The organism is Kordia periserrulae (genome assembly GCF_003054265.1).
GTDB lineage: Bacteria > Bacteroidota > Bacteroidia > Flavobacteriales > Flavobacteriaceae > Kordia > Kordia periserrulae.
This window is the reverse complement of sequence record NZ_QBKT01000006.1, coordinates 1-57,671: the sequence shown is the minus strand read 5'-3', so window position 1 is coordinate 57,671 and position 57,671 is coordinate 1. Positions and strand designations below refer to the sequence as shown.

At 36.4% G+C, this 57,671-nt stretch carries 56 protein-coding genes (1 of these 56 running past the window's edge); 38 read left to right on the top strand and 18 right to left on the bottom strand.

Going from position 1 to position 57,671, the window contains the following annotated elements; genetic code table 11:
* The 3 genes from C8N46_RS13070 to C8N46_RS13060 form a co-directional block, all read left to right on the top strand.
* On the top strand, nucleotides 1–2,126 hold the 3' portion of the coding sequence (locus tag C8N46_RS13070; protein WP_108115358.1) for an SdrD B-like domain-containing protein. 1,123 nt of this gene lie to the left of the window's left edge; only the last 2,126 of its 3,249 coding nucleotides appear in the window; its start codon lies beyond the left edge, outside the window; its stop codon occupies nucleotides 2,124–2,126.
* A gap of 161 nt (nucleotides 2,127–2,287) precedes the next feature.
* Entirely contained in the window at nucleotides 2,288–2,893 is a 606-nt protein-coding gene (locus C8N46_RS13065; protein ID WP_108115357.1) for a DUF4254 domain-containing protein, read from the top strand.
* A gap of 24 nt (nucleotides 2,894–2,917) precedes the next feature.
* Nucleotides 2,918–3,955: a glycosyltransferase family 9 protein gene (locus C8N46_RS13060; RefSeq protein WP_245896854.1), complete on the top strand. Its 1,038-nt coding sequence runs from the start codon at nucleotides 2,918–2,920 to the stop codon at nucleotides 3,953–3,955.
* Between the two features lie 138 nt (nucleotides 3,956–4,093).
* Here C8N46_RS13060 and C8N46_RS13055 read toward each other — a convergent pair whose 3' ends face one another.
* Nucleotides 4,094–5,134 carry a ferredoxin--NADP reductase gene (locus tag C8N46_RS13055; protein WP_108115355.1) on the bottom strand — a complete coding sequence of 347 codons (1,041 nt, stop codon included), beginning with the start codon at nucleotides 5,132–5,134 and terminating at the stop codon, nucleotides 4,094–4,096.
* Between the two features lie 326 nt (nucleotides 5,135–5,460).
* On the opposite strand from C8N46_RS13055, the gene C8N46_RS13050 reads away from it, so the two are divergent.
* Nucleotides 5,461–6,939 carry a DUF5687 family protein gene (locus C8N46_RS13050; protein ID WP_108115354.1) on the top strand — a complete coding sequence of 493 codons (1,479 nt, stop codon included), beginning with the start codon at nucleotides 5,461–5,463 and terminating at the stop codon, nucleotides 6,937–6,939.
* A gap of 22 nt (nucleotides 6,940–6,961) precedes the next feature.
* Entirely contained in the window at nucleotides 6,962–7,687 is a 726-nt protein-coding gene (locus tag C8N46_RS13045; RefSeq protein ID WP_108115353.1) for an ABC transporter ATP-binding protein, read from the top strand.
* Nucleotides 7,688–7,799: 112 nt separating this feature from the next.
* Here the strand turns inward: C8N46_RS13045 and C8N46_RS13040 are convergent, their stop codons facing one another.
* The 5 genes from C8N46_RS13040 to C8N46_RS13020 form a co-directional block, all read right to left on the bottom strand.
* Nucleotides 7,800–8,273, bottom strand: a complete 474-nt coding sequence (locus C8N46_RS13040; protein ID WP_108115352.1) for a hypothetical protein — start codon at nucleotides 8,271–8,273, stop codon at nucleotides 7,800–7,802.
* A 78-nt stretch (nucleotides 8,274–8,351) separates the two neighbouring features.
* Entirely contained in the window at nucleotides 8,352–9,374 is a 1,023-nt protein-coding gene (locus C8N46_RS13035) for an alpha/beta hydrolase (protein ID WP_108115351.1), read from the bottom strand.
* The gene (locus C8N46_RS13030; protein WP_108115350.1) at nucleotides 9,371–10,519 is read right to left on the bottom strand and encodes an aspartyl protease family protein; all 1,149 of its coding nucleotides are present in this window, start codon (nucleotides 10,517–10,519) and stop codon (nucleotides 9,371–9,373) included. The genes C8N46_RS13035 and C8N46_RS13030 overlap by 4 nt, the downstream gene beginning before the upstream one ends.
* A gap of 13 nt (nucleotides 10,520–10,532) precedes the next feature.
* On the bottom strand, nucleotides 10,533–11,204 hold the full coding sequence (locus tag C8N46_RS13025; RefSeq protein ID WP_158269146.1) for a DUF2306 domain-containing protein: 672 nt from the start codon (nucleotides 11,202–11,204) through the stop codon (nucleotides 10,533–10,535).
* Nucleotides 11,205–11,310: 106 nt separating this feature from the next.
* Nucleotides 11,311–12,186, bottom strand: a complete 876-nt coding sequence (locus C8N46_RS13020; protein WP_108115349.1) for a LytR/AlgR family response regulator transcription factor — start codon at nucleotides 12,184–12,186, stop codon at nucleotides 11,311–11,313.
* A gap of 478 nt (nucleotides 12,187–12,664) precedes the next feature.
* Here C8N46_RS13020 and porW point away from each other — a divergent pair, with 478 nt between their 5' ends.
* The 22 genes from porW to C8N46_RS12905 all read left to right on the top strand — a co-directional run bounded on the left by porW (nucleotide 12,665) and on the right by C8N46_RS12905 (nucleotide 33,572).
* Nucleotides 12,665–15,190, top strand: coding sequence for a type IX secretion system periplasmic lipoprotein PorW/SprE (gene porW, locus C8N46_RS13015; RefSeq protein ID WP_108115348.1), 2,526 nt, complete (start codon nucleotides 12,665–12,667; stop codon nucleotides 15,188–15,190).
* A gap of 43 nt (nucleotides 15,191–15,233) precedes the next feature.
* Nucleotides 15,234–15,644, top strand: a complete 411-nt coding sequence (locus C8N46_RS13010; RefSeq protein ID WP_108115347.1) for a bactofilin family protein — start codon at nucleotides 15,234–15,236, stop codon at nucleotides 15,642–15,644.
* Nucleotides 15,645–15,651: 7 nt separating this feature from the next.
* Entirely contained in the window at nucleotides 15,652–15,834 is a 183-nt protein-coding gene (locus tag C8N46_RS13005) for an AtpZ/AtpI family protein (RefSeq protein WP_245896852.1), read from the top strand.
* Nucleotides 15,827–16,225, top strand: coding sequence for a DUF6168 family protein (locus C8N46_RS13000; RefSeq protein WP_108115345.1), 399 nt, complete (start codon nucleotides 15,827–15,829; stop codon nucleotides 16,223–16,225). Before C8N46_RS13005 ends, C8N46_RS13000 begins: the two co-directional genes overlap by 8 nt.
* An 82-nt stretch (nucleotides 16,226–16,307) precedes the next feature.
* Nucleotides 16,308–17,441: a F0F1 ATP synthase subunit A gene (gene atpB, locus C8N46_RS12995; RefSeq protein ID WP_108115344.1), complete on the top strand. Its 1,134-nt coding sequence runs from the start codon at nucleotides 16,308–16,310 to the stop codon at nucleotides 17,439–17,441.
* A 33-nt stretch (nucleotides 17,442–17,474) separates the two neighbouring features.
* Nucleotides 17,475–17,669, top strand: a complete 195-nt coding sequence (gene atpE / locus C8N46_RS12990; protein WP_108115343.1) for an ATP synthase F0 subunit C — start codon at nucleotides 17,475–17,477, stop codon at nucleotides 17,667–17,669.
* Between the two features lie 101 nt (nucleotides 17,670–17,770).
* Nucleotides 17,771–18,271: a F0F1 ATP synthase subunit B gene (locus C8N46_RS12985; RefSeq protein ID WP_108115342.1), complete on the top strand. Its 501-nt coding sequence runs from the start codon at nucleotides 17,771–17,773 to the stop codon at nucleotides 18,269–18,271.
* A gap of 11 nt (nucleotides 18,272–18,282) precedes the next feature.
* The gene (gene atpH / locus C8N46_RS12980) at nucleotides 18,283–18,819 is read left to right on the top strand and encodes an ATP synthase F1 subunit delta (RefSeq protein ID WP_108115341.1); all 537 of its coding nucleotides are present in this window, start codon (nucleotides 18,283–18,285) and stop codon (nucleotides 18,817–18,819) included.
* Nucleotides 18,820–18,882: 63 nt separating this feature from the next.
* Nucleotides 18,883–20,460: a F0F1 ATP synthase subunit alpha gene (atpA, locus tag C8N46_RS12975; protein WP_108115340.1), complete on the top strand. Its 1,578-nt coding sequence runs from the start codon at nucleotides 18,883–18,885 to the stop codon at nucleotides 20,458–20,460.
* Between the two features lie 81 nt (nucleotides 20,461–20,541).
* Nucleotides 20,542–20,877, top strand: coding sequence for a four helix bundle protein (locus C8N46_RS12970; protein ID WP_108115339.1), 336 nt, complete (start codon nucleotides 20,542–20,544; stop codon nucleotides 20,875–20,877).
* A 30-nt stretch (nucleotides 20,878–20,907) separates the two neighbouring features.
* Nucleotides 20,908–21,768 carry an ATP synthase F1 subunit gamma gene (gene atpG / locus C8N46_RS12965; protein WP_108115338.1) on the top strand — a complete coding sequence of 287 codons (861 nt, stop codon included), beginning with the start codon at nucleotides 20,908–20,910 and terminating at the stop codon, nucleotides 21,766–21,768.
* 953 nt (nucleotides 21,769–22,721) lie between these two features.
* Nucleotides 22,722–23,819 (top strand): helix-turn-helix domain-containing protein, encoded by a 1,098-nt coding sequence (locus C8N46_RS20505; protein WP_158269145.1) that lies wholly within the window; start codon nucleotides 22,722–22,724, stop codon nucleotides 23,817–23,819.
* 303 nt (nucleotides 23,820–24,122) lie between these two features.
* Entirely contained in the window at nucleotides 24,123–24,965 is an 843-nt protein-coding gene (locus tag C8N46_RS12950) for an alpha/beta fold hydrolase (protein ID WP_108115335.1), read from the top strand.
* A 64-nt stretch (nucleotides 24,966–25,029) separates the two neighbouring features.
* Complete coding sequence (locus C8N46_RS12945) at nucleotides 25,030–25,518, top strand: RNA polymerase sigma factor (protein ID WP_108115607.1); 489 nt, start codon at nucleotides 25,030–25,032, stop codon at nucleotides 25,516–25,518.
* Nucleotides 25,508–26,059 carry a hypothetical protein gene (locus C8N46_RS12940; protein WP_108115334.1) on the top strand — a complete coding sequence of 184 codons (552 nt, stop codon included), beginning with the start codon at nucleotides 25,508–25,510 and terminating at the stop codon, nucleotides 26,057–26,059. The genes C8N46_RS12945 and C8N46_RS12940 overlap by 11 nt, the downstream gene beginning before the upstream one ends.
* A gap of 221 nt (nucleotides 26,060–26,280) precedes the next feature.
* Nucleotides 26,281–26,718: a hypothetical protein gene (locus tag C8N46_RS12935; RefSeq protein WP_108115333.1), complete on the top strand. Its 438-nt coding sequence runs from the start codon at nucleotides 26,281–26,283 to the stop codon at nucleotides 26,716–26,718.
* A 284-nt stretch (nucleotides 26,719–27,002) separates the two neighbouring features.
* Nucleotides 27,003–28,466: an MATE family efflux transporter gene (locus C8N46_RS12930; protein ID WP_108115332.1), complete on the top strand. Its 1,464-nt coding sequence runs from the start codon at nucleotides 27,003–27,005 to the stop codon at nucleotides 28,464–28,466.
* 307 nt (nucleotides 28,467–28,773) lie between these two features.
* Nucleotides 28,774–29,208 carry a dUTP diphosphatase gene (gene dut / locus C8N46_RS12925; RefSeq protein WP_108115331.1) on the top strand — a complete coding sequence of 145 codons (435 nt, stop codon included), beginning with the start codon at nucleotides 28,774–28,776 and terminating at the stop codon, nucleotides 29,206–29,208.
* 362 nt (nucleotides 29,209–29,570) lie between these two features.
* The gene (locus C8N46_RS12920; protein WP_108115330.1) at nucleotides 29,571–30,587 is read left to right on the top strand and encodes a sugar nucleotidyltransferase; all 1,017 of its coding nucleotides are present in this window, start codon (nucleotides 29,571–29,573) and stop codon (nucleotides 30,585–30,587) included.
* Nucleotides 30,588–30,607: 20 nt separating this feature from the next.
* Entirely contained in the window at nucleotides 30,608–31,537 is a 930-nt protein-coding gene (locus C8N46_RS12915; protein ID WP_108115329.1) for a tetratricopeptide repeat protein, read from the top strand.
* Between the two features lie 28 nt (nucleotides 31,538–31,565).
* The gene (locus C8N46_RS12910) at nucleotides 31,566–32,336 is read left to right on the top strand and encodes a DUF4292 domain-containing protein (protein WP_245896851.1); all 771 of its coding nucleotides are present in this window, start codon (nucleotides 31,566–31,568) and stop codon (nucleotides 32,334–32,336) included.
* On the top strand, nucleotides 32,337–33,572 hold the full coding sequence (locus C8N46_RS12905; protein WP_108115328.1) for a murein hydrolase activator EnvC family protein: 1,236 nt from the start codon (nucleotides 32,337–32,339) through the stop codon (nucleotides 33,570–33,572). It abuts the gene before it with no gap.
* A gap of 129 nt (nucleotides 33,573–33,701) precedes the next feature.
* On the opposite strand, the gene C8N46_RS12900 is transcribed toward C8N46_RS12905, so the two are convergent.
* The 4 genes from C8N46_RS12900 to C8N46_RS12880 all read right to left on the bottom strand — a co-directional run bounded on the left by C8N46_RS12900 (nucleotide 33,702) and on the right by C8N46_RS12880 (nucleotide 36,328).
* Nucleotides 33,702–33,893, bottom strand: a complete 192-nt coding sequence (locus C8N46_RS12900; RefSeq protein ID WP_146169818.1) for a hypothetical protein — start codon at nucleotides 33,891–33,893, stop codon at nucleotides 33,702–33,704.
* Between the two features lie 139 nt (nucleotides 33,894–34,032).
* Nucleotides 34,033–34,236 carry a hypothetical protein gene (locus tag C8N46_RS12895; protein ID WP_108115326.1) on the bottom strand — a complete coding sequence of 68 codons (204 nt, stop codon included), beginning with the start codon at nucleotides 34,234–34,236 and terminating at the stop codon, nucleotides 34,033–34,035.
* Nucleotides 34,237–34,399: 163 nt separating this feature from the next.
* Nucleotides 34,400–34,912 carry an acyl-CoA thioesterase gene (locus C8N46_RS12890; RefSeq protein WP_108115325.1) on the bottom strand — a complete coding sequence of 171 codons (513 nt, stop codon included), beginning with the start codon at nucleotides 34,910–34,912 and terminating at the stop codon, nucleotides 34,400–34,402.
* Nucleotides 34,913–35,377: 465 nt separating this feature from the next.
* The gene (locus C8N46_RS12880; RefSeq protein ID WP_108115323.1) at nucleotides 35,378–36,328 is read right to left on the bottom strand and encodes an HU domain-containing protein; all 951 of its coding nucleotides are present in this window, start codon (nucleotides 36,326–36,328) and stop codon (nucleotides 35,378–35,380) included.
* Between the two features lie 105 nt (nucleotides 36,329–36,433).
* Between C8N46_RS12880 and dprA the strand changes: the two genes are divergently transcribed.
* Nucleotides 36,434–37,537: a DNA-processing protein DprA gene (gene dprA / locus C8N46_RS12875; RefSeq protein ID WP_170110089.1), complete on the top strand. Its 1,104-nt coding sequence runs from the start codon at nucleotides 36,434–36,436 to the stop codon at nucleotides 37,535–37,537.
* A 57-nt stretch (nucleotides 37,538–37,594) separates the two neighbouring features.
* Nucleotides 37,595–38,536 (top strand): C1 family peptidase, encoded by a 942-nt coding sequence (locus C8N46_RS12870; RefSeq protein ID WP_108115321.1) that lies wholly within the window; start codon nucleotides 37,595–37,597, stop codon nucleotides 38,534–38,536.
* Between the two features lie 307 nt (nucleotides 38,537–38,843).
* Here the strand turns inward: C8N46_RS12870 and trpS are convergent, their stop codons facing one another.
* Nucleotides 38,844–39,812 carry a tryptophan--tRNA ligase gene (gene trpS, locus C8N46_RS12865; protein ID WP_108115320.1) on the bottom strand — a complete coding sequence of 323 codons (969 nt, stop codon included), beginning with the start codon at nucleotides 39,810–39,812 and terminating at the stop codon, nucleotides 38,844–38,846.
* A gap of 131 nt (nucleotides 39,813–39,943) precedes the next feature.
* Here trpS and C8N46_RS12860 point away from each other — a divergent pair, with 131 nt between their 5' ends.
* Nucleotides 39,944–40,690 (top strand): lysophospholipid acyltransferase family protein, encoded by a 747-nt coding sequence (locus C8N46_RS12860; protein WP_108115605.1) that lies wholly within the window; start codon nucleotides 39,944–39,946, stop codon nucleotides 40,688–40,690.
* A 91-nt stretch (nucleotides 40,691–40,781) separates the two neighbouring features.
* On the opposite strand, the gene C8N46_RS12855 is transcribed toward C8N46_RS12860, so the two are convergent.
* The 4 genes from C8N46_RS12855 to recA form a co-directional block, all read right to left on the bottom strand.
* The gene (locus tag C8N46_RS12855) at nucleotides 40,782–42,524 is read right to left on the bottom strand and encodes a hypothetical protein (protein WP_108115319.1); all 1,743 of its coding nucleotides are present in this window, start codon (nucleotides 42,522–42,524) and stop codon (nucleotides 40,782–40,784) included.
* Nucleotides 42,517–43,056, bottom strand: a complete 540-nt coding sequence (locus C8N46_RS12850; RefSeq protein ID WP_108115318.1) for an RNA polymerase sigma factor — start codon at nucleotides 43,054–43,056, stop codon at nucleotides 42,517–42,519. The genes C8N46_RS12855 and C8N46_RS12850 overlap by 8 nt, the downstream gene beginning before the upstream one ends.
* Nucleotides 43,057–43,084: 28 nt before the next feature.
* Entirely contained in the window at nucleotides 43,085–43,513 is a 429-nt protein-coding gene (locus C8N46_RS12845) for a hypothetical protein (RefSeq protein ID WP_146169817.1), read from the bottom strand.
* Between the two features lie 130 nt (nucleotides 43,514–43,643).
* On the bottom strand, nucleotides 43,644–44,651 hold the full coding sequence (recA, locus tag C8N46_RS12840) for a recombinase RecA (RefSeq protein WP_108115316.1): 1,008 nt from the start codon (nucleotides 44,649–44,651) through the stop codon (nucleotides 43,644–43,646).
* 623 nt (nucleotides 44,652–45,274) lie between these two features.
* On the opposite strand from recA, the gene trhO reads away from it, so the two are divergent.
* From trhO to C8N46_RS12800, 8 genes are all read left to right on the top strand, one after another.
* The gene (trhO, locus tag C8N46_RS12835) at nucleotides 45,275–46,306 is read left to right on the top strand and encodes an oxygen-dependent tRNA uridine(34) hydroxylase TrhO (RefSeq protein WP_108115315.1); all 1,032 of its coding nucleotides are present in this window, start codon (nucleotides 45,275–45,277) and stop codon (nucleotides 46,304–46,306) included.
* A 99-nt stretch (nucleotides 46,307–46,405) separates the two neighbouring features.
* The gene (locus tag C8N46_RS12830) at nucleotides 46,406–47,764 is read left to right on the top strand and encodes a PSP1 domain-containing protein (protein ID WP_108115314.1); all 1,359 of its coding nucleotides are present in this window, start codon (nucleotides 46,406–46,408) and stop codon (nucleotides 47,762–47,764) included.
* Entirely contained in the window at nucleotides 47,748–48,233 is a 486-nt protein-coding gene (locus C8N46_RS12825; protein ID WP_245896850.1) for a gliding motility lipoprotein GldH, read from the top strand. Before C8N46_RS12830 ends, C8N46_RS12825 begins: the two co-directional genes overlap by 17 nt.
* 18 nt (nucleotides 48,234–48,251) lie before the next feature.
* Nucleotides 48,252–50,624, top strand: a complete 2,373-nt coding sequence (locus C8N46_RS12820; protein ID WP_108115604.1) for a penicillin-binding protein 1A — start codon at nucleotides 48,252–48,254, stop codon at nucleotides 50,622–50,624.
* A 233-nt stretch (nucleotides 50,625–50,857) separates the two neighbouring features.
* Entirely contained in the window at nucleotides 50,858–51,556 is a 699-nt protein-coding gene (locus tag C8N46_RS12815) for a CoA transferase subunit A (RefSeq protein ID WP_108115312.1), read from the top strand.
* A gap of 51 nt (nucleotides 51,557–51,607) precedes the next feature.
* Nucleotides 51,608–51,961, top strand: a complete 354-nt coding sequence (locus C8N46_RS12810; RefSeq protein ID WP_108115311.1) for a four helix bundle protein — start codon at nucleotides 51,608–51,610, stop codon at nucleotides 51,959–51,961.
* Nucleotides 51,962–52,063: 102 nt separating this feature from the next.
* On the top strand, nucleotides 52,064–52,720 hold the full coding sequence (locus C8N46_RS12805; protein WP_108115310.1) for a 3-oxoacid CoA-transferase subunit B: 657 nt from the start codon (nucleotides 52,064–52,066) through the stop codon (nucleotides 52,718–52,720).
* 297 nt (nucleotides 52,721–53,017) lie between these two features.
* A complete protein-coding gene (locus C8N46_RS12800) occupies nucleotides 53,018–55,243 on the top strand; it encodes a M43 family zinc metalloprotease (protein ID WP_108115309.1) in 2,226 nt (741 codons plus the stop codon).
* 263 nt (nucleotides 55,244–55,506) lie between these two features.
* Here C8N46_RS12800 and C8N46_RS12795 read toward each other — a convergent pair whose 3' ends face one another.
* The 3 genes from C8N46_RS12795 to C8N46_RS12785 all read right to left on the bottom strand — a co-directional run bounded on the left by C8N46_RS12795 (nucleotide 55,507) and on the right by C8N46_RS12785 (nucleotide 57,461).
* The gene (locus tag C8N46_RS12795) at nucleotides 55,507–56,244 is read right to left on the bottom strand and encodes a helix-turn-helix domain-containing protein (RefSeq protein WP_108115308.1); all 738 of its coding nucleotides are present in this window, start codon (nucleotides 56,242–56,244) and stop codon (nucleotides 55,507–55,509) included.
* Between the two features lie 282 nt (nucleotides 56,245–56,526).
* Complete coding sequence (locus C8N46_RS12790; RefSeq protein WP_108115307.1) at nucleotides 56,527–56,721, bottom strand: hypothetical protein; 195 nt, start codon at nucleotides 56,719–56,721, stop codon at nucleotides 56,527–56,529.
* 20 nt (nucleotides 56,722–56,741) lie between these two features.
* Nucleotides 56,742–57,461, bottom strand: a complete 720-nt coding sequence (locus C8N46_RS12785; protein ID WP_108115306.1) for a glycine zipper family protein — start codon at nucleotides 57,459–57,461, stop codon at nucleotides 56,742–56,744.
* Nucleotides 57,462–57,671 lie beyond the last annotated feature (210 nt).

Sequence of the window (57,671 nt, the reverse complement as noted above, 5' to 3'; positions counted from 1 at the left end):
CAATGCTCAACCAAAACATCATCGATGTTAACTTTGGAATTAACGAAACGCAACTTGTAAACTACAACATTTCAGGAAATGTTTTTGATGATAACGACGCTAATGGAGTTGCTGATTTAGGAGAAGATGCTCTAGAAAACATCTCAATAACATTATATGTTGACAATGATAACGACGGCACTGTAACTTTTGCAGATACTGTAATCGCTTCAACAACAACTGCGGCTGACGGAACTTATAGCTTCTCAAATGTAACAGTTCAAAACACATTAGTATCTGTAACAGTACCACTAAGTACAACAACATTTACGTATGTATTAACAACCGCAGATGTAGTAAATACAAGTTCTGCTACAACTGATGTTACCAACGCAGATTTCGGAATCAACAAAGAATTAATCGTAGCATACAATATCTTCGGAACTGTATACGATGACGAAAACGAAAATGCTACATTAGATACTGCGGAAGCAGGAAGATTGGAAAACGTAACTATCACACTATTCGTAGATGAAAACGCTGATGGAAGAGTAGGAACGGATGATACAGTTATCGCAACTACAACAACTGCGGCTGATGGAACGTACGAGTTTTTAAATGTAACAGTTCAAAATACGGTAGTTGCCGTTACAGTACCAAGCAATGACGCTAGCTATAGCTACGCATTAACTACGGATGCAAGACGCGAAATCAGCTCTGTAGATACAGATGTAGTAGATGTTAACTTTGGAATCAGCAAAACAGCATTAAGCTTTAACGTAACTGGAAATGTTTTCAATGATGGTGATGCTGACGGAATGAATGCTCCAACGGAAGCAGGATTGTCTGGAGTGGTTATCAACTTATTTGATGACTTAAACCAAAACGGAAGAGTAGACAGAGGTGAGCCATTAATTGCAACTACAACTTCTGATAGAAGTGGAAATTACCAATTTACAGGTATCACAGCTACAAATGTAATTGTTCAAGTAATCATACCAGCAAACACTCCTCAATACACATACACACCAACTACGCCTGTAAGTGTAGTAGTAACTGGTGGTGCTTCTACAACAATCGACTTTGGTATCAACAGACAATTGGTAGTACTTTACAATGTTTCTGGTCTTGTTTGGGACGATGCAAACTCAGATCAACAAAAAGATTTATTTGAATCTCGATTGGAAGGAATTGCAGTAACACTATACGAAGATGCAAATGCTAACGGTACCTTAGATACGGCTGACAGATCATTAAGTACAATTACGACATCAGCAACTGGTTTCTATCAATTCTCTAACGTAAACCTTCCAAACGTATTGGTAATTCCAACATTGCCATCAAACGGAACATTTACAACACCAGATAGTAGAGCTATTTCTAGTATCAATACCAACGCAATTGATGTTGATTTCGGTATCAAAATTGCCTCAACATTATACCAAGTAACAGGTGTTGTATTTGATGACCAAAACGCAAATGGTATATTTGATGACGGAGAAGGAACTATTGACGGATTACCAGTAGAAATCTATGCTGATACTGACTTGTCTGGAACATTCGATCCGAACTTAGACTTGTTGGTAGCATTTACGCAAACATCAAACAACGGATTCGGATTCTTAAATCCTAACTACTTAGTAGATGATATTCCAGGAGGACAAGTATTCATCGTAGTTATCATTCCAGAAGATACCATCTTTACAACGTACACACCAACATTCGATCCAGATTCTGGAACCACAAATCCTGACGGAGTGTATCCAACAGTGATGAACGCGAACTTAGTAGACATTAACTTTGGTATTAAAGTGGAAGATGTAAACTCTACCTCAAGAGCTGCAAATGAAGAAGATGTACTATTTACAGATGGAAGCACTATCAACACTGCTGTAGAAGATGTATCTGAAAACTTGAGATTATATCCAAACCCAACTGTAAAAGAAATCGCAATCAATGCAGATGAATTTGCAGGTGATGTTACTGTAGAAATTTATAATGACAGAGGTTATCAAGTACTAAACACAACGGTAAGCTCGTTCGGAAGTGAATACAAAGTAGACGTTCAGCGTTTAGCGCCAGGAATGTACTATGCAAAATTCACCTCAAGAAATAAAGTTGCTAGCAAAAAATTCATCAAGAAATAATTTATAGCAATAACCCTCAAACCTCAAAAAGAGTCGCTGCAAAGCGACTCTTTTTTTGTTCATACACCTAACAAAACCACAAAACGCTGAAAAATCAATAGATTTCAAATCTTATAGGAAACTCAAATATTAACGTATATTTGCATCAAAATAATAGCATTATGTTTAGTGATCTCGCAAATACCATATTTCAAGAAAGCATTGAAAAATATCATATCATTGATAGTGTAGACCAACCTTTTGAAAATCCATATCCAAAAGATAAAATAGAACACTTACTCTACAGAAAAAATTGGATTGATACAGTTCAATGGCATTATGAAGACATTATTAGAGATCCAAATATCGATCCTGTTGCAGCACTCAAATTAAAACGTTTGATTGATGCTTCTAACCAAGATAGAACCGATACGGTGGAATATATAGACAGCTACTTTTTGCAAAAATACAAAGACGTTCAACCAAAAGAAACGGCGACTATCAATTCGGAAAGTCCTGCTTGGGCTATTGATCGCTTGTCTATTTTGGCATTAAAAATCTATCACATGCAAGAAGAAGTCGATCGTGAAGATGCTTCGGAAGCACACAAAGCAAAATGTCAAGACAAATTAAACATTTTGCTAGAGCAACGCGTCGATTTATCAACCGCGATTGACCAATTGATTGCCGATATTGAAAACGGTGACAAATACATGAAAGTGTACAAGCAAATGAAAATGTACAACGACGATGACTTAAATCCGGTATTGTACAACAAAAACAAATAAACGTCTCACCATAGGTACACAACCATGGAACAGACTTCCAAACACATTCTAGTCATACGTCTCTCAGCCATGGGAGACGTTGCTATGACGGTTCCTGTCATCAAAGCCATGGTTCGTGAATATCCAGAAGTGAAAATTACGGTGGTTTCACGAGGTTTCTTTCAACCGATATTTGCCAATATTCCCAATGTATCTTTCTACACGGCAGACGTAAAAGGCAAGCACAAAGGCGTTTTTGGACTTTTCAAACTCTACAAAGAACTCAAAAAACTACACATTGATGTCGTTGCCGATTTGCACAATGTGTTGCGTTCAAAAATACTGCGTTTTTTCTTTTTCCTTGGCGGATACAAAATCGCGTTGATTGACAAAGGAAGAGCTGAAAAAAAAGCCTTGACACAAGGAAAAATCTTCCAGCAACTCAAAACAACACACGAGCGATATGCGGATGTTTTTAGAAATTTGGGATACAATGTGTCACTCACACAAGATGATGTTTTACAACCGTTGCAACTTACCGAAAACAGTCAAACAATTCTCAACAAAACCACTAAAAAAACCATTGGAATTGCGCCGTTTGCCGCTTTCGCGGGAAAAACCTATCCAGTCGCACAAATGGAAGCTGTCATATCAAAATTGGCAGACACCAAAAACTATCATATCATCCTTTTTGGCGGACCAGCAGATGTGGCACAACTTTCCACATGGGAAGAAGCGTATGACTCGGTAACTAACGTTGCTGGAAAACTATCCTTTCAAGAAGAACTTGAACTCATTTCCAATTTAGACGTTATGCTTTCCATGGATTCTGGAAATGCACACTTAGCCGCGATGTTTGGTAGAAAAGTAATCACCATTTGGGGCGTAACGCATCCGTTTGCAGGATTTTATCCCTTCGGGCAACCCAAAGAAAATGCACTGTTAGCAGACAAAGAAAAATATCCACTCGTACCAACTTCCATCTACGGAAACAAATATCCAGAAGGCTACGAAAACGTGATGCAAACCATCACTCCAGAAGCGGTTGTAAAGAAAATTGAGGAAGTGTTACGTAACGGATAATCCATGGAATATCAAACATCATTTTGAGTTACTTATTGAGAAATCTGTTTTCAATCTCAGTTTTCAGTTGACAGTAAAACAAATAAACGAATAACAAACAACAAAAACCCAACACCCAATACCCAACACCAAAAAAAATCAAATATCATCATAATCCACCGCAATAGTCGGCGTAGTAGGATGCGCTTGGCAGGTGAGAATCATGCCGTCTTCAATTTCGCTATCGGTTAAAATTTGGTTCTTTTCCATCACCGCTTTTCCTTCCGTAATTCGAGCAATACAACTACTACAAATTCCACCTTGACACGAATAAGGCGCGTCAATTTTTTGTTTCAATGCGGCATCTAAAATCGTTTCGCTGGCATCCATTTCAAACGAAAACTCTTCATCATCAACCATTACCGTAACAGTTGCTTTTCCCGAAACATTTTCAGCGGCTTCATTGGTTTCTGCGGAAGACGTAAATAATTCAAAATTAATCGCATCTTCTGAAACTCCGTTGTTTTTGAGCGTTTCAGAAACTGTTTGAATCATCGCTTCTGGTCCGCAAATATAATAGTTCTTAAAATCAATATCCTTCATTTGATTTTTCACGACATAATTCACATACGTGCCATCAATACGTCCTGCCAAGGCATTTTCCGCACGTGCCTGACTGTACACAAATTTTAAATAAAAGTGAGGATATTTCTCCGCTAAGGCAATCAACTCCTCATAAAAAATAGTCTCTTCCGTAGATTTATTTCCGTACAACAACGCTACTGTATTTCCATAATCCAACGCTGTTTTTAAAATGCTCATAATTGGCGTAATTCCGCTTCCTGCGGCAAACAACGCAATGGCACCAGCATGCGAAGAAGGCGTATAGATGAAATTTCCTTCTGGCGTATGCACATCTAGCGCTGTACCTTCGGTCAATTCGCGGTTGGCATATTTGGAAAATGTACCATCGGTTACTTCTTTAATAGCAACACGCAATTTATTTTCTTTAGGCGCGGTACATAACGAATAGGCTCTGCGCACTTCTTCACCGTTTATATTGGTTTTAAGGGTAATATATTGTCCTGCTTTAAAAGAATATGAGGGTGCTAAGGCTTCTGGAACATGAAATTCAACGCTTACTGCGCTTGGGGTTTCTCTGTGAATATGACGTACTTCTAACGAATTAAATTGTGACATTTTGCAAATTTTTAAATAAATAACCGCGTTTTGCGAAAATCTCCGCAAAAATACACAATACCCAAAGGCTTTTAAAACGATTTCGTTAGAAATTATACCTAAAACGAAATGCATTTTTAAAATACATAGTATATTGAGGAAGTTTTATGCGTTTATGAAAACTTGATAAGATACAATATTTAAAAAACAAATCGACAAATCAACAAAACACAAAACACGAATAACGAATAACGAATAACGAATAACAAAAAAACAAACAACAACAATCTGTAACAAAAAAGAAAAATACACACTAACTAAGAAAACTACTAATTCACATAAAAACCATGATTCAAAAATTTATCAGTCTACAATGGAAAGAATTTATACGTTCTTCCTCTTTCCAAAAAGGCGTCGCCATTAAAGTATTGCTTTTTATTGCAGCAGCATATATTGGTGGAATGGCAATAATTGCTGGAGCAGGATTGTACTTAGGGATTAAAAAAATGATTCCTGGCATAGATCCGATGCTTGTTGTCAATAGCTTTATCATTTTTTGGTTTATGGCAGATTTGCTTATTCGATACTTTATGCAGCAAATGCCTGTTATGAACATCAAACCACTGATGACGATTCCTATCAAGCAGAAAACAGTTATTCACTTTTTACTGGGGAAATCGGTCATTTCATTCTTCAATCTATTACCATTATTGGTGGCAATTCCTTACTGTGTTACAGCGTATATAAATGGAAATTATCCACTATTGAATATACTTTTTTGGCTGTTGTCCATTATTGTCATAACGCTTTCGCTGAATTTCCTCAATGTGCTTGTAAATAAAAGCAACACTGTATTTTACATCACAGCAACTTTGCTAGTTTCGATAGTAGCATGTCAATATTTCGGAATTTACAATATAGCGCAACATGCAGGAATGGTTTTTTACGGATTATACATGAATCCGTATTATATTGTGATTCCTATCGCGATTTTAGCAATATTATATTATGCGAATTTTAACTATTTAAACAATCGTTTTTACTTAGATAGCGCGATTTCTAAAAAAGTAAAAGAAGTCAATACATCCGATTTGTCTTGGCTCGACCGTTTTGGCTCAATGGCAACCTTCTTAAAAAACGACGTGCGTATGATTTGGCGAAACAAACGTCCAAGACAAGTAGTGATTATGTCGTTTCTATTTTTGTTTTATGGCGTGTTATTTTTTACCAATAAACTATACAACGACATGCCTGCATTTTTAGCCTTCGCATCTATTTTTATCACGGCAGGATTTTTATTCTCGTTTGGTCAATTGGTTCCTTCATGGGATAGCGAACACTACAAAATGATGATGAGTCAAAACATTCCTTACCGACAATACTTAGAATCGAAATGGTATTTGATGGTGATTGCGGTAGTGATTTCGTTTGTTTTAAGTACGCCTTATATTTACTTCGGTTGGGACAAATACGCCATGATCGCTGCAGGTGCCTCGTTCAATATCGGAATCAACTCGTTTGTTACCTTATTTGGTGGCGCATTGAACCGAGTTCCTATCAAACTCAACGAAAGGGCCAAAGCATTTAGCAATACCCAAGGATTCAATCCGACACAATTGTTGATTGCATTGCCAAAATTATTATTGCCAGTATTGCTTTTTTGGTTGCCCTATTATCTTGCCAATTATAATGTGAATGCAGGGATTATCACATTGGCAGTTAGTGGTGTTGTAGGACTAGTTTTTAGAAACTATTTCCTCACACAAATAGAAAACGTATACCAAAAAGGAAAGTACAAAACAGTTGCTGCTTTCGACGAAAAATAATCAATCTTTAAAAACACGAACAATGATTTCTATCAATAATATCTCAAAAAAATACGGACAAAATACAGTTTTACAAATAGATAAACTAGACATTCCGAAAGGGCAAAGCTTTGGTTTGGTGGGAAACAATGGAGCAGGAAAAACAACACTATTTAGCTTGCTACTAGATTTGATTCAGCCAACAACAGGTTACATAAAAAGTAAAAGCATCAAAGTGCACGAAAGTGAAGCGTGGAAACCATTTACGTCTTCATTTATTGACGAAAGCTTCTTAATTGGCTATTTAACACCAGAAGAATACTTTTACTTTATTGGTGATTTGCGCGGACAAAACAAATCGGATGTTGATGCTTTGTTAGCACAATTCGAAGACTTTTTTCACGGAGAAATTCTCAATCAAAAAAAATACCTGCGCGATTTAAGTAAAGGAAACCAGAAAAAAGCAGGAATTGTAGCCTCATTCATCGGAAATCCAGAAATCATCATCTTAGATGAGCCGTTTGCCAACTTAGATCCAACCACACAAATTCGCTTAAAAGGTATTATCAAAAAACTCTCGGAAGACAAAAAAGTAACGGTTTTAGTTTCGAGTCACGACTTAATGCACGTTACGGAAGTTTCAGATAGAATTGTAGTGCTGAACAAAGGATTGGTTGTAAAAGACATTGTAAAATCAGAAGCTACCCTAAAAGAACTCGAAGCTTTCTTTGCAGGTTCAGCCGTAGAAGCAGCGTTGGAAGAAGAATAGTTAAGAGTATATATAAAATAAAAACGTGCATTTTAATAGTTTTTTGTATCAAAATGCACGTTTTGTCTTTTTTAATTTGCGATACTAAACATATTTAATATCGCAAAAAAATCTATAGCGGCACAGGCTGCGAATAATCGCAAATAATATCATAGCCTATTCCCCAATAAAGTTCATCATCGCATTCTACAACAAACATCACTGCACAAATAATGCAATATGGATTGTAGTAATTTGGCGCACACTCCAAATAGCGAACATATTGTATGTCACAATCTCTGTAACGTTCTGGTACGCCACTAGTAATTGTACAGTCTTCATCAATAAATGCATATCCATCCACAAAAGTTACGCATCCATAACGAACAGGATCACTTTTGGCAATGGTTCGAAGTTGAGTATCCAAAAAGGCATCCAAATTCTTTACAGCGTTTTTAGGTATTGGCTTAAAAACTCCTACATCTGTGGCTGCACTGCGCTTCAATTCAGTAGCTTCAGTATCTAAATTTTCAAAATTTGTATTGTCTGTCTGACAGGCAAAAAAAGCAAACAATGCGAACATTAAAATGTAACTAAATTTTTTCATGACTTTTGGTTTTTTTGGTTAATGCTATAAGTTAAAAAATCTAAAAATCAATTAGTTACGTGAAAAACATACAATTGGTCAGTTAATACCAATAAACGCTAAAACAGCTTTTTCAAACAATTTAGGCGTATCCAAAAACGATTGATGTCCACTATTAGGCAACACTACCAATGTTGAATTGGCAATCAGTTTGCTAGCATCCTGTAACTCTTCAGGAACGGCAATCGCGTCAAATTGTCCTGTGAGGAGTAAAACTCGGTGTTCAATCTGCGGAAGCAATTTCCAACGGTTTACATCGCGTTGCGCTTCCCACAATAAATCACTGACCAGCTTGTTATCTTTTTCGTTCAAATATCGTAAAGGATTATACGGGCGCGCAAACAAAACTTTCAACGCCATTCCGAATCCTGTTTTGCGTTTGGTTGGCGTAAACGCCGCATCGACATACCTATTCCAACGTTTTGAAATTTCGGGTGTGTGAATGGAATCTGTTGTTGTCATCCAATCGAAAGCTTCTTGCCAATACGCAGTATTTTTCTTTTGCGCGATAAAATTTGTAGCAATATTTTTTAAAAATTGCGGACGATATTGGTTGTAACGTTCTGGAGAAAAATCACTCGTAATGGGCGCATTAAACACAATACCTGCTTCAATATAGTGCGCTTCTTTGGGAAACTTTGCCAAACAATCCAACACATCTTGTCCACCAGTACTATGACCAAAGGCATAAACTTTCGCATTATACTTTTCCTTTAATTTTTTAGCAATTGCAATGATGTCTTTTGCCACTTGCGTGGGATTGATACGTGTAGTGTCAATTTTTTTGACAGATGTGTTCAAGCCTCGTTGGTCAAAATAAGCAATGGCAACCTTGACTTCTAACGACTTTTTCCAGCGCGGATAATTGGAGCGACCGAAATCAATACCATTTTCACCATAATTTCCTTGAACGAATAGCAAAATGGTGTTGTTTTTTAAATTTCCTCGTACAAAAACCGGTAAATTTTTGTCGTCGGGTTCTGCATAAAAAAAGTCTTTTACTTTTTGCGAAAATGCGAACTGACTTAGGAGTAAAAGCGTTATAAAAACTGTTTTTTTCATTTTTTTGATTGATTGAGATGAATAATTTTTTGATGCTGTGTTTTAATAACTAATGTATCTTGATTGAGCAATGTTGAAATCTGTAAAAAGTAATCGCAATGTGAGCGAAACAACTCTTTTGGACGAAAACCGTTAATCGTTTGTAAGGTGTCGCCAATTTGTAGTATTGAATTGGGCGTTGTTCTATTTACTATCCAAAGGGAATCATTCAGAATGCCAGGAATAAAATTTCGTTCGGCAGCGATTTGCACTTTTTCTTTGGGTTGAAGTATAATTTTCTTCGTGTCATAATTGAGAAAGATAGTAAAATGCTCCAAAAAATCACTTCCTAACAACGCTTTGTTCAGTGATGAAAACTGTACAGGAATGTTGGTGTTGAAATCGTCTAATTTCACAGCCAATTCTTTTACGATCAAGGTATCGCGGTTGCTTCCAAAAATTCCCGAAGTTGATTGATCGATATAAAGTTCAGACGCAGTTTCAGGAAACAAAGACGCATATTTTTTTGGAACGACCAAACCGCCGTTGTAACCCACATCAAACAGTACATTTTTAATCAGTTTTCCGCCAATTTCGATGTCTATTTTTGGAATGCCTGAACGAAAAGAGGTTTTAAAATCTAGTTCGTGAGTTTTCGTATTTTCTGCAGGAAACAAACTATTTTGAGAAGTTTCAAGCAGTTGCTGCTGATAATCAATCTTCCAATTGCTCAATTTGATGAGGTTTGCGCCAATAATGCCATCAGGAGCCACACACGGACTGTACGATTTGGCATCGTATTGGAGTTTTCCTGCGGCGATTCCGTAAAAAGGTAAACTCTCTAAAAAAATGCTATCAATGACGGTCATTTCAATCGTGCGCCGAATACCTTGTGCCGTTCCGTTAGTACGTTTATATGTTGTCGGAAGCTGTAAACGTTCTGCCAATTCATATTCAATTTTGCTCGTATGTGCGGCAGTGTCAAAAATAAAACGATTTGTAGTCGTTTGTTGTTGTACATTGGCTTCTATAACAATCAATCCTTTTACATATTCAAAAGGAATGCGATGTGTCGTTTCAGACTCCAATTGCAATTGTTGATACGCTTTGCAACGTACCAACGCGAGCATTATCCCGAAAAGGAAAAATAGATATAAATGTTTCATGAAAAAGGGCAGTTTATCGTTTTGTGAATGATTTTTCAACTTTTTTCTGCCAAAACAACAAAAGTGGAATACCAATTAAAGAAGGCAATGCAAAGGCTACAAACGGATTCATCAAATCAAAACGCGTGACCATGGTGGATAAAAACGCCGTAAATGTGGCAATATAACCGCCCATCATATTTCCGATATGCGCCAAATACCAGTGATACGCTTCTTTTGGACGAATGACAAACGGTTTTAAATTGGCATACGAAATTGCCAAACCGCCAATACCAAATCCAATCGTTAACAACACACCGCCGATATTTACTGAATCTGAAAACAAATAATACATTCCCAAGCCTAAAAACGCCAAATTCGCCACTGTATTGAGAATTCCTGCAAACCAATCGTACCATTTTGGCTGTTGTGTTTTGTGAAGTTTTTTCAGTTTTAAAAAGCGTACACCACAAAACACACTGTAATAACTCAGAAACGCGATAAAAAATAGAAAGCGATTCATTTTGTAACCTGCAATAACGATTCCTGTAATAAAAACCGCCGTCATTGCATAAAAGTAAATTTTTCCTGATTGCCGATGCCATTTTTTCCCTTTTGCGCTAAAAATGGCGATAGCTCCAGAAATGAGCGAAATTGCTCCGACAATAATGTGTATGTACAAGGTGTATTGAATACCAGTTTCCATGAGTTTTTGTAATTTTTTGACAGCGCAAAAGTGTGATAAAAAATCTAGAAAAGTCTTTAATACAAAGGCTTTGGTATGGTTTGGACGTATGTGTGAAGAATGGACATTACAAGGTTTGGATAAACTCAGAAATCTGTGTGGCTTTGCTGCGCGATACAGGAATTGTAGCATCCATTCCGCGCAAAGTTAGCTCCAAATTTCGGGCGTTTCCCGTTACATGTACAATATAATTTCCGTTGATGATGAAGCGATTGTGACATCGAAAAAAAGTCGTTTTTGGCAAGAATTCTTCCAAACTTTTTAATCGATTGCGCAGTAATTTTTTGTGAACGGTTTTGTCAATTTCATAAAAAACTTCTACATAATTTCCGTCAGATTGTAGGCAAATGAGCTCGGAAGCGAATAGTTGCAATTCCACTTTTCCGTTTTCAGCTTTTAACTGTAATTGTTGGTCGGAAGTCGTTTCGTGTTGCTTTTCGGTTTGTAGTTTTTGATTTTCTGCTTTGAGCGATTGCGTTAATTGCTGCGCGTATTTAAATTGCTTTTTTTGTTGCAAATACTGTTCAAACAATACCAAAATCACAATCGGGAAAAAGCTAATACAGATAGAAATAAAAGCTGTTTTCACAAACAATTGCCAAGCAGATTCATGCGTTCCATACAGTATAAAAATTCCTAGAAAAATTCCCAAAGTAATCAGCAAAACCACCAAAAGAAACAGCGAAATTTCCTTTCCAATGGTCCAGCGGTCTTCCTGTGTAACGGTTGGAAACAGCTTTTGGAGCAATTTTACCGTGCTAAAAATAATGATGGAAACAAAACCGCCAATACAAAGTGCGTAGATGCTACGTTGCGTGATTTCCATTCCTTTAAAATCGAGCGGCGCTAATAGCAAAATAATCAAAAAACTCGCCACACCAGGAATCGCAACGCTGTACGCGTTAAAAATAAACGGATGTGGTTTTTTGAGAAAGTTCAGCATGATTGGGTAAAGGTAGAAAACCTATTGTTTTTTTGGAATATTTTATCAAATGAAAACAGTACAATAACTTGATTTCTATATAACTATTTGTTAAATGATTGATTTTAAGACTTAGATAAAATGTCAAATCGAGCGCAGTCGAGATTCAATTGAAGTTTTAGCTTTTCTAAAGTGTTCTCGACTGCGCTCGAACGGACAAGTTACTAGTATTATTATTATCATGATTTCTAACGTCGAACTGAAGTTTAAATAATTTAAAAAAAGCCTAAAAACTAATGAAGACGAAGCAATATGAAACACTGAAAATATCGCTTTGAAAGGAATCATTTTTCATTTTACACATTTTTCACACTTCCAAACCCCAAAAAACGCTAGATTCTTATAGATTTTACCATATTTTTCAAAAAGAAATGTATTTTTACCTTCCTATATACTAAATACGTCAAATTTTAGTTTTACAATTACTAAATACATCACCTTGAAAAAACTACTTTATATATCGGTAACGCTATCAGTATTAGGAATTTTACTGTTTAGCTGCTCTACCAAAAAAGATACATTTATCAACCGAAATTGGCATTCGGTCACTACCAAATACAACGTGTTATTTAATGGAAAAGTCGCTTTTGAAGAAGGCCGCGAAGCTTTGATGAATGCGTATATTGATAATTATTGGGAAATTCTTCCTGTGGAACGCATGGAAGTTTTGGACGATTTGACACTTCCAGGGCAAGGCGGAAAAAATCCGAACTTTAAAAAAGCGGAAGAAAAAGCCGTAAAAGCCATTCAAAAGCATTCGATGGATATCAAAGGTCGTCAGCGCAATCCGCAAATGGACGAAGCGTATTTGTTGCTTGGAAAAGCACGTTATTTTGACCAGCGATTTATTCCTGCGTTGGAAGCCTTTAATTATACGATTGGCGAATATCCAAATAGTGATAAAATCAATCAGGCGAAAATTTGGCGTGAAAAAACGCATCTTCGCTTAGAAAATGAAGAGTTCGCGATTGCCAATTTGAAACGCTTGCTAAAGTTTGAAGAGTTAGAAGATCAAGAATATGCAGATGCCAACGCGGTATTAGGTCAAGCATACATCAATTTAAAACACAAAGATAGTGCCGTACAAGTGATGAAACGTGCCGCAGCGTCTACCAAAATTCGCGAAGAACAAGGTCGCTATAATTATATCATTGGACAGTTATTCAACGATTTAGGTTATAAAGACAGTGCCAATATTGCGTTTGACAAAGTGATTGACTTAAATAGAAAATCGCCGCGTGTGTATATGATTAATGCGGAGATTCAAAAACTAAGAAATGTTGATTTGGATACTGCGAATAAAGAAGAATTTTTTGAAAAATTAACCGATTTGGCGGAAGACCGTGAAAATCGTCCGTTTTTGGATAAAATTTACCGTCAATTGGCAGAATATCACTTAGCGCAAGATTCGTTAGAATTGGCAGAGGAATATTTTAATAAATCGCTCCGAAAAGTACGTACGGACAGATATTTAAAATCATTGGATTATGAAAATATTGCCGCCTTACGTTTTGATGAAGCCAATTACAAAGCTGCTGGAAAATATTACGATAGTACTTTGCTCAATTTGGAGAAAAACACGCGAAAGTTTCGAAGAATTGAAAAGAAAAGAGCCAATCTCGATGATGTGATTGCGTACGAAGATGTTGCCAAAGTAAACGATAGTATTTTGCAATTGGTGAATTTTTCAGAAGAAGAACGCACGGCGTATTTTCAAAAATATATTGACGAATTAAAAGCTGCTGAAGAAGAACAAAAAAAGCTAGAAGAAGAAAAACAAGCCATTGTTGACAATGAATTTGCTTCAAGCCGCGACAACAAAGGTCCGAGAAATGGCAGTGACGAATTCTACTTTTACAATCAAACTACGGTAGCGTACGGAAAAAATGAATTCCGTAAAAAATGGGGCGACCGCGCGTTGGAAGATAATTGGCGTTTGTCGGATAAAAACACAATTAAAAAAACGGACAATGCTGTGGCAGGTGCTGCTGGAAAAGATGCTGCTACCAAAGATATCTATGCGGTAGCTTTCTATACAGATAAAATTCCGACAGACGAAAAAGTAATTGATAGTATTGGAAAAGAGCGCAATTTTGCCTATTATCAGTTAGGACTGATTTACAAGGAAAAATTTAAAGAATACGAACTCGCGGCAAAACGATTGGAGCGACTGCTGGAAAATAATCCAGAAGAAAAACTCATTTTACCATCGAAGTACAACTTGTATAAAATTTATGTGTTGTTAGAACAGCCGAACAAAGCTGAGCAGTGGAAAAACGATATTTTAAACAATCATGGAAGTAGTCGTTACGCGCAAATTCTTCGCAATCCGCAAGAAGTCATTGCTTCTGATGAAAACAGTCCTGAAAGTCTGTATGCAAAAACCTATAAAAAGTTTGTGGCGCAAGAGTTTGAAGCGGCGTTGAACGATGCTGAAAAATACATCCGACAATTTACAGGTGAGCAAATTGTGCCAAAATTTGAAATGCTCAAAGCAACTATTATTGGTCGATTGGACGGTTATACGGCTTACAAAGATGCGTTAAATTATGTAGCGTTAAACTATCCTAATGATGAAGAAGGAAAACGCGCGCAGCAGCTTGTCACGACTTCATTACCGAAAATTGCTAATAAAACTCCTATGAATGATGATAAATCGACCAGTTTTAAAATCATTTATGCGTTTCAGAAAAATGAAACCGAAGCGATGGAAGCCTTGGAAAAAACCATCAATCAAATGATTGAGGATAAAAATTACAATTCACTTTCCTTGTCGCGCGATGTATATGATAGAAGTCAGCATTTTGTGGTAGTACACGGTTTCAAAACCAAATTGGCTGCCATTACGGTAGAAGATATGTTGGAAACGACCAAAGCATACAACGTTGAAAAGGAAAATGTGATTATGTCATCGGAAAATTATCAAACCATACAAATTCACAAAAACCTAGAAGAAATAAAATAAATCTAAATTAAGCATAGTTTAATCCCTCAAAACTACAAAAGCCATGTTTTCAGAATCAAAAAAAGGACGTAACAACGAAGCTACACGCGGACAATCCAATAGAATAGGAAAATCTACAAATATTAAAGGTGAGGTAGTCTCCAAAGCAGACTTCCGCATTGATGGAAAGTTGGAAGGAAGCGTAGAAACTACGGGAAAAATCGTTATTGGTTCTACAGGTGTTATTATAGGAAAAGTAGTTTGTACCAATGCAGATATTGAAGGACGTTTCAACGGAGAATTGGTGGTTACCGAATTATTGACACTTAAAAGTTCGGCAATTATTGAAGGTGATGTTACCGTAAGCAAATTATCTGTGGAGCCAGGTGCTACGTTCAATGCTACGTGTAGTATGAAGTCAGGAATCAAAGAATTGAAAGCAAGTGACGAAAAAAAAGCCGATAAAACCGCTTAATAAAGCTTTGCGACTTAGCGGAGCAGGATTGCAAATGGGTATAACCATTTACGGCTGCAATTATCTTGGAAATTGGCTCGATACTACTTATGATAAAGGTTTTTGGGAAACAAGTTTGACACTTTTTGGTGTGTTTATGTCCATATACTTCATCATCAACCAAGTAATCCAAATTAGCAAAGATGATTAGACAAATTTTCATATACATCACAGCGTTTGGATTGTTGTTTTTCTTGGGTGATTTTCTACATAATTATTACATAGAATCACAGGAAATATCGCTAGGGTTTTCCTTGCGAAAAATATATGCATTTCACGCGTTCTTTTCGCTGCAACTTTGTGTAGTCTTTGCGTTGTTGTCCAATAACGAAAAATTACGTCCGCAATTGGGATTCATTTACTTAGGTTCGTTTGTGTTAAAAATTATCATCTTTTGCATTGCATTTTATAATATCTTATTTGTAGGACAAAAACTCTCCAACACACAACGTATTTCACTCATCATTCCGATGCTGGTTTTCCTGATTTTGGAAGTCCATTTTATGATCAAAATCTTAAACAAAAACCATTCTCCGAAATAAAGTTAAAAAAAAGGCTGTATTTATAATTAATTGTTTAATTTTGCGCAGAATTTACGAAGGGTAATTTTTGAATAAATCAATTATGAAGATAGTACAAAAATCTATCAAGTTATTAACACTAGTGGCAATTGCGCTATGTTCTTTTCAAAGTTTTGCTAGTGATTCTGGTAAAAAAGACAACAATCAAAATGATGGTGGTGTGGTTGATACCAAGTCTGAAGTTGATAAATATATTCAACACCACATTCAAGATGCACACGATTTCACGTTATTTTCTTATACAAACGATGCAGGCGAAAGAAAACATGTTGGTTTTCCATTGCCAGTAATCGTATGGACAAGCGAAGGTTTGAAAACGTTCATGTCTTCTAAATTCCATCACGATGATAACGGTGAAGAAATTGTAACTGCTGGAAATGTGAAATTGGCAAAAATTCACGGTAAAATTTATGAATTAGACGCTGGTGCGTCAAAAGTTGATTTTGATGCAGAACATCATGCAACTAATGCGCACAAAGTTTTAGATTTTTCAATCACAAAAAGTGTATTTGGAATTTTAGTGGTTGGCTTTTTAATGTTGTTTTGGTTTATTCGATTGGCAAGACAATACAAGAAAAAAAGTATTCCTACAGGTTTTGGTCGCGCATTGGAACCATTGGTAATTTATGTGCGAGACGAAATTGCACGTCCAAACATTGGAGAAAAACATTATAGAAAATTTACAGGATACTTATTAACGGTGTTCTTCTTTATTTGGTTATTAAACTTGGCAGGATTAACACCGCTTGGTTTTAACGTAACAGGTCAAATTGCGGTTACAGCTGCGTTGGCAATCTTTACATTAATCATTTATACAGCAAGCGGAAACAAACATTACTGGAAACACATGTTGTGGATGGACGGAATTCCAGTATTTGTAAAACCGATTTTGGCAATAATTGAATTAGCTGGAGCATTCCTTATCAAACCTTTTTCCTTATTAATACGTTTGTTTGCAAACATTACAGCAGGTCACATTGTTGTGATGAGTTTGATTGCAATCATGTTTGTGATGAGAGAAAGTTTAGGAACAGTCGGTTCTACAGGATTATCAATAGTATTATCAATATTAATCGCATTAATTGAGGTGTTAGTTGCCTTCTTACAAGCCTATATCTTTACCATGTTATCTGCATTGTTTATCGGTATGGCAGTAGAAGAACACGAGCATCACTAAAAAGAGTTTGTTTAATTATTTAAATCAATTATTATGTACAATTTAATTGGAGCAGGATTAGTAGTAATCGGAGCAGGAATTGGTCTTGGTCAGATTGGTGGAAAAGCAATGGAAGGAATTGCGCGTCAGCCAGAAGCAACAGGAAAAATTCAAACAGCGATGATTATCGTAGCTGCACTTTTAGAAGGTTTAGCATTTGGTGCATTAATCCTTGGAAAAGGAGCTTAATCACAAAGCTATTAAAACAATAAAATAGCTTTCTGTAACGGTTGGTTGCAGAAGCTATTTTACACAAATTGAATAAAAATTAGAAACATACATACATAAAAATGGAAAGTTTATTTAACGATTTTTCACCAGGATTATTCATCATGCAGACCTTCATTCTGTTGATTTTAATCTTCTTAATGGTAAAATTTGCTTGGAAGCCGATTATGAATTCGCTTAACGAAAGAGAATCTGGTATTCAAGCTGCTTTGGATGCTGCTGAAAATGCTAAGAAAGAAATGCAAAACTTGCAGTCTGATAACGAAAAGTTATTAAAAGAAGCGCGTGCAGAAAGAGAAGGAATGTTAAAAGAAGCGCGTGAAATGAAAGATAAGATGATTGCAGACGCAAAAGAAGAAGCACAAGCACAGGCTAGCAAAATGATTGCACAAGCACAAGAAAGCATCCGCAGTGAAAAGCAAGCAGCCTTGGCAGAATTAAAAAACCAAGTAGCAACAATCTCTGTAGAAATTGCAGAAAAAGTTGTACGTGGTGAATTAGAAGATAAAAAGAAGCAATTATCACTAGTAGACAAAATGCTTGGTGATGTTACATTAAACTAATTAGTAATACTATGGCAGGATCTAGAGCAGCAATACGTTACGCAAAAGCAATCTTGGCGCTTGCACAGGAGCAGAATGCAGGTGAAGCTGTGGCTAAAGATATGGATGGCATCGTGAAAACTGTTGCAGGTAGCAAAGAGTTACGAGTGGTGCTCAATAGTCCTATCGTAAAGCAAGAACTAAAAAAAGCAGCATTACAAGATATCTTTAAAAATGGACACTCCATTACAGAAGAGTTTATTAACATACTAATTGATAACAAGCGTGTTAAATTATTAGGTGATGTAGCAGCACAATACGGAATCTTATACGATGCATCTCAAGGAAAAGAAAAAGCAGTAGTTACTACAGCAGTTCCTTTAACAGATGTATTGCGAGATAAAGTATTACAAAAGGTAAAAGACCTTACAGGAAACCAAGTAACCATAGAAAACAAAATCGACGAAAGTATCATTGGTGGATTTATTTTACGCGTGGGCGATTTGCAATACAATGCAAGCATCGCAAACCAATTAAATACACTCAAACGAACTTTCTCTCAAAATTAATAAAACTAAAAGTTAGGACAGATATCTAATATCTAATAGCTAACATCTAAATTTCAAATAAAGATGGCAGAAGTTAAAGCTGCTGAGGTATCAGCAATATTAAAAAAACAACTTTCAGGATTTGAAGCTACAGCTTCATTGGATGAGGTTGGAACTGTACTACAAGTAGGTGATGGTATCGCTCGTGTTTACGGATTAGCTAACGCTCAATACGGAGAATTAGTAGAATTCGAAACAGGCATGGAAGGTATCGTATTGAACCTTGAAGAAGATAACGTTGGTGTGGTATTATTAGGACCTTCTAGAGGAATTAGTGAAGGTGCTACGGTAAAGCGTACACAACGTATTGCTTCAATTAAGGTAGGAGAAGAAATGGTAGGACGTGTAGTGGATACCTTAGGAAACCCAATCGACGGTAAAGGACCTATCGGAGGTAAGTTATACGAAATGCCTTTAGAGCGTAAAGCACCAGGAGTAATCTTCCGTCAACCTGTAAACGAACCATTACAAACAGGAATCAAGTCAATCGACGCGATGATTCCAGTAGGTAGAGGACAACGTGAGTTGGTAATTGGTGACCGTCAAACAGGAAAAACTACCGTTTGTATCGATACGATTTTGAATCAAAAAGAATTCTACGATGCAGGTGAGCCAGTATTCTGTATTTATGTAGCTGTAGGGCAAAAAGCATCTACCGTTGCAAACATTGCAAAAACATTAGAAGATAAAGGCGCTTTAGCGTATACAGTAATTGTAGCGGCTAACGCATCAGACCCTGCGCCAATGCAGGTATATGCACCATTTGCCGGTGCAGCAATCGGAGAGTATTTCCGTGATACAGGTCGTCCTGCATTAATCGTGTATGATGATTTGTCAAAACAAGCGGTTGCGTATCGTGAGGTATCGTTATTATTACGTCGTCCACCAGGACGTGAGGCGTATCCTGGAGACGTTTTCTACTTGCACTCTCGTTTATTAGAGCGTGCTGCAAAAGTAATTGCGGATGATGATATCGCGAAAAACATGAATGATTTACCAGAATCATTAAAGCCAATCGTAAAAGGTGGTGGATCGTTAACAGCGTTACCAATCATTGAAACACAAGCGGGAGACGTATCAGCCTATATTCCAACAAACGTAATTTCGATTACAGATGGACAAATTTTCTTAGAGTCTGACTTATTTAACTCTGGTGTGCGTCCAGCGATTAACGTAGGTATCTCGGTATCGCGTGTAGGAGGTTCGGCTCAGATTAAATCAATGAAAAAAGTTGCAGGTACCTTAAAGCTTGACCAAGCGCAGTTCCGTGAATTAGAAGCCTTTGCGAAATTTGGTTCTGACTTAGATGCAGCGACGTTAAACGTAATTGAAAAAGGAAAGCGTAACGTAGAAATCTTAAAGCAAGCACAAAACGATCCGTATACGGTAGAAGATCAGGTTGCAATTATCTACGCAGGTTCTAAAAACTTATTAAGAGACGTTCCTGTAGAAAAAGTAAAAGAATTCGAAAGAGATTACATCGAATTCCTAAACGCTAAGCACAGAGACGTATTAGACACGCTAAAAGCAGGAAAACTAACAGACGAAGTTACAGACACCTTAACAAAAGTTTGTAAAGAGATGTCTGCGAAATATAACTAATTTAGTTAGAAGTTAAGAAGTTATGAGTTTAGAGTTTGTTTCAAACGCAAGCTCTAAATTCTAAAACTGATAACGAAATAAATGTCATTAGAGGATAGTCCGATACGAAGAAAAAGCTTTGAATTTGCTTGTGAAATTGTAAAATTTTGCGACCAATTAAAAGTAACTAAAGACTACGAACTAGCCTCACAACTACTCAGAAGCGGAACTAGTATTGGAGCCAATACAAGAGAAGCGCAAAGAGGAGTTAGTAAAAAAGATTTTAAACACAAATTTGGGATTGCTCTCAAAGAAGCTGACGAAACAAAGTATTGGTTAGAGATACTACAAGCTACAGGAAGGCAAATACCAGAAGAAATGATGAATAAATGTGAAGAGTTAATTAGAATACTAGTAGCAATACTAAAAAACTCATAACTCAGCACTTTTAACTCATAACTTGAAAAGATGGCAAACTTAAAAGAAATACGTAATAGAATTAGTTCTGTAAAATCAACCATGCAGATTACAAGTGCCATGAAAATGGTATCGGCTGCAAAGTTGAAAAAAGCACAAGACGCTATCACTGCGATGCGTCCGTATGCTAACAAACTAACAGAACTACTACAAAGCTTAAGCGCAACGTTGGATGCAGATAGCGGAAGTAAATTTGCTGCACAGCGCGACGTAAACAAAGTATTACTTGTAGCTATTACATCTAACAGAGGATTGTGTGGTGCGTTTAACACGAATATTATCAAGCAATCAAACAACCTTATCAATAATGTGTACGCTGGAAAGCAAGTAGACGTGTTGACCATTGGTAAAAAAGGAAATGATATTTTATCAAAATCTAACACCATCATTGACAATCACAGTGAGGTATTTGATGATTTAACGTTTGATAATGTCGCAGAAATTGCACAAAAACTAATGGATTTGTTTGAAGCAGGTTCGTACGATAAAATTGAGATTGTATACAACAAATTCAAAAATGCAGCAACACAAATTGTCATGACGGAACAATTTTTACCAATTGTACCAATGGAATCGGATGAGAATGTTCAATTGGATTATATTTTTGAGCCATCAAAAGAAAAAATTGTAGAAGAGTTAATTCCAAAGTCATTAAAAACACAACTATTCAAAGCTATTAGAGACTCTTTTGCAAGTGAGCATGGAGCGCGTATGACAGCGATGCACAAAGCAACAGACAACGCTGCCGAACTAAGAGATTCTTTAACGTTGACGTACAACAAAGCACGTCAGGCAGCCATCACAAACGAAATCTTAGAAATCGTTGGTGGAGCGGAAGCGTTGAATGGCTAAGACATACACTTCGAGTGCCTCAGTGTACTCACAAATAATATACAAAACCTCATGGAAACATGAGGTTTTTTGTTTTCATCGTCTATGATTCGTCATTACCAGGAGGAACGACGAAATAATCTGCCAAAATCACATTTCAGACTCGTATTTGAAACCAACAGATTGCCACAAATTTCCATAAAATTCTTGCCACGATGTTTCAAATAGTTTCCTAACCGTCAAATCAAGTGATATTCTAGAGCATTGAGCGGAGTCGAAATGCAATTTTCATCGAAAAAAACACGTTAAAGAACTAAACAAACTTTTGTAAACCATCATTTCCTATCTTTACAAAAACCGATACAAACTTCATGAACCCAAAATCCCCTTTTATCCTCTTTCTTTTTTGTTGTTTTAGTTTGAATACCTTTTTAAATGCGCAAACTGAAAATGATTCTTTGGCGAAGTATAGTTATGAAGAGTTAGATAAAATCATTTTTAAAAATCAAAGTTCTAATATTCAAAGAAGAGATTTATTTATTGATGAATTTTTAAGTCGAGCAAATAATGATAAAGATACTCTTAAAATAGCTGAAGCTTATTTTTTAAAAGCAGTTTATAGTAGTGATAGCATTGCAATAAGATATTCTGACAGTATAATTAATATTACTAAGAATATAAAAGGACACAAAAAATTCCCAGCTATAGGTTATTATTTTAAGGGATATTGCTTATATATATTTGGAGAAAATCAAAAATCACTTGATAATTTATTGATTGCTTTAAAGTATTTAAAACAGACAAAAAATATAAGGTTAGAATTAGATGTTCGTAATGCTATAGTTAGTTTAAATTCAAATTGGAAAGACAGTGAGAATATTTTAAAATATCAAATAGAAATTGTGGATTTTTTATATTCTTTAAAAGATAAAAATATCCACTATAGAAATAGATATTTAAATGCCCTAAAAAATTTGTCATCAGCATATATTAACACTAATGACCATATTAAAAGCTTATTAAATTCTAAAAAAGGGATAAAAGAAACAATTAATACACTTGATACTCTTAGCTATTATGATTTTATTTCCATGACAGGACAAGCTCAATATTTTCTTAAAAACTACCAAGCAGCTATTGATAGCCTTCAAAAAGCTTTACCATACAGGAATGATCACGGAAAAGCAATGAGTAATTACTATCTAGGCAAAAGCTACGGAAAACTCAACCAACCTGAAAAAGCACACTTTCATTTCCTAAAAACAGATTCTATCTACCAAGTAACCAAAGACATTTTCCCTGAAATGCGAGATGCTTATGAGCATATTATCGAATATTATAAAAGTAAAAATGACGTTCAAAATCAAATAAAATATTATGACCGCTTAATAGAAACAGATAAGATTATTGATTCTACCTATACGTATGTTACAGAAACTATCAACAAAAAATTCGATACACCACAAGCCATTGCCGAACGCAATCGTTTGGTAGAAGAAGCCAAAGCCAAGGAAAGTTCTTGGAAATATAGTTTTGCTGCGATCAGTGCTATTCTGTTGGTCATTTTAGGTGTGTTGGTCGCGGCATTTCGTCGTCAAAAATACTATAAAAGACGTTTTGAAAATATTATGAGCATTGAGCGGAATCGAAATACGCTCAATCAAACAAAAGAAAAAGAAACGTCTAAAAAGAAAGACATTGACGTTCCCGAAGAAATCGTAGAAACCATTTTACAACAATTAGAAGCATTTGAAGCATCTCAAAAATTTACCAAACAAATTTCATTAACGGAACTTGCCAAAAAACTAGGCACCAATCCAAAATATCTGTCGAAAGTCATTAACGGACACTATCAAAAGAATTTCAGCAGCTATATCAACGATTTACGCATCGAATATGTCATTTCCAAACTAAAAGAAGACTCCAAATTCAGAAATTACACTATCAAAGCCATCGCGCAAGAAGCAGGTTTCGGCAATACAGAATCCTTCTCCAAAGCATTTCACAAAACCACAGGAATCAAGCCTTCGTATTTTATCAATCAATTGCAGAAACGGTTGGAGAGTAGTTAGTTTTGAGATGTTAGTATTGAGGATTGAGAAGTTGCAAGGAATACTAAGGAAACGTACAGTAAAAAAATTACTTTTTAAGAGCCAAGAGCCAAGAGCCAAGAGCCAAGAGCCAAGAGCCAAAAAAGTTAAAAGTGATGAGTTAAGAGTTAAGACAAATCCAAAAATAACCAAAAACCCAACACCAAAAACCCAAGACCCAAGATCCAAGATCCAAATCTACAATCGTCAATCAAAAAATCGTACATCAACCTGTAACATTTTCAAAAAACGGTATCTAAAGGGAAAATCAAAAAAACAAACAGTATGAAAACCTTTAGAAAATTAATCGTTTTATTCGCCGTTTTTGTGAGTTGCACCATGCAATCACAAGAAACCGCTTTTCAAGTAGAAGTATCGGGAAAAGGAAATCCTGTATTACTATTTCCTGGCTTTAGCTGTACAGGCGAAGTTTGGGAAGCAACGGTAAAAGAACTTTCCAAAACGCACGAATGTCATGTGTTTACCTTTGCAGGATTCGGAAACGTTCCCGCAATTGAATCGCCTTGGCTAAAAACCATCAAAAACGATATTGCGAACTACGTGAAACGTAAAGATTTGCAAAAACCTACGATTATTGGACACAGTATGGGCGGATCGTTGGCATTGTGGTTGGCTTCAGACAATCCAGAAACCTACAAACAACTCATTATTGTGGACGGATTGGCAAGTATTGGTGCGTTGATGATTCCCGATTTCTCTCCGGAAAAAGTAAGTTATGACAATCCGTTTGCCAAACAACAACTTGCCATGGATGCCGAAGCTTTTCACAAAATGGCAACACAAATGGCAGCCGGAATGACCATGACGAAAGAGAAACAACCACAACTCGTTTCGTGGATGGAGCAAGCAGACCGAAAAACCTACGTAAATGGGTATATTGATCTCATGAAGTTAGATTTACGCAAGGACATTCAAAGTATAAAAATTCCTGTAACCATTATGGCATCCGTAAATTTCTATCCAAAACCACAAGTTGAAAAATTATACACAGAGCAATATCAAAAATTAGCCAATAAAAACATACTATACGTTGAAAATTCGGCACACTTTATTATGTTTGATCAAGCAGATTGGTTTCTGAAAGAAGTTTTGAAGCTAGTGAAGTAGTTGTCAGTTGTCAGTTAAACAAATACACAAATCGACGAAAAACAAAGAACAAAAAACAAAGAACTTGAAAACCCAATTCAACAACATATACCAAAATCATTACGAAAAAGTCTACAGGCTGTGTCTCGGATACGTCAATGGCGACGAGGCACTTGCCAAAGACTTAGCACAAGACACCTTCGTGAAAGTTTGGGAGCATTTGGATCAATTCAAAAACAAATCGAGTATTGGAACGTGGATTTATAGAATTACGGTAAATACATGCTTACTATTCATTCGAAAAAATAAAAAAGGAAGTTACAGTTTACCCGAAATACGGGAAGATGATACAAACGTAGTAGAAGTTGAAAAAGCACACCAAACGCGCTTACAACAAATGTATGCGTGCATCCAAGAGCTAAAAGAAACCGAACGAATCGTTATTTTATTGGTGCTGGAAGGTTTGGCACAAAAAGAAATTGCAGACATCACAGGACATTCACACCAAAACGTTCGCGTGATGGTACACAGAATCAAAGAAAAACTCACAAAATGCGTCACTCATGGAATTTAAAGACATACAAAACACCTGGCAACAACAATCGGAACAAACAAACATTCCCGACTTTACGCCAACACAACAAAAACTACAAAAAATCCGTAAAGAACAACGAATCACACAATTCATTCTTGGCATTACAGGAATCGTCTTAATCGCCTTTTTCTTTTATATTTCCGCCTACAAATTTAGCGGAACGCTTTTAGGAATGTCGTTGCTTATTGGCGTAATTATCATTCGTGTTTGGATTGAAGTTAAAAGTCGTCAAACGCTGCGAAAAATCAATGTACTACTTTCGTTAGAAGACTTCAAAGCGCAGCTCATATCTTACTATGAAAACCGCAAAAAATTAGCCTTTACAACCATTCCAATCTTGTTAATTGTGTACAATATTGGTGTCGGAATCATGATGTATTACTTTTATCAATATATTTCCAGAGGATTTTTCTATTACATCGTCATCTCGTATGCGGTTTCATTTGTAGTTTTATTTTATTTCATCCGAAAGCAAGTATTACAAGAATTAAAAACCTTAAAAAGTTTGCAAGAAGCTTAAATTCAGTGAACTTTTTAGTACTTTGGAATTGTCATGAAAAATAATTTTGCTTGAGATGATTTGAGAGTCAAGAGTCAGGATTCAAGATTCAAGAACTATGAGCGAATAGCAAAAAACAAATCGACAAATAACGAAAAACAAACAACAAATTGACAAAAAACATTCTCTACATAGTATTAACAATAAGTTTTCTAAGCTGTTCTTCGCAACAGCAAACACCTATGAAACTGCAAGAAAAAGCACCGTTCACTATCGTTTCTGCTTTCGCACAACCGTGGACAGGCGGACAACCTGATAGCGGAAGCGGAATCAATGTGCAAATGACCATTCAAAATCTTAACAAAAAAGACATTCAGCTACTCGATTTCTATTTCAGAGGAAACCAAACCAAACTGGAAGACATTTCAACCAACAACAACGGTTTATACATTGCGCGTTACCTCAAACAAGCCGAAAAAGAGGTCGTTTTACATAAAGATTCTCAAAAAGAAGCCCAAAACGAACCACCAACATTACAACCAACACTTCCGTTTCAACTTAAAGATAACGAAGGAGTGATTAGTTATATCGAAAACGGAATCATCAAGTATTACAAACTTGAAAATATCCTCGAAAAATTTCCAAACTTTTACCCAAGTGCGCCACAGCATAAGCAGTAATTAGCCTTTCATTATTGAGCCTTTTAATAAAATGCACTTTCTTTTGTGAAGCCTGTGCTGAACTTGATTCAGTATCTTTGGCGAACAAAGAAATCGAAGATTCATGAATACCTTTAAAATAAAAATGACATGAACTAAAATGAAAGTAGAAATCTAAATTTTGGTATTTTTTCAATCTTTAAAAGGAAAAGTAAATTTTATTAGAATTAAGCTTTAGAACAATAAAAATCCTTTTGGCATTACCCAAAGAAATCAATACATTTAAGGCGTAAACAATTCATTCCTTGAGCGCACTAAAAAAGTTCTTTAAAGACACGATCATTTATGGAATCGCCGCGATTTTGCCGCGAGCTATCAATATTGGTTTGGTGAGATTGCATACAGATGCCTTTGGTTCTGAGCGATACGCGGTCAACACAGAATATTATGTATATGCCGCGTACTTAAATGCACTTTTGACGTATGGAATGGAAACGGCATTTTTTCGCTTCTTCAGTAAAGAACAAGAAAAAGGAAAAATCATTTCTACGTCGTTTATAAGTTTGCTATTTACCACGCTAATTTTCCTAACCTTAGGGTTAAGTTTTTCATCTCAAATCACACATTTCTTTGGCTTTGAAAAAGAAATCTATGTTAACATCTTAGTTTGGACGGTATTTTTAGACACTATAGTGGTCATTCCGTTTGCCTATTTGCGTGTCACGAATCGTCCTATTCGTTTTGCGGGAATCAAAATAGCCAATATTGTATTTTTGGCAATCTTAAATATTCTATTTCTATGGGCGATTCCCAACGGAATCATTTCTAAAGGAATTTTGCCCGATGCACTTAATTTCTATATAAAAGGTGAACCGCAAGTTATTTACATATTTTTAGCGAATGTCTTTGCGAGTGTATTAACGCTATTATTACTATTACCGAATATTCTCAAAATCAAATGGACATTTGATAAACAAGTACTTCGAAAACTGCTCATCTACGGAATACCAATCATGATTGGAAGTTTGGCGTATGTAACCAACGAAAACATTGACAAGCTCTTTTTGGGCGATATGATTGGAAAATCGGAAATGGGAAAATACGCTGCTTGTTACAAACTCGGAGTGTTTATGACGCTTTACATTACCGCATTCCGATTGGGTGCAGAACCGTTCTTTTTCAATCATGCCAAAGAAAAAAACGCCAAAAACAACTATGCAACCATTCTAAAATGGTTTACAATTTTGGGTGCGGTATTCATGCTCGTGGTTGTCGCATACGTAGATCTCTTTGCGAGCGTGCTCATACGACAAGAAGAATACTTAGATGCTTTAGCCATTGTGCCAATTATTCTCTTAGCAAATCTCTGTTTGGGAATCTATAACAATCTATCCATCTGGTACAAACTTACGGACAAAACCAAATACGGCATGTATATCTCTATCTTTGGTGCGATTGTGACAATTCTATTCAACATCATTATGATTGATAAAATCGGATTCATGGCTTCTGCGTGGGCAACGTTAGTCGCGTATGGAAGCATGATGGTCATTTCGTATATCATCGGACAAAAACATTACAAAGTACCGTACAACATCAAACAAATTGCAGGATATATCATTTTAGCGGCAATACTATCGCTAGTATCATTCTATGATGGTTTTCGAGGAAATTATATCATTGCAACTGCATTAGTTTTAGTATTTTTGACAGTTGTATACATCGTAGAACAAAAAGAACTAAAACGATTATTGCGAAAAGGTCCATAACTTGGAAGATTTTAGTAGTGAGAGATGAACCCAAACGTCACTTCGAGTGAATTTGCGGCTCATTGAGCCTGTCGAAATGAAGCAATTTTGTATCGAGAAGTACTATGAAACTCAAAATGTAAAATCTAAAAATATATTTCAATAAGAAACCACAAAAAACGAATAACAAACAACAAAAAAACAATTTTTAAGAGCCAAGAGCCAAGAGCCAAAAAAGTTAAAAAGTGATGAGTTAAGAGTTAAGACGAATACACAAAAAACAAAAAACCGAACACCTAAAACCCAACACCAAACACCCAATAAAAAAATGACCATAAACATCATCAACAAATCACAACACGCATTACCGCATTACGAAACCTTGGCTTCTGCCGGAATGGACTTACGAGCAAATCTTGCAGAATCTGTCACGTTGGAACCAATGGACAGAGCCATCATCAAAACAGGATTGTTCATTGAATTGCCTATAGGTTACGAAGCGCAAGTGCGTCCACGAAGTGGTTTGGCTGCCAAAAAAGGAATCACGGTACTCAACGCGCCAGGAACTATTGATGCAGATTACAGAGGTGAAATCGGAGTGATATTGGTCAATCTCTCCAAAGAAGCATTTACCATTGAAAATGGAGAACGCATCGCGCAACTAGTCATCGCAAAACATGAACGTGCAGAATGGCAAGAAGTAAAAGAACTCTCGTCAACAGCAAGAGGCGAAGGCGGATTTGGAAGCACAGGAACGAAATAGATTTTTAGTAGTGAGATATGAGAATTGAGTATTGAGAAACCCAAACGTCACTTCGAGTGAATTTGCGGCTCATTGAGCCTGTCGAAATGAAGCAATTTTGTATCGAGAAGTACTATGAAGCTCAAAACTCAAAATGTAAAAGTATATTTAAAAAAGAAACCACAAAAAACGAATAACAAACAACAAAAAAACAACTTTTAAGAGCCAAGAGCCAAGAGCCAAGAGCCAAGAGCCAAGAGCCAAGAGCCAAGAGCCAAGAGCCAAGAGCCAAGAGCCAAAAAAGTTAAAAGTGATGAGTTAAGACGAATACACAAATTAACAAATCCACAAACAACGAATTACAAACAACAAAGAACAAAAAAATGAAAATAATAGTACCCATGGCAGGAAGAGGTTCACGCCTTCGCCCACATACATTGACCGTACCGAAACCATTAATCCCAATTGCAGGAAAACCAATTGTACACCGATTGGTATCTGACATAGCAAAAGTATTAGGCGAGCCGATAGAAGAAGTAGCATTCGTATTAGGTGATCCAGCATTTTTTGGCAATGATGTTGTGGAAAGTTTAACGGAATTGGCGGAAAGCTTGGGCGCGAAAGCAAGTATCTATCGTCAAGATCAGCCGTTGGGAACAGGACATGCTATCATGTGTGCGAAAGATTCACTATCTGGTCCAGCTGTAATTGCGTATGCAGATACCTTAATTCGAGCAGATTTTAATTTGGATAAAGATGCCGACGCAGCCATTTGGGTAAAGCAAGTAGAACATCCAGAAGCGTATGGAGTTGTAAAACTAAATGACAACAATGAAATTGTGGAATTGGTAGAGAAACCTGCGGAATTTGTTTCTGACTTGGCGGTTATCGGAATATACTATTTCAAAGATGTAGGCGTTTTAAAAGAAGAGTTACAATATGTGTTGGACAACAATATCATTCACGGAGGCGAATATCAAATCAACGACGGAATTAAAGGAATGATGGCAAAAGGACGTCGTTTTGTCACAGGAAAAGTAGACGAGTGGATGGACTGCGGAAATAAAAACGTTACGATAGAAACGAACGGAAAAATGTTAGGTTTTTTACAAGCGGATGGCGAAAAACTAGTAGCAGATTCTGCACAAATCATCAACTCAGAAATCATTGCGCCGTGTTATATTGGCGAAAATGTGGTGATTAAAAATTCAACCGTAGGACCAAATGTTTCTGTGGGAAATCATACACAACTAGAAAACGTAACTCTTAAAAATAGCTTAATACAGACGAATTCTAGCGTAAAAAATGCTAATTTAGACGAAGCTATGATTGGAAATCACGCCAAATTTGACGGAAGCTTTACCAAAATCAGTATTGGTGACTATTCAACCTTGGAATAATAATTGAAAGAAAATAATAGATGAAAAAATACATGTACATACTTTTACTCTCAGGAATGTTTACATTCATTCCTGTGTATGTACATGCGCAAGAAGAAGAAAGTGCTGAAATTTCGTTAGAAGAAAACATTGACGAATTTCAAGAACATTTCTTTGAAGCCTTGAAACAACGCGGTATTGAAAACTACGACCGCGCCGTAGATGCATTGTTAAAATGTGAAAAAATTGACGACAATGCCACGATTGCTTTCGAATTGGGAAAAAACTATTTTTCATTAAAAGAGTATGAAAAAGCCAAAGAGTCTTTTCAAAAAGCAGTCAACAAAAAGCCACAAAATCAATGGTATCTCACAGGATTATTCAATGTGCAAGTGAAAATTGGAGAACGTGAAGAAGCGATTGACACAGGAAAAAAAGTCATATTGTTAAATCCGCAATTTAGAGAAGAAGTTGCCAAAGTATATGTGGGCATGCAAGAGTATAAAAAAGCACTCAAACTGCTCAAAGAACTTGAAAAAAACGGCGGATTATCCTTTACAGCGGCTAGCATGAAAGAGATGCTAGAAATTCAGGTAAATCCTAAGAAAAAATCTGATGAAGAAGTTGCGGATGTCATCAAACAAACACCAAAACCTAGAGTACGTGGCGACGGAAAAATTATAGACCAAGTAAAAGATGCACTGCAAACCGAATCGTACGAAGCAGCCAATCGATTGGCAATGCAAGGCTTGGCAGACTTTCCTTCGCAGCCGAAATTGTATTTGTACAATGCGCAAGCATTAACTGAATTAAAGAAATATAAACAGGCGATAGAAATGCTAGAAATTGGGTTGGATTATATCATTGATGATGTTGCGCTCGAAAAAGAATTTTATCAAACTTTTGTAGATGCCTATAAAAAAATGGGCAACGCCAAAAAGGAAAAATTCTATCGTAAAAAAATTCAATAAACAGTCACAAGAACAAAAATTGAAACACTTGAAAAACAGCTTTCACATCTTTATTACAAGTTTTGTACTTCTTTTTATCGTTGGATGTAAATCGTCGCAAACGTTGGTGTCTTCTGGTGAAGTGGCAAATTTATCTGCAAAAAATATTATCAAAAATCATTATAGAAATGCTGTAAATTTTAATACGATTCGCGGCAAACTAAAAGTGGATTTTGATAACGGAAAAGAGCAGGACAATTTTACGCTGAATCTTCGCATGGAAAAAGACAAAAACATTTGGATAAGCGCAAAATTGGGTGTCGTTAAAATTCTCATCACACCAAAAAAAGTAAGCTTCTACAACAAGTTAGATAATACGTATTTTGAAGGTGATTTTGCTATCATCAGTAAATTTCTCGGCACACAACTCGATTTTGACAAAATACAAAATTTGTTGGTTGGTGAAGCGTTGTTCAATCTGAAAAATGAGCGATTCAACTCGCAAATCGTTGATAAAACCTATGCATTAACGCCAAAACGCGATATTGAATTATTCAAGCGTTTGTTCTTTTTAGATGCGTTTCATTTCAAAGTAAAAAAACAACAACTCGCGCAAGAAGAAGAAAACCGATTGCTTACGATTGAATATCCTGCATATCAAGAAATTACAGGGCAACCATTTCCACAAAACCTAGAAATAAAAGCCAAAGAAACAGAAAAAACAACGACTATTGCGGTAGAATATAAAAAAGTAACGTTCAACGAAAATGTGCGTTTTCCATTTAAAATTCCAAGCGGATATCGCGAAATAAAAATATAAGTGAAGTTAAAAATTAGCAAACATCTCTATCAAAAAGTCATTGTAGTCTTCCTATTATTGGTAAGTACTGCAAGCATGGCGCAGGAAGAAAAAAAGAAGGAACTGGAAGCCATGCGACTGCGTTTGCAAAAAGAAATTCAACTCATCAACAAACTGATTCGCAAAAACACGTCCAAAACAAAATTCATTGTGGAAGATGTGCAAAGTATCAATCATAAAATTCGCGTCAAGCGCGATTTAATCAAAATAATGAATCGTGAAACGAACTTACTCACGAGTCAAATCAACGACAATATTAAAAAAATAGGACAATTACGAAGCGATTTAACGAAGCTAAAAGAAGACTATGCTGAAATGATTCGTAAAACCTATAAAAGTCGCTCTCAGCAAAGCAGATTGATGTTTTTACTGTCGTCAGAAAGTTTCTTGCAAGCGTACAAACGTGTGCAATACATGAAACAATACGCGAACTATCGTAAAAGTCAGGGAGAAGCAATTGTGGCGCGAACCAACGAATTGCAAGAACTCAATAAAAAATTCTCCGAACAGAAAAAAGAAAAAGACGTGCTAATTGCTGAAAATCGCAAAGTGCAACAAGAATTGGAAAAAGAAAAAAAGCTTCAAAACGAAATGTTGGCTTCCTTGCGAAAAGACAAAAATAAATACGCCGCACAAGTCAAGAAAAAGCAACAACAAGCGGACGAAATTGATCGTCAAATCGATAAAATCATCCGTGATGCAATTGCCAGTTCCAACAAAAAAGCAGGAAACACATCAACGAGCAAAACATATGCGCTTACTCCAGAAGCCAAAGCTATTGGAAACAGTTTTGCTGCCAACAAAGGCAAACATATATGGCCAGTTTCCGAAGGCACCAAAGTGCGCGGGTATGGAAACTACCGCGATGTGGTAAATCCGAATGTAACGAGAGTTAGTAATGGAGTCATTATTGCTACCAACGAAGGCGAAGCAGTACGAGCAGTGTATGACGGAGAAGTTACGCGAATTTTCACCACAAACGAAGGCGTAAAATGTATCCTAATTCGTCACGGAAGTTACTTTACCACTTACTTCGGACTCAAAACGGTTTCGGTAATGACAGGCGATAAAGTCTCTAAAAAACAAGAAATCGGAAAGATGTACACCAACAAAAGCACAGGAAAAACCGAGTTAAAGTTTACAGTGTTTAAAAATACTACACGACTCAATCCTGAGAGTTGGTTGTATCGAATGTGATGCGCTCGTACGTCATGCTGAACTTGATTCAGTATCTCTCTGTGAAGTAGTTTTGTTCTGAGCAGGCAATTTTTTACTTAAAGAAGAACATAAAAAACGGACTTTATAAAGTCCGCTCTCACGTTAATTCTAAGCTGTACACATAGGACCGCTGCCAATAGGTGCAGGTTCCCAAGTATCAGTGTTGTTGCAACAGCTAGTGCCTCCTTGACACGGAGCCATAGTGCTTAATGTGCCATCATAGGATAAAATAGTTTCGTACGTCTTTCCTCCAAGAACTTCATGGCTTAAATTAGAAATGTTTTTCTTATTAAGCTGCAAGCCTTTCAAATGTTGTTTTTTCATAATTTCATTGTGTAAGTTATCTATCTCAAACTTACCTTTTACAATAAAACGATGACTCGTACAAAATGGATGATTTTACAATTAATTTTGAGATTTTTAAGCCGTTCACTGAATTTTAATGTGGACAATGTTCCATGACCAATGAACAATACAATCCGTAGCTGTCGTCACAACATTTCGTTCCGTTTTGACATGGTCCCATAGTGCTTAATAAACCATCAAAAGTTTCAACACCTTCGCGTCCCCCCAATTTTTTATAGCTCAAATTGGAAATACTTTTCTTGTTGAGTTCTAGACCTTTAAATTTTTGTTTTTTCATAATAGAATGTTTTAATATTAATACATTCAATATTAAAACTTAAAACAAAGCATCAACTCGTACAAAATGGATGATTTTTGAGAAAATAAAGCGATAAAATAAAAAAAGGTCTAATATCTAACAGCCAAAGGCGCGTCTAAAAGTCTGTGAGCAAAGCGAACTCCTATTGCTCAAACAAGGCTTTCAATTCTGTAGCTTCCGCAGGTTTCATCTTTCCAGCCAACACCAAACTTAATTGGCGTCTTCGCAAAGCACCTTCAAAACGTTCTTTTTCTAAATCGGTTTCTGGAATCAATTCTGGAATGCGTACTGGTCGTCCTGTGTCATCCACAGCAACAAAGGTATAAATAGCTTCATTCGCTTTGTCGCGCAAACCAGATTCGCGATCTTCAATCCAAACATCGATATAAATTTCCATTGATGAAGTAAATGCTCTAGAAATCGTTGCTTCTACTGTCACCACACTTCCCACAGGAATAGAACGATTGAACGCTACGTGATTCACAGAAGCCGTTACCACAATACGTCGCGAATGTCTACGTGCTGCAATACTGGCAGCTCTGTCCATACGAGCCAACAATTCGCCACCAAATAAATTATTCAACGGATTTGTTTCGCTTGGTAATACCAAGTCGGTCATAATGGTTTTCGACGATTTTGGATTTTTTGCTTCCATGAAAAAAGTTTTTGCAAAGGTACACAGATTCGTTTGGTGGCAAGCAAAAAATAAGAAGAATTCTAGCGAATATTCAATGCATCACAAAAAGGAAAAGAAACCGTATTTTTACTCGATAATCGAGGTTTATAATGCTCCAACGTTTGCGTCGAAAAGTTTTAATAACGTGAGTTCGACTTAAGAAATCACTATGCAATTCATAATTCACTGATAAATAACTAATTGTCCGTTCGAGCGCAGTCGAGAACAGCTAAGAATTGATAATTTCAAAGGAATCTCGACTGCGCTCGATTTGACATTGAGCATAATCTATTAGTAATCAGCTACATAATAGAATAGTTATATCGAACTCACGTTTAATAGTTTCTATAGAATACTTCGTAGACTTACTCCGAAGTAGTTGACTTAAAAAAAAGACTACTTTTACAAACAGTCTTAATCAAATATCTTTAAAAGTAGAATTTTTTATTTCGTAACAAGCAACCAAGCTTCTGGTGCCGTTTCTCGTTTAATTTTTGCCAAGGCGGTAATTGCTTCCGCTCGTGTAGAAAAACTTGCGTACGATACTTGATGCAATCCGTAGCGGTTTTTTCCTAACAACTCTGCATCAAAACCTGCTGCTTGCAATTGAGCGACTTTTTCGTGTGCATTTTCTTCAATTCGAAACGCGCCAGCGACTACGTGATAATTTTGAACTTCTTTGGCAACTTTCATCGTAATTGATGGTAATTCTACAGGATTTGTATTGAAAAAAGTTGCTTGCTGAATGTATTTATCAATGGATTTCTTTGCCTTTTCGTGTTCAACAACTTGTTGTTGTTCTTGTTGATTTTTACTGTATTCGTTAAATCCGAAAACACCAGCACTCAAAATAATAGCGGCTGCGGCTGCATACGTCCATGGAAAACGCTTACGACGTCTTTCTTCCACTATCGGTAATGGAATTGCCTCAGCAACTTCTTCTTCCAATACGGCAGGTGTCATATCTTCTATAATACGTTCAATTTCGGAAGAAACAAATGATGACAATCCAAAAGATGAGGTCAAATAATTCAGTTGGTACGATGGTTCAAACTGCATTTTGCCTTCTGCATTCAAATACAAATCGCCAATATTTTCGAGCGAAATAATTTCAGAATTGTTCAAACGCTTTTTCCAAGTATCCACGGCTGCTTTTACTTTTTGCAGTGTTGTTTCGTACTCTTCTTTCGTTACATCGGCAATATATTTTACCAACAAACCATCATTAGAAGCTAATTGTGCGTTGAACGATACTTCTTTGGTTGGCGGATAAAAGGCATTGGTAGTATGATGTACTTGCGCTCCTTTTCGTTGCGTTAAAAAAGCTCCGAAGTCAGGAATCGTCACACATTCATATCTATATAAAAGGTCGCTTATGTACAGTTCTAATCTCATCTAAACAAATTTAGAAAAAAATTGAAGCCAATAAAATATCTGCGGAAGTTTTTATTAACATTCAAAAATCTATTAACTTTAGTAGCTTAAAATGAAATGACTATGATTTCGGAAGAAGAACTACTGTATGCGCTTGCCTTACAAAAAACGGCGAAAGTTGGTGACATTATTGCGAAACGACTGATAAAATATTGCGGAAGTGCGAAAGCGGTTTTGCACGAAAAGAAAGCACAGTTACTCAAAATAGACGGAATTGGCACGAATATTTTGGCGGATTTAAAAAACACGTCAAATCTAAAAGCCGCCGAAAGTGAATTGAAATTTATTCAAAAAGAAAACATACACGCGCATTATTTTTTGGATGAAACGTATCCCGCGCGTTTGCAACATTGTGTGGATAGTCCGATAGTATTATTTCAAAAAGGAAATGCCAATTTGAATGCTTCTAAAATGATTAGCATTGTAGGCACGCGAAAAGCCACGAATTACGGAAAGGAATTTTGTGAAGAATTGATTGCGAGTTTATCGCCGTTGCAACCGACAATTGTCTCAGGTTTTGCGTATGGAATTGATATTGTAGCGCAACGAGCCGCGATTCAAAATAACATACCGACGATTGGTTGTTTGGCGCACGGTTTGAATCAAATATATCCCAAAGCGCATGCACGTTATATGAAATCGGTAGAAAAAAATGGTGCTTTTGTGACCGATTTTTGGAGTTCGTCCAATCCTGATAGAGAAAATTTTTTAAAGCGAAATCGACTTATTGCTGGAATGTCGCAAGCGACTATTGTAATTGAATCTGCCGAAAAAGGTGGAAGCTTGGTAACAGCACATATTGCCAATTCGTACAATAGAGATGTTTTTGCAGTGCCAGGAAGAGTAGGCGATTCGCAAAGTATTGGTTGTAACAATCTCATCAAACAGCAACGCGCGCATATTTTAACTTCGCCGGCTGATATTGTATATTTATTAGGTTGGGAATTGGAAGCAGAAACGCATCTACCTGTGCAAAAACAGTTATTTGTCGATTTAACTCCCGAAGAAACCATCATTCATTCGTATTTACAAGAAAAAGGACAAAGTTTGCTAGACAGTATTGCGCTTGAATGTCAATTTCCGATTCATCAAATCACGCCCATATTGTTACAATTAGAAATGAAAGGTGCTGTAAAACCTTTGCCTGGAAAATTGTTTGAAGCGGTATAAAATTGAAGTTGACTTAAAAAAACTATATTTATAAAAGAATCACCAATTACTTTAGTTATGAAAACGCTCTCTTTTTGCATTGCTTTATTTAGTATGAGTTGTGTGTGGAGTCAAATACAATTGAAAGGACTCAACACGCCTAAAACCACCATTCACATTAGTGCGCAAACGCCTGTAAAAGATCAAGGAAATGGAAATACCTGTAGTGCTTTTGGTATTGCTGCAGCTTTAGAAACTCTGCCCAATATGCCCAAAGACATTAGTGAAAATTTCTTGTATTCGTCACAAAAGTACGAACAGTTTGAAGCGGAAACGGGTGTGACAAGAGGAAGTTTTCTCAAGTCGTACATCATGTCGCTGCCGAAGTATGGAATTTTAACCGAAGCAGAATTGCCGTATCCAGACATTCCTGCAGGCAAGTGGAATGATAACGATTCGGATGTTGTCAAAGCTTTAAAAGAATCGACCACAGGACCAGTTTCGTTTATTTACAAATACAAATCGAAAGCTAAATTGTTGACGTTACACGCGTACGAATATTTGGGACAAGTAGAAAGTAAAAATGTAGCACATTTAAAGTATTTATTAGACAATGGCGTAAAAGCAATTCCTGTTTCTTACGAATTGTATGTTCCAGGTTGGAATAAGTTTCAAGACACCAAATACAACACCATTACGCCTGATGCGGGTTATGGAATTTTGATGAAAGACGGAAGCTTTCAAAAATATTCAGAAATAAAAAAGCAATTGCCTGATTTGAACACACGCATCAATAATAGAACTGTTACGTTTTTAAGAACAGTAAAACCAACTCCAACCTACAATCCGTATGGCGGTCATGTGGTGACTATTGTTGGTTACGATGCAGAAGGATTCATCATCAAAAATTCTTGGGGAGCCGATTGGCGTTATTTCGGTTACGAACGCATCAGTTTCGATTACCACGAAATATTTGCCTACGAAGCTTTGGTTTTTAAGCGCGTGACTTTTGCAAAGTAATTACCTAGTTCGATGAATGGAAAGTGTCTTGTTGCTTTTAATTATATGAAAAACAAACGATTGTCATTTCAATCGCAGTCCAAAACACTTTGAAATCATAGGCATCTCGGTAGCTTCGCTCGGTATCTACGATAATGCTCGATGTGACATTAGCGTAAGTTAATAAAAATTAGAATCATAGATCAAATTTTAAATCGAACATAGGTTTAATTGACCACACTAGACACTATTCATTTGTAAGAAACTAACAAGCCCAAAGCGACAGCGTATCTAAAAGCAAAGCGATCCAGATTCTAGATTCTAAAATCTAATACCCAACTTTCTTTCGAACTCTAGCGAGTACTTCGTTGGCAATTTTATGTGCTTTTTCGGCACCAATCGCCAAAGCTTTGTCTATTTCGTTTTTGTTTTCTATGTAATGATTGAAACGCTCGCGTTGTGTAGCAAATTTTTCAACAATCAATTCAAATAAGGCTTGCTTGGCATGTCCGTAACCATAATTTCCACCCAAATAGTTTTGACGCATGGTAGCAATTTGCGCTTCGTTTGCTAGCAACTTGTACAGCGCAAATACATTATCTGTATCAGGATCTTTTGGGTCTTCCATCGGCGTGCTATCCGTTTTGATGCCCATAATTTGCTTACGCAATTTTTTATCGGTTTGAAAAATATCAATCACGTTATTTTTACTTTTGCTCATCTTAGAACCATCCGTTCCAGGAATTAGCATGGTATCTTCTTGAATTTTGGCTTGAGGTAATACAAACGTTTCTCCTAGTTTTTCGTGAAAACGCGAAGCAACATCACGTGTAATTTCTAGGTGTTGTTCTTGGTCTTTTCCTACAGGAACAATCTCTGCATCATACAACAAAATATCTGCCGCCATCAACATTGGATAGGTAAACAAACCAGCATTGACATCTTCCAAACGATCGGCTTTATCTTTAAAACTATGTGCCAATTTCAAACGATTGTATGGAAAAAAGCAATTCAAATACCAAGAAAGTTCGGTTACTTGTGGCACATCACTTTGACGGTAAAAAACAGTTTTATTGATGTCTAATCCAAACGCTAACCAAGCGGCTGCAGTTCTATAGGTGTTTTCTCGTAACGTTTCTCCATCTTTAATCTGCGTAAGCGAATGCATGTCTGCAATAAACAGGAAAGAATCATTCGCTGCATTTTGAGCCATTTCGATAGCAGGAACAATGGCTCCTAAAATATTTCCTAAATGTGGCGTTCCTGTGCTTTGAATTCCTGTAAGTATTCGTGCCATTTGTCGTGTCTAATTATGAAATTTTGACAAATGTACTTCATTTATCAAGAATTTTTTAAAAATTACGGGACTACATTCATAAAAATATTTTTTGAATGCATTTTCGAAAGATTAGTGTATTTTTGGCGTCGATGTTAGCTTTTATTAAAAATATTGGAAGAATTTTTTGGCGCGCTTGGTTCTACCTTTTAGTGCTGATTCCTATACTTATATTTTTCCCAATTTTGTTGCTTTTTACCATGAGTGAAAAGACCTATCCGCAGTTTTTTTGGATTGCCAGAAATCTGTGGGCACGTCCAATTTTATTCGGAATGGGCTTTTTCCCAAAGTTCAAACGAGAAGCCAATATTGTAAAAGGAAAAAGCTATATGCTGATTGCCAATCACACGAGTATGACAGATATTATGTTGATGCTGGTCGCTTCTAAAAATCCGTTTGTGTTTGTGGGAAAAAAAGAGCTCTCTAAACTGCCAATTTTTGGTTTTTTCTACAAGCGAACTTGTATTTTGGTAGATAGAGGAAGCGCGCGAAGCCGAAAAGCGGTGTACGACAGTGCGCAAGAGCGTTTGAAACAAGGTATGAGCATTTGTATTTTTCCAGAAGGTGGCGTTCCAAAAGAAGATATTGTGTTAGACAATTTTAAAGATGGTGCATTTCGCCTAGCAATAGAGCATCAAATCCCGATTGTTCCGATGACCTTTGCGGATAACAAACAACGTTTCCCGTATGACGTTTTTAAAGGTTCTCCAGGTCGCATGCGCGTTACTATTCATCCATTTATGAACACAGAAGACAAAGAAGTTGCAGATAAAAAAGAAATGAGTGAAGTCGCTCGTGAGTTGATTTTTAAGGAATTGACGGCGTATGGGATTTCATAAAAAAACCGCTTTCCTAAACCACTAAGAAAACGGCTTTTGATAAACATCACTGCTTTTAAAGGTATGATGGCATACCCAACCAACTAAAAAACTAAAACCTAAAACTGACTCCTGTATAAACGCCTACTGAGTAAGGATTAAAGTTGCCAGAATTTCCTGAAAATGTATTTAACTGATATTTTAACATCGGTTCTACGTTGAACTCCAATTGGTCAGAGAATTTGTAATCTATTCCCAAACCAATGTTTGTGCTAAAACTTATGTCATTTACATTGGTAGCTTCTCCCAGTTCTGTTAATAATTCAGGAGAATCTAATATGATACTGTTATCTGTTAAGAGCAGTGTACTTACACCGCCAATCACATTAATTCCTATTTTTTTGTCTACAACTGCGTACTTCACTTCTACGGGAACTTCCACAAAACTCATGCGCTGACGTAAATCGCCTTCAATTTGTTTTTGAAATATAGACGATTCTGTTGTTGGCAATTGGTATTGCGAAAATGCTTCACTCGTCGGCGCTTCTCTGTCTTTAATATCAAACGACGCATTGTTGGTGCGAAACTGAATGGTTGTCACCGCAGGACCATCAATAGAAGGTACAACGGCAATATCTTTAGTGCTATAGCTATAATCCACACGGTGAATTCCTGAGCGAACCGTCAATCGTTTTGACACATCGTACCCAACATTTACACCATAACTCAAATTAATATCTCCAGTTTTGGTATTGTCTTCAAATGTTTCATGAATTGGCGAACCGTTTCCAAAGGTATTGTAATATACAGGCGACGCATTTGGCGAAACTGTCCAACGGCTAAATGGCACTTCAGCAACATCCGTTTTTTCGTTTTCCAAATCATGTAAGTCGTTGATGACTTCTAAAATAGATTTTCCTATTTTTTCGTCTTTTTTTACTTCTGCAACGGCTGTTTCTGTAGTTTCTGATGTTTCATTTTTCTCCGTAATATTTTGAGCAATGGCAGATTCTGTAGTATTTGTAACTGCGTTTGTATTGGCATTTACGTTAGAAGAATTCTTGTTTTCTGTATTTGAAAGCTCTTTGTGTTCACTATTTTTTTGATTGTCGGCAACAGCATTTTTCAACTCTATTTCGCCAGACACATAATCGCCTTTGCCGTTTATCTTATAATTCTCACCGTTATAACGCTTTCTTTTTTCACGAATTTTATTGGCATCATTGGTTGCATTCGTAACTGCATTTTCAGTGTTTTTCAGCGTTTTCTGTTGTGTTAAATTGGCATTGTTATCACGATTAGTTACAGAATTTTGCGAATTGCTACTAGAATTATCTTGCTGAGCCACACCATTTTGCAAAGCATTTCCTTGAGTCGTTGTGCTGTTTTGTTGTTTTTGAATCGAGTTTTTATTATTTCTAACTGAATTATCGTCAGCAATTTGCTCTTTGTTTAGCAACTCATTTTCTGGAATTGTAGTATTTTCCTCTTGAGATGAATGTTGCGGTACATTGTTGTCGGTTTTTGTTAGCTGAGTATCGTTTTTGATTCCGGTAGTATTTTCATCAGAAGAATTTTTCTTTTCCGTTTTGGTAATGGTGTTTTTGTTGTCGTTAATGCTTGAATCATCATTGTTAAAAATACTATTTCCAACAACAAATAACAGCGCAATTGCGGCTGCGATTCCTGCAATTCTGTACAACCAAGGTAAAAATACGATACCTTTTTCGTCTTTCTCAGCTTCTTTTTCGTCTAACTTATCTGAAATTTTATTCCAAAGTTCGGGGTCGGGTGTAGCCTCAAAATCTTTGAAACGATTTCGAAAGAAATTATCTATATTATGTTGATCACTCATTTATGGCGATTTTTTTTTTAAACGATTCTACTTTTTGCTTCAAAATCATTCGTGCGCGTGCCAAATTTGACTTTGAAGTTCCTACTGAAATTCCTAACATTTCAGCAATTTCTTGATGCGAATAATCATCAAGCACATATAAATTAAAAACCAATCGATATCGATCGGGCAATTCTTGAACGATGTTTAATAAATAATCTAAAGAAACATCTTCTTCGTATATAGTTACGGACTCTTCTTTGAGCACACGTTCATTCACAACCTCAAAAATACCTTTGTTTCGATACTTTTGAAGCACCGTATTTACGGTAATTCTTCGCAACCAACCTTCAAACGAGCCTTTAAAATTGTACTGACCAATTTTTTCAAAAATAACCATAAAGCTATCTTGCAGATTGTCTTCCGCTTCAAGCTTGTTCCGTGAATACTTTAAGCTTGTAGCGTATAGTTTTTTTGAGAATTCTCTATACAATTGTGCTTGTGCATCGCGGTCATTGTTCTTGCAATTATGTATGAGTTGTTCTAAACTCACTCGTTTTGTTGGTTTTAGTAGCCTATCTTTAATTATTGTTTACAGGTACTTCATATATCAAGTACGTGTCTTGTCCATCATCATCTTTTCCTTGCCAAAAACGGAATGTATATGGCTCAATACTCAATGCATTAAAGCTAAAGGTTTTGGTTTCAAATTCTTCTTCTAACGGTTCACAGCCATTTCCAAACGTTACAAAATTAACAACGGCAACAGTTCTCAAATTTCCTGTACTCTGCTCGTATTCAAAGTTGCTAAACGTGTGGCACGTTGACGGACGCTTGTACGTTACGCTAATGGTATGTGTATCTCCATAGTTAAAAGTTGTAGGTATTTCTACACTATCGATTGGGATAAATTCAAATTGAAATTGAATATCTGATACATTATCCTCAACAGAGCATGAATTGAAAACCATCAAACTCATTATCAACGCTAAAAATAATATCTTCTTCATAATCAAATTTATAAACTACTTTTCAAGTAGATGTAGAAAAAGCAAAAAGGTTGCGTCTAAAAATAAAAAAAATCCCTTCACGGGATTTTTTTATCATAATTATTAATGAAATATTATTTTTAAAGGCAGTTTAGCTGTTGGTAATTGCCTCTTTGATTTTCACTTCCAATTCTTCTAATAATTCTGGATTGTCTTCTAATAAAGTTTTCACAGCATCGCGTCCTTGTCCAAGTTTGGAATCGCCATAACTAAACCACGAACCGCTCTTTTTGATGATTTCATAGTTCACACCGATATCCAAAATTTCTCCAACTTTAGAAATTCCTTCACCATACATAATGTCAAACTCAACTGTTTTAAATGGTGGAGCTACTTTATTTTTCACCACTTTTACACGTGTTTTGTTCCCTTTTACATCGCCATCAGTTCCTTTGATTTGAGTAGAACGTCTGATATCTAAACGAACAGAAGCATAGAATTTTAAGGCATTTCCACCAGTGGTTGTTTCTGGATTCCCGAACATCACTCCAATTTTTTCACGTAATTGGTTAATGAAAATCACCGTACAATTGGTTTTGCTAATCGAAGCTGTCAATTTACGTAAGGCTTGCGACATTAAGCGCGCGTGCAATCCCATTTTGGAATCACCCATTTCACCTTCAATTTCACTTTTTGGCGTCAAAGCAGCCACCGAGTCAATAATCACAATATCAATGGCACCTGAGCGAATCAAATTATCCGCAATTTCCAATGCTTGCTCTCCGTGGTCAGGTTGTGAAATGATTAAGTTGTCAATGTCAACCCCTAATTTTTCTGCATAAAAACGGTCAAACGCGTGTTCTGCATCAATAAAAGCAGCAATCCCTCCTTTTTTCTGAGCTTCTGCAATGGCGTGCAATGTCAATGTTGTTTTACCAGATGATTCTGGACCAAATATTTCAATCACTCTTCCTCTAGGATATCCGCCAACGCCCAACGCGATGTCCAATCCTAATGAACCCGATGAAATGGTTTCTACATCTTCTACAACCGAATCACCCAATTTCATCACAGAACCTTTTCCGTAAGTTTTGTCGAGCTTATCGAGGGTTAATTTTAATGCTTTTAATTTTGCTTCTTTTTCTTTATCTGAACTCATTATGTCAATTTTCTATGTTAATTTGAACGTTGCTAAATTACTATTTCTTTTTGCTGAAACCAATTCGTCATTTCTCATTTTGGACAAATCCACTCAAAAATTTCACTCTCAGACGCAACCTTTTTCATAAACGTGTATCTAATTAGTAAAATTAGGAATCAACAAAATGAGAGTATTTCATAAATTTATTTACCAAACACAAGACAACGCTTCGTTCCCAATATTCGGGAATTGCAAGCTAGACGGTGGCTAGCTTCATTGTTAACTATATTCTTTACAAAAGAAAAGTAATATTAACAATGAATTAGCTAGTAAGAGTGCTTCTGTCCACATAGAAGCACTTTTATTTTTCCCGTAGTTGCAGTAAAAAGTTTTTTTCCACACCCAAAACGGACGATTTTCTCCTCTTTTTTAAACGTTCTTGCCATGTAAAATTTATTTTCTGAACAAAATTCTTCACCTCTTCACTAAAGTAATTCATTTATAGTACATTATTGAAAATTAAGTTTGCAAGCGTAGAAACTTCTTTATAAGCGTTGTTTTTTCGCTTAAACCACGATAGTTAGTAAAAAAAATGTAGTTTTGCCGAAAATATTCACTTTAAACTTAAAAATTGATATAGCATGCAACTGTACAATAAATTAAGTGCGAAGGAAAGAGCCGAACTTATCGAAAAAGCTGGTAAGGATCGCATGACGATTTCTTTCTATAAATACGCACACATCGGAAACCCCGAAATTTTACGAAATCACTTATTTATCAACTGGGACCAATTGGACGTTTTAGGTCGAATTTATGTGTCGTACGAAGGAATCAATGCGCAACTTTCTGTGCCGGCAGAAAACTTCAATGCTTTTAAAGAACATTTAGACACGATTTCTTTTTTAGAAAACGTACGCTTAAATGTGGCTATTGAACAAGATAATATGTCCTTCCTAAAGCTCAAAGTGAAAGTAAGAGATAAGATTGTAGCTGACGGATTAAATGACGAGAGTTTTGATGTTACCAACAAAGGTGTACACGTTGCCGCTGAGCAATTTAACACATTGTTAGACGACGAAAATACCATTTTGGTAGATATGCGCAATCACTACGAAAGTGAAATTGGGCATTTTCAAGGTGCCATTACACCTGATGTAGATACGTTTAGAGAATCGTTGCCCATCATCGAAGACGATTTGAAAGACCACAAAGAAGACAAAAACTTGGTGATGTACTGTACGGGTGGAATTCGTTGTGAAAAAGCGAGTGCGTACTTTAAACATAAAGGTTTTAAAAACGTTTTTCAGCTAGAAGGTGGCATTATCAATTATGCACGACAAGTTGAAGAACAGAATTTAGAAAATAAATTCATCGGAAAAAACTTTGTGTTTGACCATCGAAGAGGTGAGCGTATTTCGGAAGACATCATTGCCAATTGTCACCAATGCGGAAAACCATGTGATACGCATGTAAACTGTGCCAACGAAGCCTGTCATTTACTCTTTATTCAATGTGAAGAATGTGCCGAAAAAATGAATGATTGTTGTTCTGATGCGTGTAAAGAAGTACACAGCTTGCCTGCAGATGTACAAAAAGAATTGCGCAAAGGGAAAGAAGTTAGCAACAAAATCTTCAAAAAAGGTCGCTCAGAAGTATTGAAGTATAAAAAGTAGATTTTCGATGCTACAGAAATAATCCTATCTTTACATTTTTAGAAAAGAATACGAACCCTACATCTGCATTCCCGAAACGCAGATTCTATATATAAAAATATGAGTTGTAACAGTTGTTCAACTAGTAAAGATGGTCAACCAAGAGGCTGCAAAAACAATGGAACTTGTGGTACTGATAGCTGTAACAAGCTAACGGTTTTCAATTGGTTATCAAACATGTCGCTGCCAAGCAATCAAAAACCCTTTGATTGTGTGGAAGTGCGCTTTAAAAACAGTAGAAAACATTTTTATAGAAATACAGAAAACCTATCGCTAAGTATCGGCGATATTGTAGCAACAGAAGCTTCGCCTGGTCACGATGTTGGTATTGTAACCCTTACGGGAGAATTGGTGCGTGTGCAAATGCGTAAAAAGAAAATCAATACTGAAAGTGAGGAAATCAAAAAAGTGTACCGAAAAGCATCGCAAAAAGATATTGATGTTTGGTCGCGTGCGCGCGATAGAGAAGAAGGCATCAAAAAGCGTTCTCGCGAATTGGCAATAGCATTAGGATTGCAAATGAAAATCTCCGATGTAGAATTTCAAGGAGATGCCTCTAAAGCGACATTTTACTACACAGCAGAAGATCGTGTGGACTTTCGTCAGTTGATTAAAGACATGGCAAAAGCGTTTAACATTCGCATTGAAATGCGCCAAATAGGTTTTCGACAAGAAGCAGCACGCTTGGGCGGAATTGGCTCTTGCGGACGCGAACTGTGTTGCTCTACTTGGCTAACGGATTTTCGCTCAGTAAATACAGCTGCAGCTAGATATCAGCAACTTTCGCTAAATCCTCAAAAACTAGCAGGACAATGCGGAAAATTAAAATGCTGTTTAAACTTTGAATTAGACGCCTATTTAGAAGCGTTACAACAATTTCCAAAAAGTGACGTAAAACTGTATACCGAAAAAGGGACTGCAGTTTGCCAAAAAACAGATATCTTTAAAGGATACATTTGGTATGCGTATGAAGGCGAATGGATGAACTGGCACAAACTCACAACTGATCAAGCCAATGAAATCATCGAACTCAATAAGAAAAAAGAAAAAGTCATAAGTCTAGAAGAATATGCACTCGATCTTATAGAAGAAGATACTAAAACAAACTTTGAAAACGTTGTAGGACAAGACAGCCTTACGCGTTTTGACAAAAAACCCACTCGAAACCGAAAAAGAAGAGGCGCTCAAAACAAAAAAAGACGTAGAAACAACAATGCCAAAGCGAACGCTCCTGCAAAAAATAACAACAACCCAAAAGCAGGAAACGCTCCCCAAAAAGGCAACAGTGCAAAAAACAATCCTCGTCAAAAAGGCAATAATGCAAAACCCAATGCCGAAAATACTAGAGGACCAAAAAACACTGGAAACAAGAATAACAACAGACGTAAAAAATCGAACAAAAATGCAAAGCCTAACTAAAAGCGCATTTTTTATTGCTATTCTTAGCATTCTATGTAGTTCTTGTGATGGCAATCGTGTATATGACCAATACATTTCTATAGAGAAATCGTGGAACAAAAACACGCCTCTAACTTTCAAATTCCAACAGCCTGATAGTACAAACAATTACAACTTGTTTGTCAATGTGAGAAATACAAATGATTATGAATATAGTAATCTGTTTCTCATCGTACACATGAACTTTCCTAATGGAAATGTGATTTCAGATACCCTAGAGTACGAAATGGCAACTCCCGAAGGAAAATGGCTTGGCACAGGAATGACTACTAAAGAAAATAAACTTTGGTACAAAGAAAATGTGCGTTTTCCGTATGAAGGAATGTATGAAGTCAATATACAACAAGCCATGCGAAAAATAAATGATCCTCAAGGAATCCAAAATTTACAAGGAATCTCTGAGGTTGGCTTTAGAATCGAAAAAAATTAGTGCAAACAACGAATGGAAATGGCAAAAAAGAACGTTACAAAAAAAACGAACAAACCTACCCAAAACCCTTCCTCTTTTAAAAAATACATCAAGTGGTTTTGGATTACTTTTGCAAGTGGAATTGCAGGTATATTCTTATTATTCTTATTAGCTTCTTGGGGATTTTTAGGAGAAATGCCATCTTTTGAAATCTTAGAAAATCCGCAAACTAACTTAGCAACGCAAGTCATCTCTTCCGACGGAAAAGTGCTGGGTAAATACTATCTCAAAGACAACAGAACTCCTGTTGATTACAATAAATTACCGAAAGACTTAGTGAACGCCTTAATTGCAACTGAAGATGCACGGTTCTATGACCATTCAGGAATTGACGTACGCGGAACGATAAGAGCGTTTGCCTTTTTAGGAACTAGAGGAGGCGCGAGTACCATTTCGCAGCAATTGGCACGTCAGTTATTTGTGGGAGTACGCTCTAGAAATATGTTTCAAGCTGGAATTCAAAAAATCAAAGAATGGGTGATTGCCACACGTTTGGAGCGTCAATACACCAAAGAAGAAATCATTGCGATGTATTTCAACATCTATGATTTTGGTAATAATGCAGACGGAATTCGCTCAGCAGCGCGTATCTATTTCGGTAAAGAGCCACAAGATCTTCAAATAGAAGAATCGGCAATGTTGGTCGGAATGTTTAAAAACTCATCTTATTTTGATCCTAGAAGACGTCCTGAAACAGTAAAAACTCGAAGAAATGTCGTATTAGCGCAAATGCACAAATATGAATACATTACTGAAGAGGTTAAAGACTCATTACAAAAACTTCCATTAGCGCTCAACTATACGCCAGAATCGCACAACGAAGGTTTGGGAACGTATTTTAGAGAACACCTCAAAGGATTCTTAAAAAAATGGGTAAATGAAAACCCTAAAAACGAAAATGGTGATAAATACAATATTTATCTCGACGGATTAAAAATTTATACAACGATTGATTCACGCATGCAGCAATACGCTGAAGAAGCCGTGGAAGAACACATGAAAAAGCTGCAAGCAGAATTCTATCATCAAAATACCAAAAAGCGTAACAAAAATGCACCGTTTGCAAAAGATGTGGAGCAAAAATCCATTGATTTAGCCATGGACAGAGCCATTCGTCAATCGGAGCGTTGGCGTGTGATGAAAGAAGAAGGAAAATCGGAAAAAGAAATCTTAGCGTCGTTTGATGTAAAACTTCCAATGACCTTATTCTCGTGGACGCACAAAAACAATCGCGTCGATACCATCATGACACCGCGCGATTCCATCATCTACTCAAAATTCTTTCTACGCGCGAGTTTTATGTCACTCGAACCACAATCTGGTAAAGTAAAAGCGTGGGTTGGAGGCATCAATTATCGAAACTTTAAATACGATATGGTAAAGCAAGGAAAGCGCCAAATAGGTTCTACCTTTAAGCCTTTTGTATATGCTACCGCGATTGACCAATTACACTTGTCACCGTGCGATTCCATGCCAAACGGACCATTTTGTATAGAAGAAGGAAAATATGGTTTGCTAGAACCTTGGTGTCCAAAAAACTCTGATGGAGAATACGAAGGGATGCGCACACTCAAAGGTGCATTGGCAAACTCTGTAAATACCGTTACTGCACGTTTGATGGACAAAGTTGGCCCTGCCAATGTTCGTTCGTTAGCGCAGCGTTTAGGTGTAGAAGCTGAAATAGAAGAAGTTCCATCAATTGCTTTGGGTACACCCGATATTTCTTTGTATGAAATGTTAGGTGCGTACGGAACTTTTGTGAACAAAGGCGTGTATGTAAAACCTGTGATTGTGACTCGGATTGAAGACAAAAACGGAACGATTCTTTATGAATTCGTCCCAGAAACCAAAGACGTGCTGAGCGAAGAAGTCGCATACACCGTTGTCAATTTAATGGAAGGTGTCACCCAAAGTGGTTCGGGAAGAAGACTCCGTACAAAAGGAGCCAACAAATGGAATAAAATGTATGATGAAATCATGACGGGCTATCCGTACGAATTCAAAAATCCAATTGCAGGAAAAACAGGAACTACCCAAAACAACAGTGATGGTTGGTTTATCGGAATGGTACCAAACTTAATTTCTGGTGCGTGGGTTGGCGGAGAAGATCGTCAAATTCGTTTTGCTTCTACAACCTATGGGCAAGGAGCTTCGATGGCATTGCCAATTTGGGGATTATTTATGAAAAAATGTTATGCAGACGATGGTTTATCAGTCTCTCAAGATAAATTCCCAAAACCTGATGAAGAAGACATGACCATCCGAGTGGATTGTGACAAAGCAGATCCTTCCAAAGGAAATACAAACGAAGACGATCCAGATGATAAACTAGACGGAATTGACTTCGATTAAAGCTTAAAGATACCAATTCAACCCTAAAATGCGACATATAAGCTTGTTCATTTGGTAGCTAAGTTCCTTGTGAAAATTTTCCGTAGCTTAGGCTATGCAAACCATTCACAGCGTTCTTAGCTACCAAAGCAACTTCGCTTCTAAAGTCGAATCTTAAAGTTAAATTGGTATTATTCTGAAAAAACAAACACATCTTTTAAAAATTTCGTAATTTTCAATCAAAATTTTGATTGATGATTAACAAAAAGATACACTCTGTACAAGAAGCAGTTGCAGGCGTTACCGACAATATGACGTTAATGCTCGGCGGCTTCGGATTGTGCGGAATTCCAGAAAATGCCATTGCCGAATTGGTACAACTCGGCGTTAAAAATCTCACCTGTATTTCTAACAACGCAGGTGTGGACGATTTTGGACTTGGCTTACTTTTGCAAGGACGACAAATAAAAAAAATGATATCCTCGTATGTGGGTGAAAATGACGAATTTGAACGTCAAATGTTGTCTGGCGAATTGGAAGTTGAACTCACACCACAAGGAACACTTGCCGAAAAATGCAGAGCTGCGCAAGCAGGATTTCCCGCATTTTACACACCAGCAGGCTACGGAACAGAAGTCGCGGAAGGAAAAGAATCCAGAGAATTTAACGGAAAAATGTACATCCTTGAAAAAGCCTACGAAGCTGATTTTGCCTTTGTAAAAGCTTGGAAAGGAGACGAAGCCGGAAACCTAATCTTCAAAGGAACTGCTCGAAATTTCAATCCATGTATGTGTGGCGCGGCAAAAATTACAGTCGCAGAAGTAGAAGAATTAGTGCCAGCAGGCGAGTTAAATCCAAATGAAATTCACATTCCTGGCATTTTTGTACAACGAATTTTTCAAGGAAACCATTACGAAAAACGCATTGAACAACGTACTGTGCGCACACGTTGATTTGAAAATTTGAAAATTCTTTAATTTGAAAATTCTTGCTTTTACAGCCTAATGCGGAACGATACTAAAAATATAATTGTTGAATTAACTTTTGATTTTTCAATTGAAATTATAAAGTTCTCTGAAGAATTAAGAAAACTGCAAAAATATGAAATGTCTTCTCAGATATTTAGAAGCGGAACTTCGATTGGAGCAAATATAAGAGAAGCTCAAAACGCAGAAAGTAAAGCTGATTTTATTCATAAATTCAAAATAGCTGCAAAGGAAGCAGATGAAGTTGAATATTGGCTTTTATTGTGTGAGAAATCAGGGTTTTATCCAAACCCAGAAAAGAAGTTATTTTCTGAATTGGAAGCTATTATAAAGGTGATAAGTAAAATAATTTCATCATCAAAAAGAAGATAAAACGGGTTTGAAATGATTGAAAAATGCGCCTTTTAAAATCAAAAAATTTAGTTTGAAAGACATTTTCAAATTATCAAATCAACACATTAACAAATTAGAAAAATGTTAGACAAAAACGGAATAGCAAAACGAATCGCGAAAGAGGTGAAAGATGGATATTATGTCAATTTAGGAATTGGAATTCCTACGTTGGTTGCCAATTTTGTGAGAGACGATATTGAAGTCGAATTTCAGAGCGAAAACGGCGTGTTAGGCATGGGACCATTTCCCTTTGAAGGCGAAGAAGATGCCGATATTATCAACGCAGGAAAACAAACCATTACGACTTTGCCTGGCGCTAGTTTTTTTGACTCAGCTACCAGCTTTGCCATGATTCGCGGGCAACACGTGCACTTAACCATTTTAGGGGCGATGGAAGTTGCCGAAAATGGAGATATTGCCAATTGGAAAATTCCAGAGAAAATGGTCAAAGGAATGGGCGGTGCTATGGATTTGGTTGCTTCCGCAGAAAACATCATTGTTGCCATGATGCATACCAACAAACGCGGCGAATCTAAATTGCTTAAAAAATGTTCCTTGCCACTTACGGGCGTGGGATGTGTCAAAAAAGTAGTCACAAATTTGGCAGTGTTGGAAATCACTCCAAAAGGATTCAAGCTTTTAGAAAGAGCACCAGGTGTTACTATTGACGAAATTAAAAATGCTACAGAAGGAACATTACTCATTGAAGGAGACATTCCAGAAATGCAATTGGACTGATTTTAAAAAAAAATATCAATACTCTTAAAAAAGTGTCATACTCTCATGAATATGGCGCTTTTTTTATGTGATTTATTAAAATTTATATAAATAATTTTATTTGTTTATTTTACAGATAACTATCAGATAATCAAACTTCTAACAAAGATAATTCCTACAGCTCGTCGAAAGTTTTCGTGCGTTTTATCGAAAAAATAAGTACTTCGTCGGATTATTGGCAAAAAATTAACATATTTGTTACGCTTCTGACAATACTGTTAAAAGCAAAAATTGCTAATCAACCTAAATACTTTTTTTATGAAAAAACAAATTACGCTACTCTTATTGAGTTTTCTTTTTGTGGGCATGTTGTCGGCGCAAGACCGAAACTGTTCTACAATGGATAACTTGGAATACAGAAAACAGCAAAATCCTCAGTTAGATGCACGCATGCAGGAAATTGAGAACCAAACTAGACAATATATTCTACAAAACGGTACACCGAAAAGTATTTCTGGAAATGTTATTACCATTCCAGTGGTAGTACACGTTGTGTATAGAACAAGTCAAGAAAACATCAGTGATGCACAAATTCAATCACAATTGGATGTCTTAAACGAAGACTTTAGAAGAACAAATGCCGATGCAGACAACCGATGGTCGCAAGCAGTAGATACTGAAATTCAGTTCTGTTTAGCTTCTATTGATCCAAATGGAAACGCGACAACGGGAATCACTAGAAAATCAACCACACGTACGTCTTGGGGAACTAATGACGCGATTAAAAGTGCTTCACAAGGTGGAGTAGACGCATGGGATACTTCACAATACCTAAACATGTGGGTAGGAAACATTGGAAGTGGAATTTTAGGGTATGCACAATTTCCAGGAGGAAATGCTTCTACTGATGGAGTTGTGATGAGTCCACAGTATTTTGGAAGCAGTGCTAAAGGTTCTGGCTTTTACTTATCTGCGCCTTTCGATTTAGGAAGAACCACAACACACGAAGTAGGTCACTACTTAAACTTACGTCATATTTGGGGAGATGGAAACTGTAATGTAGACGATTTCGTAGCAGATACACCAACTTCTGATGCACCAAACTACGGATGTAACCCAACGCACGTATCGTGCTCAAGCACAGATATGGTACAAAACTATATGGACTACTCAGATGATGGATGTATGAACTTATTCACAGCGGGACAAAAAGCGCGTATGCGTGCAGTGTTAGATGCTGGAGGAATTCGTAGAAGTTTAGCATTGTCTGACAAATGTAGTGGAACGCCACCACCGCCACCAACATGTGATGACGGAATTCAAAATGGTGATGAAACAGGAGTTGACTGTGGAGGTACTTCATGTGCGCCATGTCAATCTAGTTGTTCAGAAAATGAAGTAACATTGACAATTACTTTTGACAACTACCCAGAAGAAACTTCTTGGTCGTTAGTAACTGATGGAGGAACCACAGTAGCTTCAAACGGATATTCTGCAGCAAACCCTGATGGTTCAACAGTTACAGAAACCTTATGTTTACCAAACGATTGCTATACATTTGTTATCAATGATGCGTATGGTGATGGAATTTGCTGTTCGTATGGAAACGGTTCGTACACACTTACAGGACCAGACGGAGTAATCAAATCTGGAGGAAGCTTTGGAAACTCTGAAACTACTGATTTCTGCTTAGGAAGCACACCACCACCAGGACCAACGTGTGATGATGGAATTCAAAATGGTGATGAAACAGGAGTTGACTGTGGAGGAACTTTTTGTGCGCCATGTCAAACAGGAACTACGGTATTACACGAAGGATACTTTGAAACTGGCTTAGACGGCTGGCAAGATGGAGGAAGCGATTGTTTCCGTTACAACGGTTCATTCTCGTTTGAAGGTATATACTCAATTCGTTTACGTGACAATTCAGGAACTGCTTCTGCGATGACTTCTGAAGCCTTTGACTTACGCGGATTTGATCAAGTAGAATTTAACTTCTTCTTCTATCCAAACTCTATGGAAACAGGTGAAGATTTCTTTATCAGATACTTTGACGGTTCTTCTTGGAGTACGATTGCTAGTTATGCAAGTGGAAGTAGCTTTACGAATGGAAACTTCTACACAGCAACGGTAACTTTAAGCAGTTCGCAAGTAAACTTTGCATCGAATGCTCGATTCAGAGTACAGTGTGATGCAAGTAACAATTCGGATCAAGTTTATATTGATCAAGTAACCATTACGGGAATTGCAGGAACGACAAGAACCAAAGCTGACGGAGTACAATTATTACGTACAGGACCGCCAAGTGCTACAAACGGTGATACACTAATCACTCCGACACTTACACGTGGTGACATTACAGTGAATTTAGCGAGCTTCAATCTGAAATCGTCTTATAGAATCTTGAATTTACTAGGTCAAACAGTAAAAGAAGGAAACTTGAAAGATGGAAGATTAAATGTAAGCGAACTGAAAGCAGGCGTATATATGTTAGAAGTGCAAGATGAAGAAGAAACCATTATTCAGAAATTTGTAAAGCAATAAGCGTTTACTTCTAAATAGATTTATAGATGGAAAACTCCCAAGTTATCAATGCTTGGGAGTTTTTTTATGTTAATGTGATTTCTATAGCACAAATTATATGTGAAATTTTCAAAATCAATTAAATAACAAAAGCGGACTTACAAAATTTTGCAAGTCTCGCTTTGCTTCACTAAAAACAGCGTACCTTAAAGATTCCCCAATCCAACGTGATACTTAACTACCAACAGCTGTTTTTAGCTTCATAATCAAACTAACCAACTAAATTATGTTGAGATATGTTTTACAAATTCGGAAACCGTAGTTCCTGTATTTTTTTGAAATGCTTTGGTGAACGATTCTCTATTGCTGAATCCTGTTTCTTTTGCCATGGCTTTTACCGTATACTTTCTAAAGTTTACATTCTTTTTTAACTCTTCAATACTGTATTGTATGCGCAAATCGTTGATGTAATTTCGAAACGATTTGAGTTTATGTGTATTGATCACTTTTGACAAATATTTGGTATTGGTTTGCAATTTTTTGGCAAAGGTGTGTAATGTAATTTTGGGATTTAAAAACCCAAGTTCTTTCTCAAAAGCGTTTAAATTTTCAAGAATGGTGTTGACAATAGCAGGATCAATAGCGAATTCATTAGATGTATTTGTATCAGTATCATTTGTACGAGTTGGCTTTGAATTTTCCAACAACCTCATAATTTTATGAAGCCGCTGATTGCCTCGTTTATTAAAAAAGCACAACAGTCCAAAAAGAAGTACTAAAAAGAGGATAATACCAATCAGCAAGTAATATTTAAGCTCAAAAGCTTCTTGTTTTGCTATCAAGGTTTTGATGAGTTTTTCCTGTTGTTGCATCAGCGTTATACTGTCAATTTGATTACTGCTTTTAGACGCTGACAATTCTTGAATATTTTTAAAATTTACAACACGTTCACTTCCATACGCCACACTCAGACTAAGGAGCAATACACAAATAATTACTAAATGATTTGCAATACATTTCATGATAATTCGGTTTTTATTTATAGTTTATATTTTTAATAAAAGCATGCGTTGGGCTGGCTATGCTATGTATGAGCATGGCTTTTTTAGGTTTTTTTAAGGTGTTGGTTATTTAATTATTAATGAACTATCTATTCCCTTTTTTCGATAGATTATCTTTTTATAAACATTCCTATTAATATGGCTAGTATAGAAAGTTGTATATAGAAATATAAATCATTGGGATAATATGTATCTACCAGTCCCAATACAATTACAATGCTTATTAATAAGAATACACTATATTTAGTTTTCATTTTTCTTATTCCTTGGCTTAACTAAAAGTTGTAAAGCAGTAGCTACAATGATTGACATTATTAATTTTTCAAAAGTTTTTCTATCAGAAAAATCAAAATAATTTCCATCACTTACAAATTCCAGTGCTGAATAATGAACTAAAGTAATAATTACTACTAGAAATATTTTAGTTTTTATTTTCATGTTTTATATCATTAGCTATTTCACCATGCCCAAAACCCATTTGCAACTGCAGAGATTACGGCTCCTACAGCTCCGCTAAAAATACATCCTCCAACAGCTCCAACAGCAGTACCTAATACTGGAACAGTAACGGAACCTGCAGTAGCTCCAACATACGCACCTTGTGCACATCCTGCAATGAATCCGCTTACCAAGCCTTGTGCTATGGCTCTACCACAGCAGTCATCTTTTGCTATGTTTGTTGAAATACTCTTTTCAGAATTTTTACTTTCAAGTTTATATTGCGCTACAGCCTTAAAAGTAAATAATACAAAACGGATATTGTCTTTTGTTAAATTATCAGAATTATATGAACCAACTTGAGATTCATAGTAATCAATTCTTTCAATAACTTGATTATCCTCTAATGTTAAAAACTCTTGAAACATAGGATAAAAGAAATTTTTATACTCGCTAGGACACTCAGCACACTGCATATAGTCATCTAAATCTTTCTGAGTGAAAGGTTCAATCTCCGTATTATTTGATTCAGGATCAATACCCCATTCGTTGAAGACTCTTTCTTGCTCTTTTTTATCACTCAAAAAATCCAAAATAAGCTGCCTATTTTGAATAGTATTAATACTTTTTGGAGTAATTGTTTCCATTTCTGTTGTTGTCTCTAATTCATTATTCTCACTTGTACAGCTTAAAATTAGACAAGTAATGAAAAGAATTGTAATAATTTTGAATGTTTTCATAAAGATAATAATTAAAAATTTTCCTACTCGTACGTTTTTCGGTTTCCACGACTGTTTTTAGGGATACACAGTTGTATTTGCAATAAAGTTTAACGATAATCATCACCCCATTACTGTAAGGGGTAGTACCTATGAAAAGAGCTTTATAAGTGTTGATGAACTATTTTGATGCGTTATTTTACTATTTATAATGATTAGAATACGATTTAT

Bases quoted from the DNA above. Each gene is read 5' to 3' on its own strand.
- atpG (WP_108115338.1), top strand. From the start codon at position 20,908: ATGGCAAACTTAAAAGAAATACGTAATAGAATTAGTTCTGTAAAATCA.
- C8N46_RS13050 (WP_108115354.1), top strand. From the start codon at position 5,461: ATGATTCAAAAATTTATCAGTCTACAATGGAAAGAATTTATACGTTCT.
- C8N46_RS13025 (WP_158269146.1), bottom strand. From the start codon at position 11,204: ATGGAAACTGGTATTCAATACACCTTGTACATACACATTATTGTCGGA.
- C8N46_RS12940 (WP_108115334.1), top strand. From the start codon at position 25,508: ATGGAATTTAAAGACATACAAAACACCTGGCAACAACAATCGGAACAA.
- C8N46_RS12970 (WP_108115339.1), top strand. From the start codon at position 20,542: ATGTCATTAGAGGATAGTCCGATACGAAGAAAAAGCTTTGAATTTGCT.
- C8N46_RS12790 (WP_108115307.1), bottom strand. From the start codon at position 56,721: ATGAAAATAAAAACTAAAATATTTCTAGTAGTAATTATTACTTTAGTT.
- C8N46_RS13010 (WP_108115347.1), top strand. From the start codon at position 15,234: ATGTTTTCAGAATCAAAAAAAGGACGTAACAACGAAGCTACACGCGGA.
- trpS (WP_108115320.1), bottom strand. From the start codon at position 39,812: ATGGCACGAATACTTACAGGAATTCAAAGCACAGGAACGCCACATTTA.
- dut (WP_108115331.1), top strand. From the start codon at position 28,774: ATGACCATAAACATCATCAACAAATCACAACACGCATTACCGCATTAC.
- C8N46_RS12985 (WP_108115342.1), top strand. From the start codon at position 17,771: ATGGAAAGTTTATTTAACGATTTTTCACCAGGATTATTCATCATGCAG.
- C8N46_RS12935 (WP_108115333.1), top strand. From the start codon at position 26,281: ATGAAACTGCAAGAAAAAGCACCGTTCACTATCGTTTCTGCTTTCGCA.
- C8N46_RS12820 (WP_108115604.1), top strand. From the start codon at position 48,252: ATGGCAAAAAAGAACGTTACAAAAAAAACGAACAAACCTACCCAAAAC.
- C8N46_RS12825 (WP_245896850.1), top strand. From the start codon at position 47,748: ATGCAAAGCCTAACTAAAAGCGCATTTTTTATTGCTATTCTTAGCATT.
- C8N46_RS13020 (WP_108115349.1), bottom strand. From the start codon at position 12,186: ATGCTGAACTTTCTCAAAAAACCACATCCGTTTATTTTTAACGCGTAC.
- C8N46_RS12890 (WP_108115325.1), bottom strand. From the start codon at position 34,912: ATGGAAGCAAAAAATCCAAAATCGTCGAAAACCATTATGACCGACTTG.
- C8N46_RS13055 (WP_108115355.1), bottom strand. From the start codon at position 5,134: ATGTCACAATTTAATTCGTTAGAAGTACGTCATATTCACAGAGAAACC.
- C8N46_RS12855 (WP_108115319.1), bottom strand. From the start codon at position 42,524: ATGAGTGATCAACATAATATAGATAATTTCTTTCGAAATCGTTTCAAA.
- C8N46_RS12805 (WP_108115310.1), top strand. From the start codon at position 52,064: ATGTTAGACAAAAACGGAATAGCAAAACGAATCGCGAAAGAGGTGAAA.
- C8N46_RS12860 (WP_108115605.1), top strand. From the start codon at position 39,944: ATGTTAGCTTTTATTAAAAATATTGGAAGAATTTTTTGGCGCGCTTGG.
- C8N46_RS12870 (WP_108115321.1), top strand. From the start codon at position 37,595: ATGAAAACGCTCTCTTTTTGCATTGCTTTATTTAGTATGAGTTGTGTG.
- C8N46_RS12830 (WP_108115314.1), top strand. From the start codon at position 46,406: ATGAGTTGTAACAGTTGTTCAACTAGTAAAGATGGTCAACCAAGAGGC.
- C8N46_RS13000 (WP_108115345.1), top strand. From the start codon at position 15,827: ATGATTAGACAAATTTTCATATACATCACAGCGTTTGGATTGTTGTTT.
- atpH (WP_108115341.1), top strand. From the start codon at position 18,283: ATGGCAGGATCTAGAGCAGCAATACGTTACGCAAAAGCAATCTTGGCG.
- C8N46_RS13040 (WP_108115352.1), bottom strand. From the start codon at position 8,273: ATGAAAAAATTTAGTTACATTTTAATGTTCGCATTGTTTGCTTTTTTT.
- atpA (WP_108115340.1), top strand. From the start codon at position 18,883: ATGGCAGAAGTTAAAGCTGCTGAGGTATCAGCAATATTAAAAAAACAA.
- C8N46_RS12810 (WP_108115311.1), top strand. From the start codon at position 51,608: ATGCGGAACGATACTAAAAATATAATTGTTGAATTAACTTTTGATTTT.
- C8N46_RS12845 (WP_146169817.1), bottom strand. From the start codon at position 43,513: ATGAAGAAGATATTATTTTTAGCGTTGATAATGAGTTTGATGGTTTTC.
- C8N46_RS12915 (WP_108115329.1), top strand. From the start codon at position 30,608: ATGAAAAAATACATGTACATACTTTTACTCTCAGGAATGTTTACATTC.
- recA (WP_108115316.1), bottom strand. From the start codon at position 44,651: ATGAGTTCAGATAAAGAAAAAGAAGCAAAATTAAAAGCATTAAAATTA.
- C8N46_RS12800 (WP_108115309.1), top strand. From the start codon at position 53,018: ATGAAAAAACAAATTACGCTACTCTTATTGAGTTTTCTTTTTGTGGGC.
- C8N46_RS13060 (WP_245896854.1), top strand. From the start codon at position 2,918: ATGGAACAGACTTCCAAACACATTCTAGTCATACGTCTCTCAGCCATG.
- C8N46_RS12920 (WP_108115330.1), top strand. From the start codon at position 29,571: ATGAAAATAATAGTACCCATGGCAGGAAGAGGTTCACGCCTTCGCCCA.
- C8N46_RS12785 (WP_108115306.1), bottom strand. From the start codon at position 57,461: ATGAAAACATTCAAAATTATTACAATTCTTTTCATTACTTGTCTAATT.
- C8N46_RS12950 (WP_108115335.1), top strand. From the start codon at position 24,123: ATGAAAACCTTTAGAAAATTAATCGTTTTATTCGCCGTTTTTGTGAGT.
- C8N46_RS12895 (WP_108115326.1), bottom strand. From the start codon at position 34,236: ATGAAAAAACAAAAATTTAAAGGTCTAGAACTCAACAAGAAAAGTATT.
- C8N46_RS13045 (WP_108115353.1), top strand. From the start codon at position 6,962: ATGATTTCTATCAATAATATCTCAAAAAAATACGGACAAAATACAGTT.
- C8N46_RS13030 (WP_108115350.1), bottom strand. From the start codon at position 10,519: ATGAAACATTTATATCTATTTTTCCTTTTCGGGATAATGCTCGCGTTG.
- C8N46_RS12880 (WP_108115323.1), bottom strand. From the start codon at position 36,328: ATGAGATTAGAACTGTACATAAGCGACCTTTTATATAGATATGAATGT.
- C8N46_RS13065 (WP_108115357.1), top strand. From the start codon at position 2,288: ATGTTTAGTGATCTCGCAAATACCATATTTCAAGAAAGCATTGAAAAA.
- C8N46_RS13035 (WP_108115351.1), bottom strand. From the start codon at position 9,374: ATGAAAAAAACAGTTTTTATAACGCTTTTACTCCTAAGTCAGTTCGCA.
- C8N46_RS12815 (WP_108115312.1), top strand. From the start codon at position 50,858: ATGATTAACAAAAAGATACACTCTGTACAAGAAGCAGTTGCAGGCGTT.
- atpB (WP_108115344.1), top strand. From the start codon at position 16,308: ATGAAGATAGTACAAAAATCTATCAAGTTATTAACACTAGTGGCAATT.
- atpE (WP_108115343.1), top strand. From the start codon at position 17,475: ATGTACAATTTAATTGGAGCAGGATTAGTAGTAATCGGAGCAGGAATT.
- C8N46_RS12795 (WP_108115308.1), bottom strand. From the start codon at position 56,244: ATGAAATGTATTGCAAATCATTTAGTAATTATTTGTGTATTGCTCCTT.
- trhO (WP_108115315.1), top strand. From the start codon at position 45,275: ATGCAACTGTACAATAAATTAAGTGCGAAGGAAAGAGCCGAACTTATC.